42 protein-coding genes and 15 pseudogenes are annotated in these 57671 nt (G+C 44.5%); 32 read left to right on the forward strand and 25 right to left on the reverse strand.

Annotated features, from left to right (window positions below; genetic code table 11):
- Window positions 1–148: 148 nt before the first annotated feature.
- A complete protein-coding gene (gene glpD / locus AC0L66_RS07280; protein WP_473568907.1) occupies window positions 149–1678 on the forward strand; it encodes a glycerol-3-phosphate dehydrogenase in 1530 nt (509 codons plus the stop codon).
- Window positions 1679–1784: 106 nt separating this feature from the next.
- Here the strand turns inward: glpD and AC0L66_RS07285 are convergent, their stop codons facing one another.
- The gene (locus AC0L66_RS07285) at window positions 1785–3497 is read right to left on the reverse strand and encodes an alkaline phosphatase family protein (RefSeq protein WP_265673526.1); all 1713 of its coding nucleotides are present in this window, start codon (window positions 3495–3497) and stop codon (window positions 1785–1787) included.
- A 354-nt stretch (window positions 3498–3851) separates the two neighbouring features.
- Window positions 3852–4725, reverse strand: a pseudogene (locus AC0L66_RS07290) (DMT family transporter).
- A gap of 259 nt (window positions 4726–4984) precedes the next feature.
- Between AC0L66_RS07290 and AC0L66_RS07295 the strand changes: the two are divergent.
- The 13 genes and pseudogenes from AC0L66_RS07295 to AC0L66_RS07355 all read left to right on the forward strand — a co-directional run bounded on the left by AC0L66_RS07295 (window position 4985) and on the right by AC0L66_RS07355 (window position 15149).
- On the forward strand, window positions 4985–5317 hold the full coding sequence (locus tag AC0L66_RS07295) for an STAS domain-containing protein (protein ID WP_473568909.1): 333 nt from the start codon (window positions 4985–4987) through the stop codon (window positions 5315–5317).
- A gap of 119 nt (window positions 5318–5436) precedes the next feature.
- Window positions 5437–6980 (forward strand): annotated as a pseudogene (tyrR, locus tag AC0L66_RS07300) (transcriptional regulator TyrR).
- A gap of 132 nt (window positions 6981–7112) precedes the next feature.
- A complete protein-coding gene (rimJ, locus tag AC0L66_RS07305) occupies window positions 7113–7691 on the forward strand; it encodes a ribosomal protein S5-alanine N-acetyltransferase (protein ID WP_265673530.1) in 579 nt (192 codons plus the stop codon).
- Between the two features lie 35 nt (window positions 7692–7726).
- Window positions 7727–8314: an HD domain-containing protein gene (locus AC0L66_RS07310; RefSeq protein WP_473568911.1), complete on the forward strand. Its 588-nt coding sequence runs from the start codon at window positions 7727–7729 to the stop codon at window positions 8312–8314.
- Between the two features lie 8 nt (window positions 8315–8322).
- Window positions 8323–8796, forward strand: coding sequence for a DUF2947 domain-containing protein (locus AC0L66_RS07315; RefSeq protein WP_473568913.1), 474 nt, complete (start codon window positions 8323–8325; stop codon window positions 8794–8796).
- Window positions 8797–9071: 275 nt separating this feature from the next.
- Entirely contained in the window at window positions 9072–10490 is a 1419-nt protein-coding gene (locus AC0L66_RS07320) for an SLC13 family permease (RefSeq protein WP_265673533.1), read from the forward strand.
- A 5-nt stretch (window positions 10491–10495) separates the two neighbouring features.
- The gene (locus AC0L66_RS07325) at window positions 10496–11821 is read left to right on the forward strand and encodes an ATP-binding protein (protein ID WP_473568914.1); all 1326 of its coding nucleotides are present in this window, start codon (window positions 10496–10498) and stop codon (window positions 11819–11821) included.
- Window positions 11808–12290 (forward strand): response regulator, encoded by a 483-nt coding sequence (locus AC0L66_RS07330; RefSeq protein ID WP_473568916.1) that lies wholly within the window; start codon window positions 11808–11810, stop codon window positions 12288–12290. The genes AC0L66_RS07325 and AC0L66_RS07330 overlap by 14 nt, the downstream gene beginning before the upstream one ends.
- Window positions 12291–12674: 384 nt before the next feature.
- Window positions 12675–13142 (forward strand): OsmC family protein, encoded by a 468-nt coding sequence (locus AC0L66_RS07335; protein WP_265673536.1) that lies wholly within the window; start codon window positions 12675–12677, stop codon window positions 13140–13142.
- 80 nt (window positions 13143–13222) lie between these two features.
- Complete coding sequence (locus AC0L66_RS07340; protein ID WP_473568918.1) at window positions 13223–13540, forward strand: hypothetical protein; 318 nt, start codon at window positions 13223–13225, stop codon at window positions 13538–13540.
- Between the two features lie 106 nt (window positions 13541–13646).
- A pseudogene (locus AC0L66_RS07345) lies at window positions 13647–14062 on the forward strand (GFA family protein).
- Window positions 14063–14180: 118 nt separating this feature from the next.
- Window positions 14181–14586, forward strand: a pseudogene (locus AC0L66_RS07350) (GFA family protein).
- Between the two features lie 188 nt (window positions 14587–14774).
- A complete protein-coding gene (locus AC0L66_RS07355; protein ID WP_265673540.1) occupies window positions 14775–15149 on the forward strand; it encodes a DUF805 domain-containing protein in 375 nt (124 codons plus the stop codon).
- Between the two features lie 121 nt (window positions 15150–15270).
- Here AC0L66_RS07355 and AC0L66_RS07360 read toward each other — a convergent pair.
- A pseudogene (locus AC0L66_RS07360) lies at window positions 15271–15680 on the reverse strand (BLUF domain-containing protein).
- A 59-nt stretch (window positions 15681–15739) separates the two neighbouring features.
- On the opposite strand from AC0L66_RS07360, the gene AC0L66_RS07365 reads away from it, so the two are divergent.
- A complete protein-coding gene (locus AC0L66_RS07365; protein ID WP_265673541.1) occupies window positions 15740–16141 on the forward strand; it encodes a DUF1801 domain-containing protein in 402 nt (133 codons plus the stop codon).
- A gap of 123 nt (window positions 16142–16264) precedes the next feature.
- On the opposite strand, the gene AC0L66_RS07370 is transcribed toward AC0L66_RS07365, so the two are convergent.
- The 5 genes from AC0L66_RS07370 to AC0L66_RS07390 all read right to left on the reverse strand — a co-directional run bounded on the left by AC0L66_RS07370 (window position 16265) and on the right by AC0L66_RS07390 (window position 20686).
- Complete coding sequence (locus AC0L66_RS07370; protein ID WP_473568920.1) at window positions 16265–17581, reverse strand: DUF1501 domain-containing protein; 1317 nt, start codon at window positions 17579–17581, stop codon at window positions 16265–16267.
- Window positions 17571–17753 (reverse strand): hypothetical protein, encoded by a 183-nt coding sequence (locus AC0L66_RS07375; protein ID WP_473568922.1) that lies wholly within the window; start codon window positions 17751–17753, stop codon window positions 17571–17573. Before AC0L66_RS07375 ends, AC0L66_RS07370 begins: the two co-directional genes overlap by 11 nt.
- A gap of 20 nt (window positions 17754–17773) precedes the next feature.
- Window positions 17774–18514 carry a DUF1800 family protein gene (locus tag AC0L66_RS07380; protein WP_473568924.1) on the reverse strand — a complete coding sequence of 247 codons (741 nt, stop codon included), beginning with the start codon at window positions 18512–18514 and terminating at the stop codon, window positions 17774–17776.
- The gene (locus AC0L66_RS07385) at window positions 18405–19235 is read right to left on the reverse strand and encodes a DUF1800 family protein (protein ID WP_473568926.1); all 831 of its coding nucleotides are present in this window, start codon (window positions 19233–19235) and stop codon (window positions 18405–18407) included. Before AC0L66_RS07385 ends, AC0L66_RS07380 begins: the two co-directional genes overlap by 110 nt.
- A 500-nt stretch (window positions 19236–19735) precedes the next feature.
- A complete protein-coding gene (locus tag AC0L66_RS07390) occupies window positions 19736–20686 on the reverse strand; it encodes an AraC family transcriptional regulator (protein ID WP_473568928.1) in 951 nt (316 codons plus the stop codon).
- A gap of 305 nt (window positions 20687–20991) precedes the next feature.
- Here AC0L66_RS07390 and AC0L66_RS07395 point away from each other — a divergent pair, with 305 nt between their 5' ends.
- The 4 genes and pseudogenes from AC0L66_RS07395 to trhO all read left to right on the forward strand — a co-directional run bounded on the left by AC0L66_RS07395 (window position 20992) and on the right by trhO (window position 25290).
- The gene (locus AC0L66_RS07395; protein WP_473568930.1) at window positions 20992–22338 is read left to right on the forward strand and encodes a metal-dependent hydrolase family protein; all 1347 of its coding nucleotides are present in this window, start codon (window positions 20992–20994) and stop codon (window positions 22336–22338) included.
- A gap of 198 nt (window positions 22339–22536) precedes the next feature.
- A pseudogene (locus AC0L66_RS07400) lies at window positions 22537–23038 on the forward strand (DUF3299 domain-containing protein).
- 500 nt (window positions 23039–23538) lie between these two features.
- Window positions 23539–24150 (forward strand): LysE family translocator, encoded by a 612-nt coding sequence (locus AC0L66_RS07405; RefSeq protein ID WP_265673546.1) that lies wholly within the window; start codon window positions 23539–23541, stop codon window positions 24148–24150.
- 159 nt (window positions 24151–24309) lie between these two features.
- Window positions 24310–25290: an oxygen-dependent tRNA uridine(34) hydroxylase TrhO gene (gene trhO, locus AC0L66_RS07410; RefSeq protein WP_473568932.1), complete on the forward strand. Its 981-nt coding sequence runs from the start codon at window positions 24310–24312 to the stop codon at window positions 25288–25290.
- Between the two features lie 178 nt (window positions 25291–25468).
- On the opposite strand, the pseudogene AC0L66_RS07415 reads toward trhO, so the two are convergent.
- The 11 genes and pseudogenes from AC0L66_RS07415 to AC0L66_RS07465 all read right to left on the reverse strand — a co-directional run bounded on the left by AC0L66_RS07415 (window position 25469) and on the right by AC0L66_RS07465 (window position 36006).
- Window positions 25469–26594: pseudogene (locus tag AC0L66_RS07415) on the reverse strand (AI-2E family transporter).
- Entirely contained in the window at window positions 26587–27279 is a 693-nt protein-coding gene (locus AC0L66_RS07420) for a potassium channel family protein (RefSeq protein ID WP_265673549.1), read from the reverse strand. The pseudogene AC0L66_RS07415 and the gene AC0L66_RS07420 overlap by 8 nt, the downstream one beginning before the upstream one ends.
- A gap of 19 nt (window positions 27280–27298) precedes the next feature.
- A pseudogene (locus AC0L66_RS07425) lies at window positions 27299–28218 on the reverse strand (HlyD family secretion protein).
- Window positions 28219–28243: 25 nt separating this feature from the next.
- Complete coding sequence (locus AC0L66_RS07430; protein ID WP_473568934.1) at window positions 28244–28447, reverse strand: DUF1656 domain-containing protein; 204 nt, start codon at window positions 28445–28447, stop codon at window positions 28244–28246.
- Window positions 28447–28578, reverse strand: coding sequence for a hypothetical protein (locus AC0L66_RS07435; protein WP_473568936.1), 132 nt, complete (start codon window positions 28576–28578; stop codon window positions 28447–28449). Before AC0L66_RS07435 ends, AC0L66_RS07430 begins: the two co-directional genes overlap by 1 nt.
- A complete protein-coding gene (locus AC0L66_RS07440) occupies window positions 28578–30137 on the reverse strand; it encodes a TolC family protein (RefSeq protein ID WP_473568937.1) in 1560 nt (519 codons plus the stop codon). The genes AC0L66_RS07435 and AC0L66_RS07440 overlap by 1 nt, the downstream gene beginning before the upstream one ends.
- A 10-nt stretch (window positions 30138–30147) precedes the next feature.
- A pseudogene (locus AC0L66_RS07445) lies at window positions 30148–32381 on the reverse strand (FUSC family protein).
- Between the two features lie 407 nt (window positions 32382–32788).
- Window positions 32789–34159 (reverse strand): L-cystine transporter, encoded by a 1371-nt coding sequence (locus AC0L66_RS07450; protein WP_473568939.1) that lies wholly within the window; start codon window positions 34157–34159, stop codon window positions 32789–32791.
- 159 nt (window positions 34160–34318) lie between these two features.
- Window positions 34319–35001 (reverse strand): annotated as a pseudogene (locus AC0L66_RS07455) (Rossmann-fold NAD(P)-binding domain-containing protein).
- 119 nt (window positions 35002–35120) lie between these two features.
- Window positions 35121–35777: a sigma-70 family RNA polymerase sigma factor gene (locus AC0L66_RS07460; protein WP_473568941.1), complete on the reverse strand. Its 657-nt coding sequence runs from the start codon at window positions 35775–35777 to the stop codon at window positions 35121–35123.
- 7 nt (window positions 35778–35784) lie between these two features.
- Window positions 35785–36006: a sigma-70 factor domain-containing protein gene (locus AC0L66_RS07465; protein WP_473568943.1), complete on the reverse strand. Its 222-nt coding sequence runs from the start codon at window positions 36004–36006 to the stop codon at window positions 35785–35787.
- A gap of 399 nt (window positions 36007–36405) precedes the next feature.
- On the opposite strand from AC0L66_RS07465, the gene AC0L66_RS07470 reads away from it, so the two are divergent.
- The 9 genes and pseudogenes from AC0L66_RS07470 to btuD all read left to right on the forward strand — a co-directional run bounded on the left by AC0L66_RS07470 (window position 36406) and on the right by btuD (window position 44866).
- Window positions 36406–36690, forward strand: a complete 285-nt coding sequence (locus AC0L66_RS07470) for a hypothetical protein (protein WP_265673556.1) — start codon at window positions 36406–36408, stop codon at window positions 36688–36690.
- A gap of 215 nt (window positions 36691–36905) precedes the next feature.
- Window positions 36906–37937 (forward strand): annotated as a pseudogene (cobT, locus tag AC0L66_RS07475) (nicotinate-nucleotide--dimethylbenzimidazole phosphoribosyltransferase).
- A gap of 89 nt (window positions 37938–38026) precedes the next feature.
- Window positions 38027–38762, forward strand: a pseudogene (locus tag AC0L66_RS07480) (adenosylcobinamide-GDP ribazoletransferase).
- Window positions 38763–38774: 12 nt separating this feature from the next.
- Entirely contained in the window at window positions 38775–39419 is a 645-nt protein-coding gene (gene cobU / locus AC0L66_RS07485) for a bifunctional adenosylcobinamide kinase/adenosylcobinamide-phosphate guanylyltransferase (RefSeq protein WP_473568945.1), read from the forward strand.
- A gap of 87 nt (window positions 39420–39506) precedes the next feature.
- Window positions 39507–40091 (forward strand): annotated as a pseudogene (locus AC0L66_RS07490) (histidine phosphatase family protein); the annotation flags it as partial.
- Window positions 40054–41850 carry a M3 family oligoendopeptidase gene (locus AC0L66_RS07495; RefSeq protein ID WP_473568946.1) on the forward strand — a complete coding sequence of 599 codons (1797 nt, stop codon included), beginning with the start codon at window positions 40054–40056 and terminating at the stop codon, window positions 41848–41850. The pseudogene AC0L66_RS07490 and the gene AC0L66_RS07495, both read left to right, overlap by 38 nt.
- Before the next feature lie 201 nt (window positions 41851–42051).
- A pseudogene (locus AC0L66_RS07500) lies at window positions 42052–43082 on the forward strand (succinylglutamate desuccinylase).
- Between the two features lie 44 nt (window positions 43083–43126).
- Window positions 43127–44125 (forward strand): vitamin B12 ABC transporter permease BtuC, encoded by a 999-nt coding sequence (btuC, locus tag AC0L66_RS07505; protein ID WP_265673563.1) that lies wholly within the window; start codon window positions 43127–43129, stop codon window positions 44123–44125.
- Window positions 44109–44866, forward strand: a pseudogene (gene btuD / locus AC0L66_RS07510) (vitamin B12 ABC transporter ATP-binding protein BtuD). The gene btuC and the pseudogene btuD overlap by 17 nt, the downstream one beginning before the upstream one ends.
- A gap of 331 nt (window positions 44867–45197) precedes the next feature.
- Here btuD and AC0L66_RS07515 read toward each other — a convergent pair.
- Both AC0L66_RS07515 and AC0L66_RS07520 read right to left on the reverse strand, forming a co-directional pair.
- On the reverse strand, window positions 45198–46088 hold the full coding sequence (locus tag AC0L66_RS07515; protein ID WP_473568948.1) for a glycoside hydrolase family 2 TIM barrel-domain containing protein: 891 nt from the start codon (window positions 46086–46088) through the stop codon (window positions 45198–45200).
- Complete coding sequence (locus tag AC0L66_RS07520; protein ID WP_473568950.1) at window positions 46078–47958, reverse strand: sugar-binding domain-containing protein; 1881 nt, start codon at window positions 47956–47958, stop codon at window positions 46078–46080. Before AC0L66_RS07520 ends, AC0L66_RS07515 begins: the two co-directional genes overlap by 11 nt.
- Window positions 47959–48436: 478 nt before the next feature.
- On the opposite strand from AC0L66_RS07520, the gene AC0L66_RS07525 reads away from it, so the two are divergent.
- From AC0L66_RS07525 to AC0L66_RS07540, 4 genes are all read left to right on the forward strand, one after another.
- Entirely contained in the window at window positions 48437–48586 is a 150-nt protein-coding gene (locus tag AC0L66_RS07525) for a hypothetical protein (RefSeq protein WP_473568952.1), read from the forward strand.
- A 38-nt stretch (window positions 48587–48624) separates the two neighbouring features.
- Window positions 48625–50973 (forward strand): hypothetical protein, encoded by a 2349-nt coding sequence (locus AC0L66_RS07530; RefSeq protein WP_473568953.1) that lies wholly within the window; start codon window positions 48625–48627, stop codon window positions 50971–50973.
- A gap of 59 nt (window positions 50974–51032) precedes the next feature.
- Window positions 51033–52625: a hypothetical protein gene (locus AC0L66_RS07535; protein WP_473568955.1), complete on the forward strand. Its 1593-nt coding sequence runs from the start codon at window positions 51033–51035 to the stop codon at window positions 52623–52625.
- A gap of 857 nt (window positions 52626–53482) precedes the next feature.
- Window positions 53483–55273 carry a hypothetical protein gene (locus AC0L66_RS07540; protein ID WP_473568957.1) on the forward strand — a complete coding sequence of 597 codons (1791 nt, stop codon included), beginning with the start codon at window positions 53483–53485 and terminating at the stop codon, window positions 55271–55273.
- A gap of 63 nt (window positions 55274–55336) precedes the next feature.
- Here AC0L66_RS07540 and AC0L66_RS07545 read toward each other — a convergent pair whose 3' ends face one another.
- From AC0L66_RS07545 to AC0L66_RS07560, 4 genes are all read right to left on the reverse strand, one after another.
- Window positions 55337–55909 (reverse strand): nucleoside triphosphate pyrophosphohydrolase family protein, encoded by a 573-nt coding sequence (locus tag AC0L66_RS07545; RefSeq protein WP_265673227.1) that lies wholly within the window; start codon window positions 55907–55909, stop codon window positions 55337–55339.
- A 435-nt stretch (window positions 55910–56344) separates the two neighbouring features.
- Complete coding sequence (locus AC0L66_RS07550; protein ID WP_473568959.1) at window positions 56345–56608, reverse strand: hypothetical protein; 264 nt, start codon at window positions 56606–56608, stop codon at window positions 56345–56347.
- Between the two features lie 173 nt (window positions 56609–56781).
- A complete protein-coding gene (locus tag AC0L66_RS07555) occupies window positions 56782–56910 on the reverse strand; it encodes a hypothetical protein (RefSeq protein ID WP_265673225.1) in 129 nt (42 codons plus the stop codon).
- A gap of 172 nt (window positions 56911–57082) precedes the next feature.
- Complete coding sequence (locus AC0L66_RS07560; RefSeq protein WP_265673224.1) at window positions 57083–57646, reverse strand: DUF1415 domain-containing protein; 564 nt, start codon at window positions 57644–57646, stop codon at window positions 57083–57085.
- Window positions 57647–57671: the final 25 nt, after the last annotated feature.

Raw genomic sequence — 57671 nt, forward strand, 5'->3', positions numbered from 1 at the left:
AAGTATTAACGAAGTGTGACAAAAATAGCCCAGCGTTAAGAAATATAAATAAGTATACAAAACGCTCGATTTTTTCGTTTGCGAACATTATAGTTAATTAAACGAGCGCTGACGCGTGTTATTCGGTTTCGAAAAAGGGTGAGCAAAGATGGATATCTCAACAAAAATGTATGATTTAGTGGTGATTGGCGGCGGGATAAACGGCGTTGCAGTGGCTGCGGATGCTGCAGGTCGTGGATTGAAAGTTGCACTCTATGAAATGAATGATCTTGCCTCTGCGACTTCATCTGCTAGCAGTAAACTGATTCATGGAGGCTTGCGCTATTTAGAGCACTATGAGTTTCGGTTAGTGTCAGAAGCGCTTGCGGAGAGAGAGGTATTACTGAAAAACGCCCCACACCTTGTCTCTCCTCTCCGTTTTCAGCTTCCTCATCGCGCGCATCTACGTCCAGCTTGGATGATTCGAGCGGGACTGTTTTTGTATGACACGTTAGGCAAGCGCGTGTCTTTAGCTCGAAGCCATGGTGTAACGTTTACAGGTGAGGAAAGTCCGTTAAAATCAGAAATGACAGTTGGTTTCGAATATTCAGATTGCGCGGTTGATGATGCCCGTTTAGTGGTAACCAATGCAAAATTGGCGAGGGAGAAAGGTGCAGAAATACATACCCGAGCCAAATGCATTAAAGCGCAGCGTAGTAACGACGAATGGCAAATTGACATTGAACACCGCTTGACAGGGGACGTGTCTAGCGTTCGTTGCAAGGCGTTAGTGAATGCGGCAGGACCTTGGGTTGACCGTTTTTTTGACCGCCAGCTTGATATGGTTTCGCCCCGTAGTATTCGCTTAGTAAAAGGTAGCCATATTGTTGTGCCTCGAATGTACAGCGGTGACAAGGCGTTCATTTTACAAAATGAAGATAACCGGATTGTGTTTGTGATTCCTTATATGGAGCACTACTCATTAGTAGGAACGACGGATGTTGAATATCAGGGTAACCCAAGTGAGGTGACGATCGACGATAGTGAAATTGCCTACTTGTGTGATGTGGTCAATCAGCATTTTAACCACACAATTAGCGCAGACGATATTATTACTACATGGTCAGGCGTTAGACCGCTATGCGATGACGAGTCAGATGACCCTCAGGCGGTTACTCGCGATTACACGATTGAGTTGGATGATTCCCTTAACGATGCCCCCTTATTGTCTATTTTTGGTGGTAAGCTCACCACCTATCGAAAACTGGGGCAAGCCGCTGTCGATAAACTTGCGCCATTTTTTCCGAAAATGGGACCTGAGTGGACCCGAACCGCAGCACTACCCGGAGGTAATTTCTCTAATCGCGAAAGCTTAGTTGCCGAGGTGATGAACGAACATCGCTGGATGGAGGAGTCTTTGGTTAAGCGATGGGTATACGCTTATGGAACCATGATTTATACGCTATTAGAAGGCAAGCAGGCGATAGGGGATTTAGGACAGACATTTGGTGCAGGACTGTATCAAGTCGAGGTGGATTATTTGATCGACGCTGAATGGGCGGTGACCGCTGAGGATATGTTATGGCGCCGTGGCAAGTTGGGTTTGGCGATAGATAACATTCAATTGAACGCGCTAACGGAATACATCGCTTCGGTGGCGCTAAAACGCGACAGACCATCACTGAAATCGGTGGGTTGAGATAATAGCGTCTGTGTTTGATGAGTGCTGTTTTTTGCACATACCATAAATAACAATGCCGCTCTGTTTCAGTCGCGGCATTGTTATGGTTATTGGTAGCATCCGCTTACTTAACGTCGACGACTTCAACCAGTACGTCACCCGTGGCGCCGCTTGGTGTATTAATGCCGAGATAGTTAGACAGTGTTGGTGCAATGTCATAAGGCGTCACCGCTCGACTCACGGTTTGCGCTTTCAACTGATTTCCAGCAAAAATCACCGGAACGTGAGTATCGAATCGCCATGGTGAACCATGGGTTGAAGCAATAGTGAGCCCATCCATATCGTTGATATAGGTTCTTTGATCAAAAACCAAATAAATATCGCCAGAGCGAGCAGGATGGTAATTGTTGCGAATGAGTTGATTCACTCGCGTATTGGCGACTTGATTCATGGCAATATCATTGCTGGTGACGGCGCTGGAAATTCCGGTAATGTTTACCACTTCCTCAGCAACGGCTTCTTGCACCTTGGCTAAGTTCAATTTCTTGTCTTTAATCATCTCATGGTCAAGATAGATGTAAGGCTGGGCGTAGAGCTTAATAACCTCTTTGCTTAAACCAAATTCAGTGTTTAGCCTCGCTTCTAACCCTGATTGCCAAAGTGCATCTTTTTGGAAATAAAACGGCTGCTTCAAACCCAGCTGATTTGCAGTAGGTGACGCTTCAGGTACTCCGTGATCGGCAGAAAGCACAATTAAGGTGTTATCTAACCCCACAGATTTGTCGATAGACTCGAACATAGCCGCAAGCGTGCGGTCAAGACGGATCAGATTGTCTTCCGTTTCTAAGCTTGAAGGGCCGTAGAGGTGAATGACGTAATCGTTTGAAGAAAAACTGACCGCTAGAAAGTCCGTGCTATCCCCTTGCCCCAACTTTTTCTCGGCAATTAATGTGTTGGCGAAATCGGCGGTAATCTCATCACCCGCTGGGCTTACTGTTAGCATAGTTGAATAGTATTGGAAGGATGCTGGACCATAAGGATGCGGGAAGGTTCTTTGAAAGCCCGCCAATTCGACTTTGTGATCTTGATTATGTTCTATGACGGTGTATGCCTCCTTATCCAAAGACAACTGCCACTTTTTGCCCGAGTAGCGTGCAGGTAGTGCTTTTTCATTCCACTTTGTTACCCATGCAGGGGTTTCGTCATAGTAATAGTCACTGGTGACAAACTCTGATTGAGCTTTGGAAAACCAAAAGGCTTTTCCAGCATGACCCGCGAGAGAAATGGCACCTCGATCCTTAACGGAAACAGAATACACTTGTGATTGACCGCTGCTGGCGATCGCTAGTTCATCGCTAAAGGTTGAAGACAAAATTGGCGCAGGTGAGCGACCATCACCCTGAGCGGTTTTTTGTGTAGGGTCTATCTCTGTGGCTTTATTGACACCAGAACCCTGTGTCAGCATAGCGTAGTTTGGGTCTTCAACGTTATAAACCAAACGGTTTAGGTTTCTATCAAACCAAACGTTACCAACCATACCGTGTACTGAAGGTGGCGCCCCAGTGGCTAGCGAAACATGGCCCACAATGGTTTCGGTATTGGCGTGTTGGTAATTAGCGTTGGTGTAATAGACACCTTCATCCATAAGATAACGAAAACCACCTTCGCCAAAATTATCTTTGAAGCGCTCGATCAAATCGGCTCTTAGTCCATCGACGGTAATCTGTACCACGAGTTTTGGAGATTGAGCAGCGTGTAGAGTGAAGCTTGCAAGGGCTGTGGTTGCGATAATAGTGGTGCGTTTTGCAAGGTGTAATAAACGTTCATTAGTAGGCATAAGGTTTCCTTTAGAAGGATGCATTTCACGATGATATTCAAGCCAGATTACTGAGTGCAAAGTAGTGAACCTATGCTGAAGAATAGAAGCGAAAGGTGTTGCACCAGTGAATACCATGAAACAGTAGTATATGATTTAGCTTAGGAGAATTTCGATGATAACGGGAGAATAATAGCGACAATTATCGCCGAACCATCTGATAACTAAGCGATATTAATAGTATCGGATTCTACTTGCTTTAAAGTTATATCGCTTATGCTTGATAGGGAATAGGGAATAGGGAATAGGGAATAGGGAATAGGGAATAGGCTGCCTGGTAGCGTGCGGCACCATTTAAGGTGCCGATAGAAAATACTACACTGTTTTGCCTATTCTCATGGAGTTAAGGCGATAGAAAATGAGTGAACCGAGTAGTACCGCGCAGCCCACGATTTTGTTGAGGGGCATGGGCTCCGAGTAAATGATGATACTTAATATCAGTGTCCATATTGGCTCAAGAAGCATGAGTAATGCAGCGTTGGTTGGCTGCGCGAACTTTTGCCCTGTAGTTTGCATCAAATAACGCAAGCTGGTGGCAAGAACTACACTCAACCCGAACCATGTCCATGTTCCCGTTGAAATAGTCTCAGGCCATGACTCGACGCAAAAAGAAAGGATGAGCCCAAAGCAACCTGCGGAGAAGAGCTGTAGAGTGGTTAATAGCATCGGTGATAAGCGTGCTGAGTATTTACTGTTTAAGTTGAAGTGTACAGCAAGCCCAACTGCAGCCGTTAAAAACCATAGGTGACTGGTCTGTGCATGCCATCCGCCACTCCATGAAAGCAAAAATAGCCCAACAAGTGCAATCGGGAGTGATAACCAAAATGCGCGTACTCGGTTTATTTCCAAACAACCCCCAGGCCACCATAGGTACGAATAGCATTGAAAGGCTCATAATAAATGCGCCTTCGCCCAGTGTTTCACTGATAGAGATGGCATGAATCCAACAAAAGATAGACAGCCCGAGCGCACTACCTACCCCCATCGCGCGCAAACCATCCTTGAAGCTGGTCGTTCTAAGGGCTTTTAAACAAAATGGTAGCAGGATCAATGACGCAAGCAAAAAGCGGAGGCCAATGAAACCAAAAGGAGGAAGCCCCTGTATGGCTTCTTTGGAGAAGACCCAGCCAGCTCCGGCAAGTAGAGTGGTAAAGATTAATATAAATTCAGCGCGAAAACGGTTAGTCATAATGAAAACATCTTGGTTTTTGTCCATTTTGCGCTAATTGGCGGCAAGACTCCATCTTAAATCATCAAGAAAATGGAGTCTTGGCAATAGTCTGACCTATTGGCTTTGTGGAGGTTGCGAAGGTGACCTGTAGGAGGCTTGTTGGTATGTGGAGCAATATTTCGTGGAAAAACGCAAGGTGCAACTATGTGCATTTGCTGTGAGCCTTCTATAGTAATAAAGAGATCAGGAAAACTTATGTAGTGAGCAGGAGTCAAGCATGGCATTTTTTTTATATAGTAATGATTCACTCACCGTGATTGAGGTGCAGACGAATCGGTTTGATGCCAAAATGATTCCCCACTTTCGCCAATACCTTAATCAGTTTGATCGGGTTATCTCTGAAAAGTTACTCATTGATTTAAGCGGTGTGATCTTTATGGATAGCAGTGCTCTTGGGACCATCATGGCATTACATAAAACCCATGAATTTGGAGAAATGTCCATTGTCAGCCAAAGCCCTTCGGTCCTTAATTTATTCAAATTGACCAAAGTCGATCAGCTACTAAATATTTATCGTGATATAGATCACGCAGTGGCGGACATGGCTTGATCAATTTGAGCATAAACAAGCCACTTCGTATTCAAATCGAGTGGTTTTTATTGACGTAACATTCGTTGTCATACACACTGACTGTCAACTTTTCGTGACACTTTCAGTAGGAATACCCAGTGCGTTTAGAAGTCTTTTGTGAAGATAGGCTCGGATTGACTCGTGAGTTATTGGACATTTTAGCGTCCAGAAATATTGATTTACGGGGCATAGAAATCGACATTACGGGGATTATTTATCTTAACTGCCCAGATATTGATTTTGATACATTTCGCGACCTAATGGCCGAAATTAGACGAATTTCAGGTGTTAAAGATGTTCGAAAAATTCAATTTATGCCCAGTGAAAGGCATAACACCGAACTGGTTTCGTTGCTAACAAATCTTCCATACCCGGTACTTTCTATTAATTTGAAAGGCTCGGTCGATATGGCGAATCACGCCGCGCTAAAATTGCTTGGTAAAAGCGAGCAAGAAGCGATTGCCCAACATATCACCCACTTACTGCCTAGTTTTCATTTCTCCAAGTGGATTGAAGGTGATATTTGTCGTCAGAAACAAGCGATTGTTGTTGATGGTATGGATTATTGGATGGAAATTTTGCCCGTTTACATTACGGGAGAATCTAATGAAACCGTGCTGGCCAGTGCGGTAATGAGCATTCAGCCAAGTAGCACGGCGATTATTTCGGAGTCACTTTCTGATAATAACATACTTGGTTTCGAGCATTTTGTAGGGGTATCAAACCGTCATAAAGCGCTCATGAGTCAAGCGAAAAAGTTAGCGATGCTCGATCAGCCCTTATTGATTGAAGGCGATACTGGCACCTAAGCAAAGAAATGCTCGCGAAGGCCTGTCACAGCCGCTCAAACCGCGCATCGAACCCATTCTTGGTGCTGAGCTGCGCTTCTATGCCTGACGATGTGGCGGAAACAGAATTGTTTGGTCATGCGCCAGGTTCCTTTAATCACGAGCATGGTCATAAAGGTATTTTTGAGCAAGCGAATGGTGGCACAGTGTTGCTCGATGAGATCGGTGAAATGAGCCCTCATCTGCAAATTAAACTGTTAAGGTTTTTGCAAGACGGTACTTTTAGACGTGTAGGCGAAGAACATGAAGTACACGTTGATGTGCGAATTATCGCTTCTACCCGTCACAACCTAGCGGATTTAGCGGAGCAGGGGGCATTTAGAGAAGACTTATACTATCGCCTTAATGTACTGACATTGACCATTCCACCATTGCGTGAACGAGCGAGCGATATTGCTCCACTTTTGGATCTGTTTATTGCTAAGCACAGTCAAAAGCTGGCGATTGCTAAGCCGCAATGTACGGACACCTTAGTCAAAGATCTAGGCAGTTACCCTTGGCCGGGTAACATGAGGCAGCTCGATAATTCGGTGTTACGAGCGTTAACACAAATCACAGGCAATAGCTTACAAATCGAAGACTTCAAACTACCAAAACTGGAGTCGGTTGCAACAAGTGGCGTCAACCTTAATCTAGATGGTTCGCTGGATGACATGATGAAAGACTACGAGTCAAGAATCCTTGAGAAACTGTACCAGTCATTTCCATCGAGCCGAAAATTAGCAAAGCGATTGAATGTGTCACATACATCCATTGCTAACAAATTGCGTGATTACAATATTCGCAAAAATTGATGTTGAAGACGTCGGGCGCTCATAAAGCACCGCAATAGCGTAAAGTCGTTAGGGGTCTAGTTAAAGGCACTGCGGCTTTCGCTGGTAAGGCATTTGATCTCGCCAGTCATTGGCAAATATCAGGGAGTTATAATGGAAGATAGCAGCTCGGCGGTGGGAATACATTGCCGTGATGGGAATGTGTTGATTCGTACCGCTAAACCCTCAGATGCGTACACAATATCCAACTATTTTCAGGAAAATAAAACGTTTCTAGCGCCTTGGGAGCCCAAGCGAGATTCCGCGTTTTATCGAGCGGATACTTGGGCAGCAAAGTTGGTTAAGCTAGAAGAGTTACACCGACTCGGACTTGCTTATTATTGCTTAATTTTCGATACGGATTCAAAAGAGATGAAGGGCACGGTGTCGCTGAGCAATCTAGTCAGGTTTCCACTTCACTCATGTAATTTAGGCTACTCTTTAGCCGAAAATGCCCAAGGCCATGGGTATATGCGCAAAGCTCTCGCCATGGTGATCCCTTATATGTTCAATGTGCAAAATATACATCGCATTGCGGCGAGTTATATGCCTCATAATGAACGAAGTGCCGCGGTACTTAATGCAATGGGGTTTCAAAAAGAGGGCTATGCAAGTGATTACTTGCTGATAAACGATCAGTGGGAGGATCATATCCAGACGGCGTTGATTAACCCTAATTGGAGAGCCAGCTAATATTGGACAGCCAGTAAATATTGGAGAATCAGCTAATGAAGCGTCTTGAACAGCAACTCACATTACTAATGGAATTGGACAAGCTTAAAAGCGTATTGCGCCGGACTCGAATAAAAAGCTCAGCGGGTCGCTTTGAAAATAGTGCAGAGCACAGCTGGCACGTGGCGATGATGGCGTTGTTATTAGAAGAGCATGCTAACGAACCTGTCGATATTGCTGTCGTGGTGAAAATGCTGTTGCTGCATGACATGGTGGAAATCGATGCTGGTGATACTTTTGTCTACGATCTTGCCGCATCATTAGAACAAGAACAAAAAGAGTTAGCGGCGGCAAATCGGTTGTTTGCGATGCTACCGCAAGAACAAGGCGACGAGTTGTTTTCGATTTGGCAGGAGTTTGAAGCGGCTGAAAGTGCTGAGGCAAAGTTTGCCAAGGCGCTCGATCGATTAATTCCGATGCTGTTGAACTATCATAATCAAGGTCAAAGCTGGTTAGAAAACGATGTGTCGAAGGAACAAGTCATGAAGGTGAACCAGAAGATAGAAAAAGGTTCACAAGTGCTGTGGGATAAAGCACAATCGCTGATAGAAGAAGCCGTAGAGAACGGCTGGTTAAAACACTAGGAGACTGAATGTCGTACACGACTTTGGATGAATACCAAAGAAAATGGATTTTCACTCATCAATCTATGCCTGTACCAGAAAGTGATTGGCCTTTCATCAAACCGATGACGCAAGCACGTGCAGCACAGTTTTGGAAAGAAAATATCAGTGCACAAAGCCCCGATGCTGAGCGTATGTCCTCTCAGGACTGGCCAATGAAAGACAGCAATTGGCAAGAAAGTGTCGATTGGATGAAAGCTTGGGAAGCCGATGAGAACGCGTTGCCAGAAGCGGTGGCGGACTTTATTGATTGGCAAGATGACGTGACGGTATATTTTTGTTATGAAAAATATAATGTGATTGAAACCAAGTGGTCGATTTTCAAAAAGTATTGGAAGAACTTTTTGTTTTACGATGACGGTCCAATTCTGTTAGGGCGTCGTAGGCCGGAATCGTTATGGTTCTCAACCAAAGGCACCGTTAGACTCGGTCGCCGAAGTTAAATGCTGATAGTTGAATGCTGATAGTCAAATCCTGATAGCTAAATACGGACAGCTAATCAGTGGAACGAATATATGAAGCCTGCATCTCTGCAGGCTTTTTTGTGCGCAAAATGGACTTAACTCACATTCCAAAAAAGTAACTAAGTTAAATGCCAAGTCTTTGATCTTACGCTAAGTATGCTTTTGCATAACAACGTGATACTGCTCTCAGTAAATCACTTTTTATTCACTATTAGCAAAGTTATATGTAGCTATTTCTCAGGACGAGCCATGTTATGCGCCACTATCTCAAATACATTATTCCGATCTTAGTTCCACTGATCGTACTACTTTTACCTCTCTCTGCATTTCCTTTCGACGGATTGACGATTATTCAGCAGCGCGTCATCGCGATATTTTTATTAGCGGCACTATGTTGGGTGTTTGAGCCTATTCCAATTTATGCAACGTCTGTGGTTATCATCGTATTGGAACTTCTTATGCTATCCAATAAAGGCATGTATTGGTTTCGTGCCGAAGAAGGTGAGGCGCATTTTGGTACCTTGTTGCGATATGAAGAGATCATGGCGACGTTTGCAAGCCCGATCATTATGCTGTTTCTTGGTGGGTTCTTTCTCGCGATGGCAGCGACGAAATATCGTTTAGACGTCAACCTAGCAAGGGTATTGCTGAAACCGTTTGGTACTGATCCTAAATACGTAATGCTCGGTTTGATGCTGATAACCGGTGTTTTTTCCATGTTTATGTCAAATACGGCGACTACGGCAATGATGCTGTCTATTCTAACGCCAGTGATTGCTTTATTTGGGCCAAAAGACCCTGGACGTATTGCCTTTGCATTGTGTATTCCTGTCGCCGCCAATATCGGTGGAATCGGTACCCCTATTGGCACACCGCCAAACGCTATCGCACTAAAATATCTAGTGGGTGAAAACTACATTAGTTTTGGTGAATGGATGGCATTTGGCGTGCCATTTGTTGTGGTGATGATGGCTCTGGCTTGGGTGTTGATTAATACACTTTATGGTGCTGAGCAGAAAAAAATTGAGCTGGCGATCAAAGGTAAGTTTCTGAAAACGCCAAAAGCTATCATGGTGTACATTACTTTCGCTGGCACCATTATCCTATGGTTAATGGGCTCAACGCATGGCATGAACTCGTATACCGTGGCGCTTATCCCGGTGGCGGTATTCTCTCTTACTGGCATTATTAATAAAGAAGATCTCAAACGTATCTCGTGGGATGTACTTTGGTTGGTATCAGGCGGGATTGCACTTGGCTTAGCTTTAGACAAAACCGGGCTGGCGCGATTAGTGGTGCATAGTATTCCTTTTGATGCTTATTCCCCTTACGTCGTGCTATTTGGCGCTGCATTCTTGTGTCTCATCATGGCCAACTTCATGTCGCATACCGCAACCGCAAACTTACTGATGCCAATTATGGCGGCGTTAGGCGCGTCTATGGTATCGCTCGCGCCACTTGGCGGCGAAATTACCTTGATTCTGGTTGTGACGTTTGCGGCATCATTGGGCATGTCGTTACCGATTAGTACGCCACCTAATGCCTTGGCGCATGCCACGGGCAATGTACAAAGTAATCAGATGGCGAAAGTTGGTATTATTCTTGGCGTCGTCGGTGTGCTATTAAGCTTTGTACTCGTTTGGCTGTTGCATGCGGTAGGGCACATTGGATAACCCATATGGATAAGCTGGTAAAACATTATTTTTCAGAACCCACGCGACAAGTGACGATGATGGCTGGCGATGTCGTATTACGTCAGCACGGTCATAATGACCGACTGTACTATGTGCAAAGTGGCGAGCTGGAAGGGTTTGATGAACGAGAGGAAGATGGCAACCTGACCAAATTATTCACGGCATCAAGTGGCGCTTTTATTGGCGTACACAGTTTCTTTTCTGGCACGTGGACTGCGTCGTCAACCGTTAAGGCAAAAACGCAAGTTAAACTGGCGTGGATAGATAAAAACACACCAGCGATTAGGCCGGACGAGCTAGGTCCGCTCAGTGCGCAGTTTATGCCAGTGATCGTGAATGAGCTATCTCGGCGTCAGCGACGGGCAACCCAAGAAGCTATCGCCAAAGAAAAAGTGCTACAACGGCTACATACAGCTGAGCAAATGACTACGCTAGGACAACTCGCAGCAGGCATTGCTCATGAGCTTAATAATGCTATTGGTGTGGTCAGCAGTAAGACTGAGCATTTGCAAAGTGAGCTTATTCAATTACTAGAAGAAGCGCATCCAGAATCGAGCCAATATTTCGACTTAGGCTTGATGCAAGGACAATGGACGTCGTCTAGCGAGGCGAGAAAGATCGCCAAGCAGGTCGAACGTACTTACAAACTTGATCGCTTACTCGCGAAGCGATTGGCTAAAGCGCTAGGTACTGCGACGCTACCACAACAGTGGCTTGATAGACCGGAACAAGCAATAAAGTATTGGGAACTAGGGCGTGATCTTCACGATCTTAGACTCGCGGCACGCCATACCGTCGGCATTGTAAAGTCGGTCAAACAGTTAGGGCGTACCGACAGTGAGCAAGACGAGTTGATTGATATTAATGACACCATTAACAAAGCCCTGTCTTTGCTGCAAAGTGATTTACGTCTTGTTTCCGTCAGAGTGCGTCCGGCAACCCTGCCGTTAATTAAAGGGGCTTCGACAGAATATGTGCAAATCTGGAGCAACATCATTAAAAATGCCTGTGATGCCATGCATACCACCGCCGCGCCAGAAATAGAGATTCAAACCCGTTGGGTGAACCAGCGTATTTTGGTGACTGTTTCTAATAATGGCCCTGAGATAGATGAATCCATTCGACGAAAAATATTTCAACCTAACTTTACCACCAAAAAGGGCGGCCTCAGTTTTGGTTTAGGGTTGGGGTTATCAATTGTTAAACGTATTGTGAGTGAAAATAGCGGCACGATTGTGGTGAAAAGCAGTCCAGAACAAACTATTTTCCGAGTCAAATTACCAGTAGGAGAAGCAAATGGAGAAGCTTAATATTATTTGTGTAGACGATCAGCGAGAGGTACTCAGTGCCGTTGTTCAGGATTTGGAGCGCTTGTCTAATTGGATAAATATTGAAGACTGTGAATCGGGCGCTGAGGTGCTAGAGCTGTTGGATGATTTGGACGCAGACGGTGAACACGTCGCGGTTATTATTTCTGACCACGTAATGCCAGGAATGACAGGGGTAGAATTACTGACCACCATTTCGCAAGATAGTCGATTTAAATGGATGAAAAAAGTGCTATTAACTGGGCAGGCCACACACTCAGACACCATTACCGCCATTAATACAGCGGGCGTAAGCCATTACTTTGAAAAGCCATGGAATGCCGAGGCGCTAACGGAATGCGTCCGCACGCTAGTCACGCATTTCATTTTTGACAGCGGCTTGGACTACCAGCCGTATCATGAAGAATTGGATCAGCAGGTGGTACTGACAAGGCTCAGTTCATCGTTTTAAAGTGAAGCACTTGCATTACCGCCACTTTTAATGCCCGACATGATAGTCGGGTATTAAGTTTACTCTGTTTCTTTATTCTGTCTCTTGTCTCTGACTTTTACTCATTCTAGCCCTCATCTTATGTTCTCATCGTGGTCAATATCCGACAATGACGATATGCGACATAGTTAATACTCTTAATGACAGATTTTTATGGTTACATCCTCTATGATGGGGAATGAATGAAGATGGACGTTTCTCCCTTATGAATAGAAATTTCTCCGTTATCAATAGAAGTTCCTAGCATCATCAGTAAAAGCTTCTACTCATCTTCAATAAAAACCAAGACACAAGAAGTACATTAAATACCCTTAGTGATATCGACATCGGAATCAGGAGGATGACATGTCAGAACATTATGCCGTGGTCACTTGGACGCGAGGCGACGACGAAATTTTCCACGACAACCAGTATAGCCGCAGTCATCGTTGGGAATTTGATGGCGGGCTGATTGTCCCTGCCTCACCATCCCCTCACGTGGTACCGCTACCACTATCAGTAGAAGAACATGTTGATCCTGAGGAAGCGTTTATTGCCGCTTTATCGAGTTGTCACATGCTGGTCTTTCTTTCTATCGCTGCGAAGCGCAACTATGTGATAGACAGTTATACAGATAAAGCTATCGGTACTCTTGGCGAAAATGAAGCCGGAAAACTGGCGGTGACCAAGGTGGTGCTACGTCCCAATGTCGTGTTTTCAGGAAAACGTATCCCTACAATGGCGCAGTTACAAAAAATGCACCATTTGTCCCATGAAAATTGCTTTATTGCCAATTCCGTTACGACACTCGTAACAACGGAAATCATAGAGTAACACGCTATTTATTTTCAGTGAGCGGTGCGTAATATTGTTCGACGTCGCGCTCAAACATTTCGACGCGTCGGGAGGGTCAAATGATTTCGGCCACAGAGTTTAAAATTACCTCCAGTGTATTTAGTTATAAACGTGATGAGTTCCCTTTGGTTAAAATTCAAGGTGCTCGGGTTAAACTGAATACGATATCGGATCACTTACTTAAAATCGTACTGGTTGGCGTATTGTTTTCGAGTGTTGTGTGGATGATATACCCTGAAGAATTTGGCGTTTTGTTAGCTCCAATCGCGTTTGTTGTTGGTGTGGTATACACCATATTTAACATTAAAAAATACGAACTTCAGGTTGAATTTGAACATATTGATGAAACCGTAGTGTTCAGTGCGTATCGGTGGTAGGCTCAAGTCATCCACAATCGAAACCAGTGTTTGAAATTCAGGTTGATGCGCTTAAACATGCCATCAGTAAGTAAAGTGTCAGCGATTGCCTCTAGGAGTATGCCCAATGTCTTATGCTGAAACAAACTGCCTATGTGGGGCAGTTAAAATCATCGCGGAAGAGGTTAACCCCAAGTTTACCGTCTGCCATTGTCAATCATGTCGCACGTGGGGCGGCGCGCCATTTTTTGCCGTGAAGTGCGGAAAAAGGTCAAGATAGAAGGTCGTGAGAACGTCAAAATGTTCGAGTCTTCATCGTGGGCGTCCCGTGGTTTTTGTTCTCAATGCGGTACGCATTTATTCTATAAGTTCAAAGCAACAGGGGAATACAACATGCCAGTAGGCTTGTTTTCTAGCTTAGAAGGGCTAGAAATGGATATGCAGTATTTTAGCGATGCCCGACCGAGTTATTATTGCTTTTCGAATGAAACAAAAGAGATGACGACCGCCGAGATAATGGCTTACTTCTCCAGTGAAATATAATGAGGTTTAATTAAGGCCTATATTTAAAATCATCGTACAGCTTATAAGTGGCTTTGACGTTTCTTACTGAAGTGGATGCTTACCATGCGGCGCGCCGCATAAAATAAAGGGAGTCGTTATGATTAAACAAGTTGGCGATACAATCATTGAAATTAATCACAGGGCGCGTTGTCATTGTGGTGCCGTTGAACTGGAGTTGCACTTACCCAATGGCATCGACAAGCCAAGACGTTGTGATTGTTCGATCTGTCGTAGGAAAGGGGCGATTGTCGCCTCAGTAAAGCTAGACGGTATTCGTGTACTAAAAGGTCAAGAATTCCTTAAGCTTTACCAATTTAATATCTGGTATCGCGAAGCATTATTTTTGTTCTAATTGTGGCATTTATACTCACCATCAAAGACGCTCAGATCCAACAGAATATGGTTTTAATGTTGGGTGCTTATTGGGCGTGAACCCTTTTGATTTGGGTGAGGTGGTCATTAATGATGGTGTTAACCACCCGGCGGACAGGTCATTGGGTTAACAAAGTTTAAGTGGCTAAAGTCCTAATATTCGTGACTACCAATTTGACTTCGTTATGTTGACGGGCTTTATTTGTATTATGTCGCGCTGTGTGTTTTACGGCGGAGTTTGCGTGATCAGTAGGTTGCGTAGTTAATAGAGCTGTGCAAGTGCGCTCGATGATGAAAGTATTTATGGTTAGGAGGTTACATGAATTGGTTCATTTCTGTTTTAAAACGGCCGATAGAGTTTAGTGGTCGAGCTCGACGTAAAGAGTATTGGTATTTCATGGGGATTAGCGTGCTAATTTCTGTGATTTTGACCATTATTGACAACGCGCTCGGTTGGTACAGCGTATCTGAAGAGATTGGTATTCTAAGCGGCATTTTTACATTATTCATTATATTACCAAGCCTATCAGTCACCGCTCGTCGTTTACATGATACTGGTCGTACTGGCTGGTGGATGTTGCTTTACTTTATTCCAATTATTGGTTTTTTCGTTATGTTGTATTTCTTAGTTTTAGACAGCGAAAACGCCGAAAATGTCTACGGGAGTAACCCTAAGTTGTCGGCGAAGTTATAGTCAGTGACTAGGTTAGAAGCGGCTTGTTGGATGGGGAGCTGTGTAAGTTACTGCGCAGCCACTGTTGAGTTATGACGGGTAGTATAAACGTTATCAGCACAGTAACGAACGGATTTGACGATTATTCCGACGGCAAGTTTTTTTGAGCTCTAAAAGCATGAGGTAGGCGCTTTCACCTGACATTTCATAGGGGTTGAAGTGTTCTGAACCTGAAAATTGCAGCTATAGTAGCGTGGTTAAATGCGATTGTGGTATGTCACCCATAGACCAATCCCCAAATGAGCGACAGTCGATTTCTTTGAAATAAAGTATGCTGACATTACTGTGCCGTTGGTCATTTAAAATATGGTGATAGGTGTCGTTTATGGCGTCTCTCGATCCTTCTAAACACGGCAGAAAATAGGTTTGATTGTGGCTCAGTAGTCCGGTGATAGGAGATTTTTTGTTGTGCTCACGGGATTGTGAAAGGATGTCTCCTATAGCATTTGAATCACAATTCTTTGATAGTGTACTGACATAAATATAATCGATGTGGCCTAAATTGCGAACTTACGCAACGTTGACTGTTGAGCAGAGAGGGGAGCGAGACGATGGAAGTGATAAACAAATTTAATGATTATCCAAGTGATATTCGACGGTCACTCCTTGATTTAAGAGCGCTCATTTTTCAGTGTGCGAAAGCGTTAGATTTAGGTGACGTGGAAGAAACGCTGAAATGGGGCGAGCCTAGTTACCGTGTTCAATCGGGTAGCCCAATTAGAATGGATTGGAAGTTAAAGACGCCGAATCACTACTACCTGTATTTCAACTGCAACACGCAATTAGTCGACACATTTCGTGAGTTATATAGTGACGTACTTGAGTTTCAAGGCAATAGAGCCATCGTGTTATCGATGACTCAACCGTTTCCTGAAAGCGAAATTACCCACTGTATCGCCTTGGCGATGACCTATCAAAGAATAAAACACATGCCTTTACTTGGAGCAAGTTGAGCACCAATAGTTAGCAGTTAGCAGTTAGCAGTGAGTACTAGACGTTGTGTTATTCCCAGCGAATCAGAAGCGTCATCTACACGGTTTGTGGTACAGGCAGTTCTGATGTATATCCAGATTCAATTATTTCAAGAACCCTAAATTTTGTACCGAGAAATTCGCTAAGTTTGGAAAGATATAGCCCATCGCATCATCCGTTCTTACTCCCATCCATTTCGCAATTGTCGCACCAATTTGCTCAACAGAAGTCGTCGGGATCATTCGTCCTTTATTGAAGTCATTTTCGCCATCAAGGATTAACGATGGCCACTGCCCGTATAACTGTCCACTATTTAACGCGCCGCCCATCACTAGGTGATTGCTTGCCCAGCCATGGTCAGTTCCGGCGCCATTGCTCGCTAAGCGTCGCCCAAAATCAGACATGGTCATTGTGGTCACTTTGTCGCCCAGTCCTGATGCTTCCATAGATTGATTGAACGCGGCAAGCGACTGGCTCAAAGCGCTCAGCAATTGCGTATGAGTATCCAATTGGTTGGCGTGTGTGTCAAAGCCACCTAAGCCGACAAAATAGATTTGCTTCTGATGCCCAAGTTGATCGCTCGACTTAATCAATCGCGCGACGGTATGGAGCTGATGACTTAACGATATATCAGGAAAATGCGCTTCTTCCGGAACCGATTCAATCGCCGTTGCGAGTTGGTCTCGTATTGAAATTGAATCATCCTTCACGCGATCAAACTCTCGTCCAAACGCTGTTAGCGGGGATAAACTCATCACCTGATCAAAGCTCTTACGGCGCAAACTATTACTAACGGCATTCACTTTAGGCAGTGATGATGCCTTAATAAGGTTAGCACTGTGATCGCTGCCATTTAGTAGCTGCGCATATCCGTTAAGACTAAACGTCGGGCTAATGGTGTCTGTATCGCTACTGAGCACATCCATCAAGCGTCCTGCCCAGCCTAACGGTGTGGTACTGCCAGACCAGCCACGCTGCCATTCTGTTTGTTGTGAGTTGTGAGAAAATAGAAACGGCGGCATCGCATGCGTTCCATCTTGCAAACCCGCTTTCGTTGAAGGCTCTATCAGCACACCGCTATTCGCAATGGCGATCATTTTGCCACTGTCGAAAAGGTTTTGAATGCCTGTCATTGATGGGTGTAAACCTAATGTCAGGTCTGACCCCGTATTCAACGACAACGGCAATAATGACGCCTGCGGGAGGGCTATATCTGGACGAGCAGCAGCGTACTCATCATAGTGGGCATTATCGTTGGGCACTAACATGTTAAAGCCATCATTCCCGCCAAACAAAAACACACAAACTAAGGCTTTATAATCATTGTTTGGTAGGGCATGTGCAGAGCAGTACCCATCATCGAGACAAGTGGTGTCGAGGCCATCGCCGCTAAAAGTTGACGACGTGAAATCATTGGGCAAGCTCCTCTATATGAAACTCTTGGCTGGTCACTACAATATAAAGTGCGTTGCGAACCTTTAAACTCTGCTGCGTATCGCGAAGGTCGTCTAACCCTTCTAATACGATGGCTCGTAGCGGCTCACTCATTCTTTGAGAAAGCAGCCGTCTTTCAATTTCATCGATCAATGCCAAGTGATCATTGGCTATCGCTTCTAAAGGCGCGGTATTAATGACGATACGCTTAGGGTTCTCTTCGCCCTCATAATTGGTTCGGCCAGTTGCGGACCAAAGCTGATTATTGGTGAGTATAAAGTTGTTCCAACTGAGTATCTCAAATTCTGGTGCAACGTCATTGGCGTCTGAAATCTCGCCAATTGGAGCGTAATCTGGAGAGAAAAATTGAACACGCTCGGCGATCCAAGCGGCGACTGTCCATATGACCCAAACGTGCTAATAGAGTCATGGAAGCGCCCTGAAGGATCGGCGGATTTAGCCTCTAAGGCGCGGAAAAAATTGGTCATCGCTATTAATGGCTCTTTCATCTTAACAGGCGAACGATCACCGCCGCTCAGTGCCTCGCTATCAGTGAGAACCCCGCGGATCACCGCTTTAAGATCCCCTCTCACTCCCTGACCATTATCGGCAAATAGTGCACTAACCCTTGCAACATAAGCGGGCGAAGGATTCGACGTGACCAACCTTTGGATAAGATGCTTACTGATCAACGGAGCGGTGTTCGAGTGATTCAGCAACATATCCATGGCTTGTGCCATATCCTGTTCGGCGGTTTGCCCTTGTGCAAATACCTCGCCCATCACTACTTTTTCTTCATCGTCATGACGCTCAGGATACGCCACCATAGGTAAGAACCAATTTCCGTCTTTGGATCCCCAATTCGGTTGGTTTTTCTCGGCGATGTGCCAACCGAGCAAACACGCGTGCAAGGTTTTCAATGTCGTCTTGCGAGTAGGTTGGGATCCGCTGCCCTAGGCTATCAAGTTTTTCGGTGCCATCTGGGTTGAGTTCATAAAGCCCAATACTAAACAACTGCATGACTTCACGTGCATAGTTTTCATCAGGGTAGCGATTACTCTCTGGCGCCGCCTTTTGGTTCGCCATCATTGACAAGTAATCACCCATCGCGGCATGACGCGTGACTGATTCGATCAAATCACGATAATTGCCAAAAGCATGAGTGATAAGCATGTCATAGTAGTCAGTCATCTCTAGGGCTCGGCCATTTAAGCTAGCGCCATATCGTGAAATTACGAATATTTCACTTAATGCAAATGCGACTCGCTGTCTGAGTTGATCTGGGGCATTCAGGCTAAGATCCCACCACACGGCCGCACGATCCGATTGGTTGTAACTGTCGCCAGCGCCTTCTAGGGGGTATTCGTTAAGACGTATTAAGTGCAAGCTTGGCGCCATAGAAAACTGCTGATTGAGCCAAGTGACATAGCCTAACGTTGCGAGTTCTTGATAGGAGTCCGGTTTAGGACCAAATGTTGACCGATAGAGAAGATCATAACGCTGATTTTTTGTCAGGGGGATCGGCTCGGGGGGGACATTGCCCGAACCACTATCGCCTTCTCCGCCACATGCCGAAAGCAGTGAAAGGCCAAGGAAGCATGCAGTCAATTTGAAGGCACAGCGCTTTAAAACAGAAGACAACTCAGAAACCTTATTCTGTAGATGATGTCGCCGCACACTAACGAAGATCGTGATTTGCAGCAATCTAACCCAGTATAAACTGTGCGACGGGTTCAAATTTGCCAAAGCGGTAGCAAAGTTACCCAAGCCATATCGTTATATAAACTATACGTATACCCGCCTAGCCCAACAATTAGTCATTCGTTTGAAGCAAGGAGTCTACTCACAGTGTGTACAGAATTTCTTGGTGATCACAAAGTCACACCGTGATTGTTTAACTCGCTTCAGCAAAGCATCATATGACTTACTTTTCGCAATACCAGTCATGTGTTTATAAAAGCAGGGGAATATCAATCGCGATAGCTTGTTTTTTGCCACTATAGGACAGAGTTTGCCTAACTAGTTGCCGCGAAAGTCTAGTTCGTGTGGAGACTCAATTCACATTGAAGAAGCATTGACTGCTATCGGGCATTGATAGGACGACGGTACTACAGACTGTGCTTAGCTCAGCAAATTAAGAGTTAACTTTTGCTGTTGACATAGTGGTTAAATGATACTCCGAAGCGTTTTTTAAACGCTCTTCGAAAGTTGGATACATCAGTATACCCGCAGCGAAAAGCGATGCCTTCGCTGCTCAATTTAGGAGTGGTATTGTATAGCTTTATGGCATGATTGAGTCGAGAGTCTAATAGCAGATCTCTGAAAGAGGTCTGCTCGGAATACAGCCGCCTTTGCAAAGTTCGCGAGCTCATGCCGATGAGTCGTGAGAAAGAGTGTATAGACATATTTTCCACTAGCAGGTAGTTCTCGAGAACCAGTGAGATTGATTTACTTAGAGACCAATCGCTCCCGTCCTTAGTTGGTTCGATCTCTTCAGAGAGTGGGATAGAGAACCCAGAAAAAGAATGCTCAGCAATAACTTGAATGTTCAATCTTGATTGGATGAGCGATGGCGTAATTTTACCCGTGACCCATATAAAATCAGGCTCCCAGTCAGCGCCTAAATAGAGTTTGCAAAAAGAGATAAGTTGTAGGTTTCTATAGATATCAAAATCTGCTTTACCAATACTCTTGTTGGAGTAACCGCTGTCGTGGCAAAGATACCACTTGTGATCTTCTCCATAGCTTAACCAAGTCTTAGCTTGAGACGTTATGTAAGGGATTTTGGGCAGCAACACGTTTAAAGCTTGGCCAAGAGTGCTTGGTCTGTTTTGTTCGTTCAGCTCATCGGTAATTAGCGAAATATCAAAGGCTTTACTCGCTTCAATAAGAATATCTAGACGTTTCTCATGTGGGAGTTCTTGTAAGACCGCAACCAAATCATCTATCAGTACCCAAGAATCATCATCGCAGGAAGTATCTTTGCTCACTTGAGAGTAATTCAACTTTTCTGAAACGTTTACATTGAAGTCGTAAAGTGCTTGATAAACATGATAAAAAATCGCGTTTCGAGCAATTTTTATATTTTCCATATTCGCATATCTCTACCATTTTCTGAACTTAGCTTCTATCAAAATACTCGACGTAATCATTATGAGAGAGAGTTTCGTATTCAGTATTGATTATAAGACACTTTGGCGTAAAGTGACATTTTAATATCTAGGTCTTACCTTATAATAATTAACATTGAGAACGGGTTTTTATTATCTGTGATTAATTTACTAGATCTAAAGATGTTTTAAATTTTTCTTATGATCGCGTATTTGAATGGTTTAGTTGCGTAGCTTATTCCAGCCTCGGTTGTGAAATATTAAGCTATAAAATAGAGAATGATATTATGAAAAATTCAACAAAAACTAACATGGCTAAGTTCTGCTTTAGCTTATCTTTACTGGCGGCATCTATAGGGGTAGAAGCCGCGTCGACAGTAATAACAAATGCAAATGTATTTGATGGTGAGAATGAAAATCTTCAAAAAGGCGTTAGTGTATTAGTGGAGGAAAATAAAATTACATCAATTGGTAAAACGGTATCTATTCCTGAAGATGCAACCGTTATTGATGCTAAGGGTAAAACATTAATACCAGGCTTAATTGATGCCCATTGGCATACGATGTTTGCCAATGCCTCTATGAGTGAGCTTATGAACTCGGATTTTGGATACTTGACTCTTATTGCTTCTCATGGTGCAAATAAAACTTTAATGAGAGGGTTTACTACGATTAGGGATGCAGGAGGAAACCCTTTTGCTATCAAACAAGCGAGTGACAAAGGTTTGATCAATGGCCCGAGAATCTATCCTTCAGGTGGTCCAATTAGTCAGACCGCAGGACATTTTGATTATCGTGGACGTTATGATGTGCCAGCCAATAGCACTGACCCGTTAAACTATTTAGAGCGCAACAGCCTTGCTATTGTTGCTGATGGTGTGCCTGAAGTGACTAAGAGAGTACGAGAGCAGTTGAGACTTGGTGCCACCCAAATAAAACTGGCAGCTGGTGGCGGGGTGTCCTCAAGCTATGACCCGATTGATGTTGCTGAGTACACTTATGAAGAATTCAAGGCTGCGGTTGACGTAGCAGAAAGCTGGAATACTTATGTCATGGTGCATGTGTTTACTAACAAAGGAGCACAAACTGCATTAAGAGCTGGTGTTAAGAGTATCGAACATGGCAACCTTCTCTCAGAAGAGACCTTTGAGATGATGGCAGAAAAAGGGGCGTGGTTGAGTATGCAGCCAATCTTCGATGATGAAGATGCAATCCCTTTTCCTCCAGGTTCTTTTCAAGAAGCGAAGTTTAAATTGGTGACCAAAGGCACAGCCCGAGGAATCGAGCTTGCTAAAAAATACGGGGTGCCGATTGCATTTGGTACCGACATGTTATTCGACCCATCACTCGCCAACAAACAAGGAAAGTTCTTAACTAAGCTAACACCTTGGTTTGAACCATGGGAAATCTTGAAAATGGCAACGCATGACAATGCTCAGCTTCTCAAACTAAGTGGTCCTCGCGATCCCTATCCTGGAGAGTTAGGCGTAATAAAAGAAGGTGCACTAGCCGACCTTGTTTTAGTTGATGGTAACCCTTTGGAAGATATTAAATTGGTCGCTAATGCGGATAAGAACTTTGTATTAATTATGAAAGATGGAGAAATATTTAAAAATTCGCTTTCAAACAATTAACGATATTTAACTATTGTGGCATTTATCTGAGTTGTTTGTTGATTTTTCTTTATTAGAATAATGATAAGCAAATAGCTTGGACAAATGAGTGATTATAATGCCTTATTATTTGGTGAGCGTTTCTTCAGTTTGCGGAAATTCACCGGAAGGATAGAGTTCGACAAAGGAGTGTAGACATTAATAAGAATAGTGAACGATATGAAACATTTAAAAACACTGTTGAGTCTAATATTTTTGATGTTAACCATCTTATCCCCAAAAATCGTGCTTGCGAACATTGAAACAGATGTACAAAGGCTGCATTGGATAGACTTGATACCAGAGCAAGAAAGAAATATCCCAACCCAAAACGTAATGACTAATCACACGGGTGGAGCGGCGCTACAATCTGAAGTACATACTGTGCGCCAAGAGCTCAATGGAACTGAGGTTAAGATAGCTCAGCTTCGTCATACCGCTTGAGGGGGATGATGAACGGGTCACGGATTTTTTGTTGGTACCTTATTTTGGCGCCTGCATCCATATTCCACCACCGCCACCAAATCAAATCATCCGAGTGAGATTTAAAGAGGGTGTGGCAATATCTGAAATCTGGGATGTGGTTTACGTAGTCGGCATGCTTAGGACAGAAAGCAGCAGTTCGGAGCTAGCAGCTACCGCGTATGTCATTGATGGCAGTCTGATTGAAGTGTACGAATAATCCTTTTGGTGAAGGGCAAAGGGGCAGATAGTTTGGATAGTGTTTTCTGTCCTAGCTTGATTAAACTTTTGCCGTCACCTTGATCGTAACCGTTCACCAATAGCGCATTGAAAAAAATGTGACCATTCGAACCGGAAACTATTTTGCCTATTGAGTGATCATTACTACCGTTCATGCTGACTGAATAGCACCTTCTGAAACGGTGTCGTTCTGCTGTTTACGATACAAAAAGTTATCCGTGAGTTGCTAGTTTAGTCAATACACTGACAAAGTTTTGTCCAAAAATGAGTGTAAGCGTGCGGGAGTGACTTGTGATCACCAAGCGATTCTGTCGCATCGTAATTACCAAGTGACTGTGCGAACGCGGTGAGTAGACTTGAATCAAGCCACTCGCCGGAAGGGTTACGAGTAACGCACATTTAGGTCTGCCTAGTTGATTAATCTTTGTACGACCCCATGTCATATCTAAGCTCGTTTCTATTATGCAAGGATAGCGATATATGGATTATGTATTCACGGTTGCGTTATTTGCGGTGTCAGCATCGGTTACGCCTGGACCGAATAATATTATGGTGATGACGTCGGGGGTAAATTTTGGCGTTAAGAAGAGTTTACCGCTGCTTTTTGGCATTTGCGTTGGCTTTACCATGATGCTGCTACTGGTGGGCGTCGGATTTTCACAACTCTTTGAGCTATTCCCTAATCTACATTTTATTATTAAGTGTGTTGGGGTGCTTTACTTACTATATCTCGCTTATCTGATTGCAAGCTCCTCTTCCTCCATTCATTCGGACCATCAAAATCAGCCTTTATCCTTTATGAAAGGTGCAATATTTCAATGGTTCAACGCTAAAGCATGGGTGGTTGCCACTGGGGCAATTGCTGCGTTTACCACCGCTGGTACGAGTTTCCTTGCTCAGAACATGATGATAGCCACAACGTTTTTTGTGGTTTCCTTTCCATGTGTCGGTCTATGGTTGGCGTTTGGGTCACTGCTGAAAAATATTCTCAATAGCCCAACGCGCCGCAAGTGGTTTAATTTCGCCATGTCGGGGTTACTGGTGCTATCGGTTTATCCTGTGCTGGTGGAGATCACACAGGAGATCACCTAGCGACGTGGACACGTAAACCCTACTCTTAATGCTGTTATATAGCCCTATTTTTGGTTGGTTTTTGTCATAGTAATGCTTGGTTATACTTCGCGTCACATTAACAAGCCGATCACGGCACGACGCTCTGGATTTACGTTCCAGCTCGCAGAAGGAAGAACCATGTCTCAATATGTTGTATGTGCGTTATATAAGTTTGTCACTCTTAAAGACTACCAAGATATTCGCCAGCCTCTCACTGAAATCCTTACTAATAATGCTATTCGCGGTACGCTATTGCTTGCGAGCGAAGGCATTAATGGCACCGTTGCAGGCAAACGAGAATCAATCAACGCGTTGCTCCATTGGTTTCAACAAGATTCTCGATTAAAGGATGTCGTGTATAAAGAGTCGTTTAGTGACACGCAGCCGTTTAACCGCACGAAAGTGAAACTGAAGAAAGAAATCGTGACGATGGGCGTGGAAGGGATTGATCCGCTCAATGTCGTGGGTACCTATGTAAAACCGAAAGATTGGAATGAACTGATTTCTGATCCAGACGTTTTGCTGGTGGATACTCGCAATGACTATGAAGTGGATATTGGTACTTTCAAAAATGCCGTTAACCCAAATACGGAAACGTTTAGGGAGTTCCCTCAATACGTTGCTGATAACCTAGACCCCACAAAACACAAGAAAGTGGCGATGTTCTGCACGGGAGGGATCCGTTGCGAAAAATCCACCGCGTATATGAAAGAGCAAGGCTTTGAAGAAGTCTATCATCTCGAAGGCGGTATTCTTAAGTATTTAGAAGATGTGCCTGAACAAGACAGTATGTGGGAAGGCGACTGCTACGTGTTCGACGGACGTGTTGCCGTGAATCACCAACTAGAAAAAAGTGGTTATGATGTCTGTAACGCCTGTCGCTTACCGATTACCATCGAAGATGAAGCGTCGGAGCACTTTGAAAAAGGGGTGAGCTGCCCCAAGTGTGTCGATAAACACAGCGACGAGCAAAAAGCGCGTTTCCGTGAGCGAGAGAAGCAGGTTCAACTTTCCAATGCGCGGGGCGAAACTCACGTTGGTGGGGAAGCGGCACAACTCATCGAGCAGCGTAAAAAACAAAAGCGCGCGATGAAAGCTCAGCAACGCTCGGGAAAGTAAGCCAAATAAAGCCATTGATCGTTGTTAATGGCTAAATTGAGCTCCTATTAACGAGTCAATTGAGCGTGTGTCATACTCAACAAAAAGGGAGCGAGACGGTGGTCTTGCTCCCTTTTTGTTATACGATGCCCGTCACTTTACTATCAATGAGGCATGCATTCAGTCGGTTAGCTCAAGGCTAAGAAGGCTCTTGAGGGGATGAGTCTTCTGTGACCTCTGGTTTACTTTCTTCTGCTACTTCGTAATTTAGCCAAAATAGGAAGAGCTCATACCAAATGGCGAGCACGATCGCCCCCAAGAACAAACCAATAATCCCCGCAAATAACATACCGCCAATGGCACCAATCAAAATCACCAAGCATTGGCACGTCGACACCACGGCCCATCAACATAGGTTTTAGGAAGTTATCCGATAATCCACCCGCCAAGGCCCAGATAGTAAAGAGCGTCGTACTGGTGCCATCGCCAGTCGAATAGACATAAAAGATCACAGGGGCGACGATAAGAAGAGCAGGTAGCTGAGCAATACACAAAATAAGGATGGTAAGCGTGAGGAAACCTGCTGCTGGCACTTTAAAGACAAACATCGCAGCACCAATGATCACGGCCTGAATAAACGCCACACCCACAACCCCGAGTAATACACTGCGAATGGTCGCCGCCATTAGGTTGGCCCATTGCTCGGCTTTTTTCCCAACGGCTCTGACTGCAACGGTTTCTAGTGCCCCGGAGATTTTTTCAGCGTGTGCCATGAAGCCACCAGCAATCGCGAGGGAAATAATAAACATCACCAAGCTTGTCAGTGCCCCGCCTAATATTGAGGCAATCGCACCTAAAAACCCTTTAATCTCAGGTAAGAATTGTTGAATGCCTTTCTCTAAATTGGTCGAAAACAGATTCCATATACTGTAGAGCTTGTCGCCAATGACGGGGATTTCGGCGATTTTAGCCGTTGGCCCCGGTATTTTGATTTCACCACTTTGAAGCACTTCCGTGGTGTGGGCGACCCCTTCATACAAGGAGCCAGAGACGAGCGCGAAAGGAACCACGAGTATCCCAATCCCAATGAGAGCGACGGTCGTTGCGGCTAATCCACGTTTTCCGCCGTACGTTTTTTCGAGCCGTTTCGTTAACGGTAATAATGCGACAGCTATGATAGCACCCCATAAAACGGGTATGATAAATGGCTTGATAATACCGTAAGTAAAGTTGATTAATAGAATCAGTAGCCCGATTCTGATCGCGGACTCGACCATATTGTTAATGAAGAGTTTGCTTTGACGTTGCTCGATTTGTTTATCCATTTTTATCTTCCCTGTGCTCGATGTTAGCACTCACTAAACTTGATACCACAATAGCCATATAAAATACGCCCGTGATTGCTTCTAAATAGACGACAACTTGCGCGAATGGGGTGACGGGACTGATGTCGCCATACCCCAACGTTGTTAATGTGACAAAACTAAAATACGCTGCGTTTGAAAAATTATCTCCCCACGTTAGCGATTCCATTCCAGTAAACGCGCTAGGCGAAAACTCAAGGATCAATAAATAAACGATAGCCCACATTAGCCCAAGTAACAGAAATAAAGCGATAGACCCTATCACTTTATTGGCATTCACATTGCCATGAAACAGAACTTGCTTCGCTGTTGACTGAAAAGTAGCGAAGAAAAAAGCGAAGGTCAGCGCCAGCATTACCACATCCATTTGCTGAATATTGAGCACGCTTTTCAAGATGAAAACAGCAACCCAAACTGCCGTAAGGGACGCGAGAAAGTGAAACCATTTTCGGTCAAACCGAAGGCTCGCAAGACAGACAATAAAGGTCCAAATAATGAAGCCTTGTAATATATGGTCGATGACGCCTTCACCAACCACCTCTGCCAAGGAGCCACTAATTAACAGCGCAATCAAAGACAGAGTAAGATAGAAAAAATTATTGCTGTCGTTAATCTTCTTTATCCGTCGCCCGAGTTTTCTTTGCATGGCTTATTCCTGTGATAATTTAGTTCGACGAGTGATTATTTCTACCATCGACTTGGTCAGTGTTGTTGGTGTCTTGCATCACCATGACGGATGCACTCAGCCCAAATCGCAATTCAATGCCGTCCGGCAGGTCGTTAAAGGTGATTCTGACTCAAGTATTCTTTGTGCTAAACGAATCCATTGAAATACAGGGTTTACGTTGGGGAGTAAGTTGTAACCCACCGTGCCATTGGTGGGAGCAATACCCCAACCAATAGAGTCTACAGTGGCGGTAATGGCGGTATCTGGGTGGGACATAAGTGTCACTTTTGCCTCGTCGCCCGGTTGAATGTTGCTGAGCTGATTTTCTCGGAAAAAGCCAAATACCCAGAAGCTGTTTTGGTCGATAAGCGCAACAAGGGGTTGATTGGCGACCGCTTGGGTTCCGTCTCGAATATCTAAGTTTGAAATGAGCCCATCAACACTGGCGTATACTTTGGTGTAACTCAGGTTAAGCTTAGCAGAGCGGACATTTTCTTCAGATGACTTGATGTGCAGCAGAGCTTCCTCATACGCGATCTCACGACGAGTGAGATCTTTATGCGATACAGCACCTTTATCTTTCTTTCGGATGTCGAGTAGTCGGTCATATTCTATTTTTTTGCCTCTAGCACTCACGATGGCTTTCTGCAATGCGACCTCGGATTGTGACAGTGTCACCCTGTAGGGTTCGTCATCAATTTCAAATAACAGATCCCCTTTTGATACGGATTGGTTATCGCGTATCGCGACGTGAATAATCGGGCCAGATACGCGAGGGGCGACCTTGATAACATTGGCTCTGACTTGACCATCTCGTGTCCAAGGGTTATTGAAATACTCTTCAAACTTGGTATACCCAATCCAAATGGCGCCAATGATGACCACCAGGTTCACGATTACAATCACTGTTTTTTTCATAATTAGACCTAGAACCTTATTTGACCTAAAACCTTAAGTAAAAACTATCAATCGCCACGACATACATCACCAGCAATGCTAAAAATGTCAGGGATGGGAAAGCGACAAAACGAGACAGTTTTGTTTTGTTCAATACGATGACGGTTACCCACGTTGCCACGAGTGCCAACAGGATAACCACTAATAGTGGGGAGAAGTAAATGTCCCCCCATGCAAGCTCGTGAGGCATTAGGGTTGCTCCTTGGGTTTAGTCGCAGAAGGCTGAGGAGATATCTCTTTTGGAGCGGAGGCTGTCCCAGCATTATCCGCTGTATTGGTGTTGTTTACTGACTCTACGGATTGTGTGTTTGAAGGTAGCATCACCGATTCTTTTGATAACGTCCCCCCCAATCAGAGCGTTGATTCATGGTTTCAATGAGATCGTTGGAGATGAAGGCTTTCCCCGAATTCACTTGCCAGCCGCCGCCTAAGGATTTGTAGAGGGCAACCACTTGATTGGCGACGTTACCTTTGATTTGCGCGTAGCTGTCTTCGCTGCGAGTCATTTTTTCTAGTGAGCTAAGCAAACGTTCAAAGGAAATTTGACCATTTTCATATTGCGTCATCGAAATATTAAAGGCACGGATCGATGCGTCGACAGATTGTAAGCGTAACCCTTGTTGCTCTTGGTACAACTGATACGCATCAAGTGCATTGGTGACTTCTTGCACCGCTTGTAGCACTTTTTTATTGTAGTTGGTCAGGGTTTCTTGGAAGCGCGCATCTTCAAAGCGGACATTATTTTTAATTCGGCCGTACTGGAAAATATTCCAACTAAAGGTTGGACCTACCACCAGCATCAGAGAGTCGCTAAAACTAAAGCTGTTTCCTGTTGGTGTTGTGCTATTAACGCCAATAGAGCCAAATAGCGAAAAGCTCGGGTAAAGTGCCGCTTCCGCGACACCAATTTGAGCACTCTGAGCGTGTGCTTGTCGTTCAGCCACTTGTAAATCAGGTCGCCTTAACACCAAACTGGCATCAATGCTTAGATCAAGAGGCGGTGCTTTGGGAACCATAGAGAGGGCATCACTTTCACGTGCCGAGACTTTTTTCCCGGTGGACTGAAATTGTTGTTCACCGCGAGTAATGGTGTCTTCTATCTGATTGTGCAGCATGGGTTCTATTTGTTCAGGTAAGGTGCCGAGCAACACAGCGAGCGCATTCTTAGCCTGTAGCATCGCAATTTTTAGACTAGGAAGTGCGGCCATTGTGGTGAAAAGTTGGTTTTGAGCCTGTTGAACGTCGAGTTCGGTGACATTCCCAGATTCAAATTGAACCCGAGTAATATTGACCACACGTTGCTGGATTTCAATGTTGCGCTGCGATAATAGAATGCGTTCTTGGAATGTTCGATAGTTGATATAATTACGGGCGACTTCCGATGTAATGGTCACCAGTATATCGTTATAGGAGGCGACGGAAGCGTAATAACCCGCTTGCGCCGATTCAATTCCTCGCGCGTATTTTCCCCAGACGTCCATTTCCCAGCCAGCATCGAATGTGAGTGCGGCGTTGGTAAATGATTGGTCGTTTTGGTAGGCGAAAGCCAGATTTCCTGAGGCAGTTTGGACTTGAGGGTAGCGAAACCCGTCGGCAATACCGAGTACGGAGCGGGCTTGCAAAATGCGTAGACCCGCGGCTTCGACATCGAGGTTTTGCTGAGAGGCTCGAGTAACCAGAGTATTGAGTATAGGGTCGTTAAATTGTTGCCACCAAAGTGCCATTGCCTGACTGTCTGTACGGGCTTGCTCTTGCTCCCACTGGCTTGGCAAAACGACCGATTCATGTTGCTGCTGGAAGTCGGGCCCGACTGTGGTACAGGCTGATAGTAATATTGTCGTTATAGCCACGCTACAGGAGCGAAGATTAGGTAAATTCATCGTCCCATCCTTAAAATCGATGCTGTTTGAGGTTGTCGAATGCCAATGCCTGACTGGCGTGGTCCACTTGTATTAGTGTTTCAAAAATATTGCGCTTTAAATTGAGAAATATATAGAAACGAGCAATATCATTTTGGCTGTAATCGTCTAAGTTTAAGCTTTGAAAAAATGATTCAATAGCTGATTCCGCTTTGTCGTATTCATCATTAAGTGACGAGAAGACTCGCGCCCTCTCTTGGCTATGTTCGTACGATGTATCAGCATGATTCGCATGTAATTGAATGAGTCTAGGGATAACCGTGTCCTGACTTTCTGTCCTCAACTTAGCGATAAGTGGGTTATTTTTCAGTGCCGCTTGAGCTAATAATAGGTTGTTAGTGTGATCGACCAAGGTTTGGCAAGCTTTGGTGTAACCAATCAGCGACGATGTGGTGTTTTTTGAAAAGTAACTGACGTCGATTTTACTCGCCCACAGAGCTTGTTTCTTGGCAGAAATATTCATGGTTTTGGCGTGAAGAGGAATCGCCAGCCTGTCCAACCAAGAAGGGGAAGGGGATTGCAGGCGGGTAACAAGCTGCAGTTGATGGCGAAACAGCCGCTCTCGCACTGTGAGAAACAGGTGTTCGGCTTTAGATGAGAACGGAAAGTAGTGAGAGAACACGATCATCATTACGACCAAGTAAAACAGCATCATAATCGTCATGATGATGCCAAAGTGATACGTCATCGTGTTATTGATGCCCAAGGTAAATAGCCCCAGCATAAAAAATATTGTGATAGGACCCTTGAATAAGTAAAAGCCAATAAAGGTATAGATAAACAGAAATAGCGCTAATTCAATACCCAGCTCTAATTGTGGGAGAACGAAAACGTAAGCGGGGACAGAGAAAATAAACCCAAAGGTGAAGAGCACGGCAAGCAGTTTAGGGTGTACCTAAGCATAAACGACAGTAGCGACATGAAAATGGTCGAAAAAATGACGAAGCTGTAACCACCTGGAGGATTGAAAAAAATCCAAATGACGCTTGATAGCCAGTAAGTAGTAAAGACTTTGATGGCTGTCTTAAAGTTTTCACAATCCCACCACACAAAGGTACTCGGAGCGGGTTGAAGCTTTTCTTTAAAGGATACTCGTTTGGTGATGGAGTCAATACAGCTGATGGTTTCAGCTAGGCGAGACAGCTGGCGTTGAAGCTGGTTCATGGCGTAAACCAAAGTAAGTGTTGTCGCTTTATCGAGATGAGCCGCTGCATCGAGTTGTTTCTCATTTAACTGGATCTGAGTTTCCGTAGCGCGATAGGTTGCCCCAGTTTCTCCCCATACATCCTGGCAGCGCTGGAAAAGTGAGTCGATAGTTTCTACGAATGAATCGTAGTTCTTCAATAGCGCTTGTGTGTTGCCATGGTGAAAGTAACCATGAGAGACCGTGATCAATAACTGCGTAATTTTTTTGGTATAATGGAGGGTGAGTTGCCATTCTGTGAGGTAAGCGGCGACGTCACTGCTTTCTTTGCTGGCGCTGGAAAACCGTTGCTCCAGTATATTTTGGGCGTTGAAGAGCGCGGTCACTTGTACATCAATTTTTTTCTTAACAGCGGCTAAGTCTGCGGTATCGCCATCGAGTTCGTTGTCATTGATGCCTTTATTTTCTAACGTATGAACGGCAGTTTCGTTTGTGCGGTGCGCTTGATTATGCTCGCGAAGGAGCGTGATAACGGAGGTAAATAGTTGACGTTGTGCCTGCAGGACATCCTGAGTTAACGCTTGAAGGTTCTGTTCGACTTTATAGGGAAACAAATAGGTGCCAACGAGCGTATAAATCACCACGCCAAAAATGGTCATGTGAGCACGGTCGACGCCATAAAGAAATGCCCCGTTGGCATCGCCGCCATTAGACATCATGAGTGTCATAACACCCGTTAGCATGAATAATGTCGGATCTTTTTGGTAGGCGTTGCGAAGGTAAAAAATCAATGCGACCACGATAGAGACGCAGAACATATACAGCAAGCGATCTTGTGCAAACAGCCCAACTAACAGCAGCCCGATGACGGCTCCGACAATAGTACCTAAAACACGTAGGGTCCCTTTTTCTAACGATTCGCGCTGTCCACCCGTACACGCAATCAGCATGACCGTCGTTGCGGCTGTAGAGGCTTGCGGCCAACCCAGTGCGAAGGGGATGAGGTAAGCCAGCGTTAGGCTGACTGCGACTTTAAGCGCAAAAAGAGTTTTGTTGTTCATCATCCTTGATAACAGTATTGTCCTTAATAGCAGGATTAGCCCTTGAAAGCGGTATTGCCTTTGAGCGCAGGGTTATCCCTGATAGCAGTACAAGCCGGATTGGAAGGCTAGTACTGCTTGTAGATAGTGCCTCATTTAGTGTGGCTAGCCGTCTATCTTCTGTTTATTTCTAAAGCAAGAATTCTGCTGTTTCTAATAACAGAAAGTATAGACACTATTTCACTAGGTGTTTGAAAATTATTGTATTAATTATCATTTTTGGTGTTTTAGGCGCGATGTTAATGTGGATTAGTATAAAGGTGATGATAAGGGCTAAGGAAGGTAATAAGGACAAGGGAAGGTAGGAAATCAATGACGACGATTGAAAGATTTAAGCGGTGCATGAGCACCGCTTAATCAGGGATAAACTAAGCGTTGGCCTGTTTTAACGCTTTCGCTTCTTTTCTTTTGAGAATACGGCTGGTAATTGTGCCTGCCGTCATCGCGCCAGATACATTTAGCGCAGTACGAGCCATATCGATAAGTGGTTCGATAGAAATCAATAGCGCGGCAATGGTCACTGGTAAACCCATTGCAGGAAGCACAATCAATGCAGCGAACGTTGCACCACCACCGACACCAGCGATACCAAATGAACTAACGGTAATAATAGCAATCAGTGACAAAATGAAGTTGATGTCCATTGGGTCAATACCGACCGTTGGCGCAACCATTACAGCTAGCATCGCTGGATAAATACCCGCACAGCCATTTTGACCAATAGTGGCACCAAATGAAGCCGAAAGGTTAGCAATGGCTGGCGGTACGTTGAGTTTAGTTACTTGCGCTTCAACATTAAGTGGAATAGTGGCCGCAGAGCTACGAGATGAGAACGCAAACGTAAGCACTGGCCAGATTTTTTGGAAGTATTCCTTTGGGCTAACGCCAACCAGTGAAACCAATACACCGTGAACCACAAACATGAGTAGAATCGCAACATAAGAAGCAACGATAAACCCAAGTAAGCTCAAGATATCGCCGGCGTTGGATGTCGCCACAACCTTAGCCATTAGGGCTGCGATACCGTAGGGCGTCAGCGCCATAATCATTTTGACCAGTCGCATAACAACCGATTGAGTCGCTTCAACAAACGTGCGGATAGGAGACTCGAGTTCTTCTTTCTCTGCCATGACTTTGCGAGCGGCAATACCAGTAAGAACACCAAAGATGACGACCGCAATGATAGAAGTAGAGCGAGAACCGGTAAGGTCAGCAAATGGATTGGTTGGAATAAAGCTGACGAGCATTTGAGGAATGCTGAGATCGGTGACACGGTCGATTCTGTTTTCTAACACCGCGATACGTGCGGTTTCACGAGCCCCTTCTGTTAACCCTTCAGCGCTTAAGCCAAACACTTGAGTGACCGCAATACCAACCACGGCAGAAATTGCGGTAGTAATCAGTAGGACAGAGATCGTTAAGCCGCTTATTTTGCCTAGTGAACCGCCTTTTTCAAGCTTCACTACGGCTGCAATCATGGAGACTAGCACTAATGGCATAATCACCATTTTTAGTAAGCCGACATAGCCGCGGCCGACGACATTCACCCATTCTAGCGTGGCAGGAATTGCTTCGTTGCCTTCACCAAATACCAGTTGAAGGGCTAAACCGAAGGCACTACCCAATACAAGACCAAATAATACTAAGCGTGAAAGTGTGTTCTCTTTTTGTTGTTGTCCATACAAGAAAAAAAGTATGCCCAAAAATACCGCGAGTGAGGCGATAACAGCGACTGACATAATAAGCGTCCTTTATCTATATTTTAGCTTTTATAAAACCCTTTTATAAATAGGGTTTAGGATTCGAACGCGCTAAGTTACCGATCTAGTGTAATCGTTAACAATAAATAAACGTCATTAGTTAGAGCGAATCGTTATATCAAAAAGAGATAATCACATTTAACGATTATATTTTGCGAGCATGTCACGCATGTTGGCAGAATCATAGACCGTACATTGGGACTCGTCTTGGTTTATCAAACTGTAAAGCATGGCCTTTGCCACAGACTCTGCCGAGATTGGAGCGAACTTTCTTAACGGACCCACCATGAGTGGATTAATGACTTTGAATAAACTTTGTACAGCGCTTTCGTCAGGTCGGATGTCTTTTTTCTTCCGGCGAGCGGACCAGGCCTAACAAAGACAACTCGTTGAAAGCCCATGCTATTGATTCGTTTTTCTACGCGACCTTTACATTTAAGGTAATGGGAGAGTGAACGTGGTGATGCGCCGAGGCTAGACACGACGGCAATGTGTGTAATACCCACCATTTTCATGGTTTGGGCGACATCACACACCAATTCATAATCAATTTTTTCTAAGGCGGCTTTGCTTCCTGCTTGTTTTACGGTAGTGCCTAGGCAAATAAACCCTAATGTTGGTGGTGGGTTAAGCCCATCAGAGTCGGTGATGCGAAGGGCACCATCTAAAAGTATTGTGATCTTATCGGAATGGGTTTCGATTGGTGAACGGCAAAGGGCGTAAACGGACTGTATATGAGAAGTCTGTTCAAGTAGGGTTAATAGGTTGCTACCGACCAAGCCTGATGCGCCCGCAATCATTACGTTGAAATGTTGAGCCATAAAAAAGTCCCTAGATAAAAACTATCAGGGACTATAGAGAACATTTCGTTATCATGCTGTGATTAAAGCTAAATTAGCTCGAAATAATCAGTTAATTCGGTTAAATCGACCTAAGCGGGCTACTCGACCACTTCTTCTTTAGTCAGGTTTTGGCGATGGAGCTTTTCTTTTAGGATATCCATCGCCCCTTTTTGTATTTGTCGCACTCGTTCTCGTGTGACACCAACGATTTCACCCACTTCTTCTAGTGTTTTAGGGGTGTCATCAATTAGACCAAAGCGATGATAAAGAATGACGCGTTGCTTCTCCGGTAAACTGTCGACTAAGCCAAGTAAAGCTTTATTGAGATCTTGGTTAACAATGTCGCGTTCTGGAAGCTCAAATACGTCGTCGTCATCAATAGTTTGGAAGTGGTCTTTGCTTTCGCCATCGTCATCCCAGCCATTGTCGAGAGAGAGGGATTGTTCCGATAACTTAAGCAGCTTGCTGACGTCTTCAGGAGAACGTCCGGTACGCGTAGCAATGTCTGATGATGTGGGTTCGTGTTTGCCTTCTTTTCGCAATTCTCGTTCTGCTTTGCTGCATTCTCGGATTTGCTTAGTCACGTGGACAGGCACGCGAATTGTACGCCCTTGATTCATAATCGCACGGTCGATGGATTGTTGAATCCACCACACCGCGTAAGTAGAAAAGCGAAACCCAAGTTCTGGGTCAAATTTGTCTACAGCTTGGATTAAGCCGATGTTGCCTTCATTGATGAGATCATAAAAATCCACGCCTCGGCTAGGTATAGCGCTTCGCCGTTCTGATGACTAAGCGTAGATTGGCATTGATCAAATTTTGTCGGGAGAGGGCATCGCCTGAGCGAGCTTTTCGGGCGATATGGCGCTCATCTTCAGCGCTGAGTAAGTCGTGATGAGAGACTTCTTTGAAATAACTGGTACCGATGTTGAACCCATCGTCACTTCGTGTTGTTGTCTGGCTTTCCTTAGCGTCTTTTCCCATAGAGAATCCTTTCTTACTGCTTATTATTATATGAATACTGCTAATATTTGGTTTATGGTGCATTCACTGTACGCTGTACCCTTACGTTACAATAAAGATAAAACAAATTACAATTAAATATTCATCAAAACAAAAAATTCACATAGTGAATTAATTGGGGCGATGTCGATATATAGCTTATTGATTTTTATGTTATTATCACTTTTGCTCGTTCATGTTGGTTTGCAATCTCTGTTTGAAAGATAACGAGCAAACACTCGGTCTAACGAGCAAATTCAAACAAAAAAACATGACATGGATACGATTTCATGAAGACAAGGTTGTGACATGGTTAAACTGCATTAGACTTTAGTCAAAATGTGCTCGTTATTGATATTGGTGTTAGAGGTAGACAGATAAATGAACGAACAACTTCAACAAAAATTGGAAGAGCTCCTTGTATTGGCAAAGTCACAAGGTGTTTCAATCGTAGGATTGGTTGATGCGCCGAATGCGGATCGTTGTCATATCTTCAAATCGATTGAAGCAGAGAGTAAAGCGGGAATTAGAAACCTCGACCAAATTATGATGAGGCAAGTATGTTCTGGGGCAACGGATGGTTGCGGTTCTTGTCATATGGAATCTTCTAAAGTGTCACAAGAAAGTCTCGCGCTGCTTTTTAGTGAACTGCAGCAGCCAAGCTGACTTCTCACGTCGAATTTTAGTGCCTCAGCCACATTTTGTTGTCAATAAAGTCCTCGCTCACCGAGGACTTTTTGTTAATAGAAACTTATCTATTCGCCTTGGTTTACCTAGTTTGAACCAGTACACTGTCAGCCACAAAAATATTGTCGTTTCGCTTTAGCCTTCAGTGAGATAGCGAAACTGATCCCCCTCATATCGATAACAAGAATGGATCTATGTTAGATAAACAGTTTGACGCGCAAATACAACATCGAATTGATCAAAAAACCAAGCCACTCGGTGCACTCGGTGCGCTAGAAAACGTGGCATTTCAGCTTGCTCAGATCCAAAGCAATCGAACCGGTAAGTTAGCACCGTCCATCTCCATTGACGCTCCGTCTGTGATTGTGTTTGCTGGGGATCATGGCATTGCTAACCAAGGGGTGAGTATCGCGCCCAGTTCCGTCACACAGCAAATGGTACTTAACTTTTTGGCTAAGTGGCGCCGCGATTAACTGTTTTTGTCGAACGAATCATCTCGCATTTTCAGTGGTGGACTGCGGAATGGAGGCCGCAGTTGAAAGTGATTCTCAAGACTTGATTGTGAGTCGTGTTGCCGCCAGTACCCATGACTTTTCTGTTCAAGCGGCCATGTCGATGGAACACGTGGCGCAAGGGTTATCGAGTGGTAGTGAAATTGTCACTCGCAAAGTGGAGGCAGGATGTGAACTGCTTATCTTTGGCGAAATGGGTATTGGTAATACGAGTTCGGCTTCGGCCTTATTGTCGAGCATTGCCCATGTGCCAGTGGAGCAGAGCGTTGGTTTTGGTAACTTAGTATTACTTTACAACAACTGTCGAGAAAGCGTGACTTGGTGCAGCTTGGTATCGAGCGATGCGCCGACAAGTCCGTCATGGAAGTATTAAGTGAAGTTGGCGGCCATGAGATTGTTCATATGGTGGGGGCCTTCATTAGTGCGGCCGAGCACAAGATTCCAGTTTTGGTTGATGGCTTTATTGTCTCTGTGGCTGCATTGGTGGCCACTAAAATGGTGCCAGAAACTCGTGATTATATGATCTTCTCTCATCGTTCCGATGAAGGGGCTCATAAACTGGTGTTAGAGCGCATGCAAGCGCGTCCGTTATTGGATTTATCACTGCGATTAGGTGAGGGAACGGGCGCGGCGTTGGCTTACCCACTACTGGCGTGCGCGGTTGAGTTCTATAATCACATGGCCAGCTTTGAAAGTGCCGGAGTGACGGTGTGAGTGATAAAAGGGGCGTAGAGAACCTCGAGGGAGATGACGCAAAAGCTCCTCGTTCCTCGTGGCTAAGGGTTCAGTGGCAACTATTTTGCTTGGCTCTGAGTTTTTTCTCTCGTCTTCCTATTCCCGCTTCAACGCCTTATTCCACGGAGCGGATGAATCGCTCTGGGCGCTATTTTGCGCTGGTTGGTCTGTTGTTAGGGGGGATTTGTGCGGCAGTGTACCAACTGTTTAATATGGGGTTGCCTTCGTCGGTTTCAATTGTGATGACCATGGTGGTAAGTTTGCTTCTAACGGGGGCGTTCCATGAAGACGGGCTCGCGGATATGGCGGATGGCATTGGTGGCGGGATGACACTCGATAAACGCTTAACCATAATGAAGGACAGTCGCCTAGGAACCTATGGGGCGGCAACTTTGATGATGGGGCTGCTTGTTAAATACGTGACGTTAGTGGAATTAACGGCAATTACCTCAATGGTCTCTGTGTGGATCGTTGGCTATACCACTAGCCGTGCCGTGGCGGCGTCATTTATTTCAACCATGCCTTATGTGTCTGATCCGGAAGGGAGTAAAAGTAAGCCCCTTGCCAATACACAACGTCCCGGCGAGTTACTTTTCTTAGCGTGCTGCGGTGTGTTACCTGCGTTATTCATTGGCATTGATTTCACTGTAATGGTCATTGTGCTCGCGCTCTTATTTCATGTCCTATTTCGTCATTGGCTACTACGTAGAATTGGTGGTTATACATAGTGATTGTTTAGGTGCAGCGCAGCAAATGATGGAGCTGCTGATTTATCTCGCGTTGCTGATGTATTTAGGACAATAGGCGGTAATTATTATGCCAATAGAGCTCATTTTAGGCGGCGCGCGCTCAGGAAAATCTGGCTTTGCGGAAAACCGAGTAAGAGAACTTGCGTCATCGTCTGTCGCATCTCAATCTATCGTTTCAGATGCGCTTGTTTCAGATGCGCTTGTTTCAGATGCGCTTGTTTCAGAAGCGGTTGTTTCAGAAGCACTGGTTTCAACATCACACACCATGCATTACGTTGCGACCTCGGAAGCTCTCGATGATGAAATGATCAGCCGAATCGAGCATCATAAGAGGCAGCGAGGGGAAGGCTGGACCGAATGGGAATGCCCGTGTGATCTTGCCTCGCTACTTAAGCGATTTGATGAGGGTGATGTAGTACTGATTGATTGCCTGACGCTTTGGTTAAACAATGTGATTTATTATCAAGGGCAATCATGCAGCAATCATTCTTTAGAGCAAGAAATTGAAGCGTTAGCGATGGCTCTGCAGCAGAGCTCTGCTCACATTATTTTGGTTTCAAACGAAGTGGGGATGGGAGTGGTGCCGATGGGAGAGGTGTCTCGTTTGTTTGTCGATAATGCAGGCAGGATGAATCAAGCGTTGGCACGCATTGCGCAGCAAGTAGTGTTGGTGGCCGCTGGTTTACCCTTGATACTAAAATCGATAGAGTGACTGAGTACGGTAGGCATAATACAATGATTGATATTTATCTATTGAGGCATGGAAAAGTGACTAAGCAAGGCCGCGCTTTATGGCCATACGGATATTTCAGTATCGTGTGAAGAGAACGCTCGTATTGCGGCGAACTTGAGCGCCTTATCCCTAGACTTAAAGCAGGTGATGACTTCACCGTTGCTCCGTTGTCACGCCGTTGCCGAGCAAGTCGCACACCAACAAGCCTTACCGTTACGCGTGGCGCGCGATCTTAGCGAAATGCACTTTGGTGATCTTGATGGTGTCCCCTTTGATACCATGTCGACACAAGAGTGGCAAACGCTCGAACCATTTTGGGTAAACCCTTCTCAAACCTCACTGCCGAATGCTGAGTCACTCAATGACTTTCACACACGTGTTGTCCGTTACTGGGCATCACTTGCCACGCAAAAACAAAATACCTTGGTGGTGACGCATGGCGGGGTGATTAGAATGATTCTCGCCCACCTATTAGAGCTTGATTGGACGAATGCCAAATGGTACTCGACGTTATCTATTCAAAACGGCTCACTGACACATATTCAAATTAACCCTAAATTTCCAGAGCACGTATTGATCAAAGCGATCGGTACGCCGATAAAAGGACCGAACGATGACGAAAGCTATTTGGGATCTGACGATTGCCTATAGTGGATTAGATGATCCAAAAATAGAGCAAGATATCGTATTAATTCAACGCTCGATTGAGCTACTTGAAAGTTATCAAGACGAGCGTTCGCAAGTGATTGCGATGCAAAACGCAATACAAACTCAGTCTGCGGCAAGTACGCTGCTGGCAACGGTCAATACGCTCGCGACGTGTGCGGCTTCCACCAATGCTATGAACACTCAGGCGAAGCAACTCATTGGACGTATCGCCCAATTGAGCTCTCAGCTAGAGCAAGCGTTTACTCCCTACGAAAATACGCTCGCGTTAGCTGACGTCGTGTTTATTGAGCAAGTGTTGGAGCATGCAGATCCCTGTGTTGCGGGGCAAGGTTTCCAGATAGAGCTATTACAACGTAACGCGCAAACGCAGTTAAGTATTGAACAAGAGCAGCTATTGTCGGCGATGCAAGTTGATGGCAGAGACGCATGGGGAAGACTTTACGACAATATTACTGGCGCACTACAAATCACGATACAGTGCGGTGATGAGCAAGAGACGATGGGTTTTTCTCAAGCGGCCAGTCTTCTTTATGGCAGTGAATTTGCCAAGCAAGAAGCCGCATGGAAGGGCATTCAGGCCGCGATGGCGCAGCATTCTCACTCTTTTGCGGCGATCTTGAATGCACTAGCAGGATGGCGCTTGTCGGAGGCGAAGAAGCGCTCGTCGCAGCAAACGGAGCATTTCTTAGATTCCAGTTTACGAGAGAATCGTATTCAGCGTGGCACGCTCGATGCAATGATGTCGGTTGCGCAATCGAATAAGCATATTGGTCAGCGTGCTGGTCGCTTAATGGCCAAAATTCATGGCCAAGATAAGATGACGCCTTGGGACCATCTTGCGGCTATGCCGCCACTAGGAGGCTCCGAGCCACAGGTGTACACCTTTGATGAGGCGATCGATGTCATTAAAGCCGCTTTCTCAACCGTAGAACCCGCGATGGCTGAATTTGTTCAAACCATGGTTGATAATGGTTGGATTGATGCCGAGCCATCAGAAAATCGTCGTTTGGGTGCGTACTGTACTAAATTGGCGGCAACGCGCACGCCCCTGGTATTCATGACTTGGGGCGGCAGTCGTTCCGATTTGTTGACCTTGGCTCATGAGTTAGGCCATGCCTTCCATAACTGGGTGATGAGAGACTTACCACTTTGCCGAACCCGTTACCCAATGACTTTGGCGGAGACGGCGTCTATTTTTGCTGAAAATATTGTTCGTGACTACCTACTGAGCCATGCGGTAAGCCCTGAACAAAAACTTGAAATGTTATGGGAAGAGTTATCGTCGGCTTACGCATTGACCATCAACATCCCGGTTCGCTATGAGTTTGAAAAAGCGTTTTATGAGGAGCGTCAGCACAATGAACTCGACGCTGAGCAACTATGCCAATTGATGTCTGATACATGGCAGGTTTGGTACGGGGATTCAATGGAAGGGCAAGACTCTTATTTTTGGGCGAGTAAACTTCATTTCAGCATCTCTGAGCTAAGCTTTTATAATTATCCGTACCTGTTTGGCTACTTGTTTAGTTTAGGGGTGTACGCACAACGCTCGGTTAAAGGGGAGGCGTTTTATTCCGATTACGTGTCATTACTTCGAGACACGGGATCATTTTTAGCGGAAGACGTCGTATCGCAACACATGGGGCGTGACTTGACACAGCCTGAATTTTGGCAAGAGAGTATGGCAAGACTAGAGCAGAAAGTGGATCAATTTGAGGCGTTGTTGGACGCCATTTCATAACTGGTCAACTGTTTTACCGTGTGTGGTATTGAATCAAAGTGCGGCTAATTAATTCAATTAGTTGCATTTATTGGGACGATTTATGTTCAAATCGAGGTATTTCGTCTCTCTAAACGCGATTTACTTCGATAAACGCGATCATCTCCGTATAAATTTACGCGCTGATTCATTACCATACCGCTGTCAGATAGGGAGCAGCGCATGACGAAATCGTTTTTTCGCCAATCATTTCTTAAAGATACGTTAGAAACCCAGATTGAGTTTCAAGCGAAATCCATGGTGACCGATGCTCAGGTATCAAAATGGATCTTACTCACCGTGGAATGTTGGAAGTGACACCGTGTTCGGTCAATCAGGACACGAAACATATCATCATCTCTTGTGGTATCCATGGCGACGAGACAGCGCCGATGGAGCTCGTCGATAAGATGGTGGAAGACATCGAATCCGGTTTTCTTACTTTGAGATCGAGGTGCCTGTTTATTATCGCTCACCCCGAGTCTACGAATAAACACACTCGTTACATTGATGAAAACTTAAATCGATTGTTTGATGAACGTTCGCATCCAATGAACCGCGAAGTGGCGATTGCCAAGCATTTGAAGTCACAGGTGACGGCGTTTTATCAAGGTACGCTTGAATCACAACGCTGGCATTTGGATTTGCATTGCGCAATACGAGACTCCGCCCATTATTCGTTTGTGGTAAGTCCGAAAACGCGCCACCCAGTTCGCAGCCAAGCCTTGTTTGATTACGTGGCCAGTGCACACATTGATGCAACGCTACTATCTAACTCACCATCGAGTACATTCAGTTGGTACTCCGCTGAAAATTTTGCCGCTCAGGCACTCACGATGGAGTTAGGGCGCGTAGCCAAAATTGGTGAGAATGATTTGGATAAGTTGCTCGCGTTTGATATCGCGACAAGGGATCTCTTATCGAACGAGACTGCAGAACATATCGCTAAGCCACCTGTCATGTATCGCGTCTCTAGAACCATTGTTCGCCATCAAGAAGATTTTGATTTTTTGTTTGATGAACAAGTTGCTAACTTCACTGAATTCAAACATGGCGAAGTATTTGGTCATGATGGCGATAAGCCTTTGATGGCAAAGAATGACAACGAAGCGATTGTGTTTCCTAACCGCAATGTTGAAATTGGTCAGCGCGCAGCATTAATGGTCGTTAAAGTCGCGATTCGCTACGAGGATGACCAACTCATCTACGATTAACAAAAAATAGTGGCGTATTTTAGCGCCACTGTTATTCTCCTCTTATGAAATTCAATCAGTTACTGAATAGAAACCAGAGACGCTGGCGCAATTTAATTATTGCTATGAGTAGCGTCTTGCTAGGTTGTGCTTTTCTTCACCTTTCAGTGGGTGAAATCTTAATTAATCCCTTTTCTCCTAATAGTGCACTAGAGTCACGGTTACTGTATGACTTAAGGATGCCCCGTTTACTTGCTGCTGCGGCTATTGGTGCTGCGTTGGCACTTTCTGGTGCCGCTTTGCAAGTGCTGCTGGGTAACGTGCTTGCTGAGCCTGGTGTACTGGGTATTTCCGGTGGCGCCAGCCTAGGCATGGTTTTGGTGCTGTTTCTATTACCAGTGGCTGCAACCCCCTTAGCGTTCATGTTGGCCGGGGTGGGAGGGGCGTTATGTTTTACGTTGCTTCTGGTGGGCATGGCGCGCGCCATGCGTTTAACGACCACTCGCCTGTTATTGGTTGGGGTTGCACTGGGAATTTTATCGAGTGCTGTCGTGACATGGGCTTTTTATTTTAGTGATGACTTAAGTATTCGTCAGTTAATGTACTGGCTGATGGGCAGCGTAGGGGGTGTCAGTTGGTATCAGCACAGCCTGACACTGATTATGATTCCGGTCGCAGTATGGTTATGCTCAAAAGGGTCAGTGCTTGATAAACTTATGGTGGGCGAAGTCCATGCGCAGCAACTGGGTGTTGATGTACACCGTATTCGTTGGCAGTTAATACTTGCGGTGTCGCTATTAGTCGGTGGTTCGGTCGCGTTAGGTGGGGTGATCAGCTTTGTTGGTCTTGTTATCCCTCATCTGCTTCGGCTGGCTTTCGGGACGGAGAACCGTTATCTCTTGCCGCTGTCTGCGGTATCCGGTGCGGCGTTATTAGTGGTTTCAGACATATTAGCTCGCACTGTGCTTGATTCTGCTGAACTTCCCGTTGGCGTGATGACGACGACTATTGGTGCGCCTGTGTTTATTTGGATGTTGGTAAAGAGTCATGATACAGGTTCATAATTTAGCGGTGGGCACGCGTTTATTACCGTTATCGGTGAGGATTCCTCAAGGTAAAGTCACGCACGTCATTGGCCCTAATGGCAGTGGTAAAAGCACCTTTTTATCAGCATTAGCGGGCGTACTCAGTGCAGAAGGAGAGGCCGTAATCGATGATGTCTCAATGGCGACGTTATCATTGGCAGATTTATCCTTACTACGAGCCTATTTAAATCAATCGTCACGTCCGGCTTTTAATATGCTTAGGTTTATCAATATTTGTCGCTCTCCATTCCAAGTTGTGCCACCTCAAGTGCTGCGATCAACGCAGCGGTAGAAGAGATCACTCAGTTGTTAAACTTAACGTCAATGCTAACTCGAACCGTTCATCACTTGTCTGGCGGTGAATGGCAACGAGTGAGGTTAGCGGCGTGTTGTTTACAGATTTGGAAGCCCATCAACCCCTTTGCCAAGCTACTGATCCTTGATGAACCTTCAGCACCGCTTGATGTAGGCCAAGAAAAATATCTGCACGAAATGATCGCGCGGATTACCCAACAGGGTACCGCGGTCGTCGTCGCCAACCACGATCTGAATGTGACGCTAAAGCGAGCTGATCACGTCGTTATGCTCAACAACGGCGTGTTGGTACAGCAAGGCGATAGCCGCAGCGTATTGACGGAAGAGAACGTGAGTGACGTTTATTCAACCCGAGTGCAGCGGGTGAAGATCAATCAACGGGATTATTTACTTTTTGATGAGTAAGGTGGCGACGGTTTGGTTGGTTGCATTAAAGGTGACAACGAACACAGTTAAGATGGCTACGTTCTGGGAAATGCAAATCTAGCGTACTGGTTAGCTTCAGTCTGTACTATCGTTATAACGGTGTCAATTCAGGCCAGTTCCTAAAACAGATAGACATATGATTCAACTATTTGATGTTGAGAAAGCCTTACGAGACCTTTAGACCTCTAAGGGTTACCTTTTTAACTTTGATTACTTTCGTATCCTTTTTCAAAGAAGGTAGCCCTTATTATTTTAATTGAATCAATATAACCATTTGATAATTAGTTAAAATATCAAAATTCAGGTTCTATCATTCGTAATGATGCCCAGTATCGACACTGTTATACTGTTGATAGCTTTTAGACATTTTTTCAGCAATAGGTTTGAGCATGGTTCGATTCATTTGGATCACGCCCATGGTTTGAGTTGTTTCACTCTCGGGAGAAAACCAATTGAATGCGGTCCACCAGGTGGCGCTAAACGGCGGGCCCTCAGGGTTATATACACCTTTACCGGATACAGGATCCAATAACCAGGCTGCTCTTTTGGCGTAAACTTGATTGAAGGCTTGACTAAACACCTCGGCCTGGTCATTTTGCAGATAATTATTGTCATAACTCCATCGTCCAAATTCTGTGATCAAAATGGGTTTATCTGGATGGTTGCTGCGCCTTAGATCCAGATTTTCACCTTGCTGCTCTTTTAAATGGTCAAAATTGGTATGCTGATTGCCAGGATCGAATCTTCTGTGGTGAGTTTCATCATAGAGATTCAAGCCTACTACATCAGACGCCTCTAAACTTGCATCCCGGCTTCGGTCTTCGGTCGCGATGGCTTGTGCAATTAATCTGGTGTCGTCAAATGGTCGAACCGCTTGCTTAAGTTGCTGCTGAAGCTCTAATCTGCCCGTCTGGTCACCGGATTCATTCATGGTGCCCCAAAACCAAACCGAAGGACGATTATAGTTTGATAGTACCATCTGTTGTATCATCTGACGTGCTTGTCCCTGTCTGATAATTTTGTCAAATTCACGCTTTTCACTTACCCAATAAACGGGAATTTCTTCCCAAATAGCTAACCCTAAACGATCGGCGTATAAGTTAGTGTTCAAATTTGATGGAAAGTGACCCGTGCGCACAAAGTTTGCGTTCAACTTGTGCTTAATTATCTTTAAGTCATCAAGAATGACCTTATTCGGCATTGATGGGCCGTATACCTTGTGATCCTCTGTTCGGCCAATGCCGCACTAGGAAGGGCGCGACCTTGTCGTTAAGATGAATATTGTGTTTTTCCGTGGAAAGCGTCCTCACCCCAAACTGAGTCTGATACTTGTCCAGTATAACGCCACCTTTCATCACTGTGGATTCAAGAACATACAAATTAGGCGTTTTCATCGACCATAAGCGCACATTAGGTAGAGTTAAGCTGGTTCGGTTTATACCAACATGGTTTGGTTTTACGGTGTGAGTTATGGCTTTTCTTTCAACCACTCCGTCCTTTAAATCATCAGCAAACTCAGACAAGATGTTGTTTTCATTTACGCTGGCCTGATAGATATTATGCTCGACAGTTATCCTTTCATCACTAACGCCCTTGTTGTTAAGTGTCGTGGTAATTTCCACTCTGCCTTGGATGTCAATGGGTCTGACATCAGCGCGTGCAATATGAAGTGTATTGCTTACTTCTAGGTAGACTTGACGTAAAACACCAGTATAGGTCCACCAGTCTGAACGCTTTGGGGGGAAATAGATGGGGTCATTAATACCTGGGGTGGCTGTGGTGGTTTGCTTGTTATCAACCCTAACCAGCAAAGTATTCACATCGTCTTGGTTCAAATGCTCACCCACATCAAAACTAAAGGGCAAGTGAGCAACATTATGATGACCAAGGTAGTGGCCATTTAACCAAACGTCAGCCGTGTAGCTGACAGAGTGAAAATTCAGTTTAACTGTTTTCCCTTTCCATTCCCCGTCAGAGTGAAATTGTTTACGGTACCAGGCTCCACCATACTGTTTCATGGAATCACTTGGTTTCAACCCATCCTCATTGCCATTGCCGTTATAATCATTGATCTTATAGCCTGATTTGTTAATCGGCATGGGAACTTGGCTGGTCTCCCAGTTATGGTCATCAAAATCAGCATTTAGCTTGTCTCCCGCTTCCCGTTGCAGTTTTTTGATAATCTCATTTGTTCTTGGCTTTAAACTTAAGCCATCCGTGTCCATATTGCCCGCGTATTGGTAGCGCCAATCCCCGTCCAAACTAATGTACTCACGCCCCTTATGTTTATCGAAAGAAGGGATAACATGCCCATTTTGAAAGAATGTTTGAAAGCTGCCTTTACTCACTGGCTTGACACTTGTGTGGCTGTTGCTAGGCAAGGGTTTTACATTTGGTACAGGGATATTGACAGAGCCGTCTTTCTTAGCAACCGGAGGGGCTTTTCCGTAGTCTGGCTCCTCTCCTTTTTCCTTTAGAAAGTGAACCTGGCTGATAAAATAATCGCCACTCCAGTGCTCACCGACGATGACTTCTTTGAGGCAACTCAGGTCTATTTTGCCCTTGAAGTGCTTATCTAGCTCCAGGCTCATCAAGGTCCATTGGTTTTTAACTGCTTTGTCGTCAGTCCAGCTTGATGCTGTTTGACCTCCGCAATCCTTTAACATCACCCAGGCACTGTTGTTATTATCAGTATCCTTGATATCAAAGCGTAAATGGGACATTGAGCTAGCATCAAACGCATCTTCCTTTGGGAATATATGAATGGATCGGTCTTCTTCAGCGGGTTGCCAACCTCCATTTTTACCGCCAAACGGGGTTAAACGAACCGCGTTAGACTCGCCTTCAGGCCCTCCCCTGTGCACCCAGCCTCCCCGAGTTCCCTTATGGCTTAGGCGGTAGCTCGATTCATTTTCAAAGTCTTGGAATACTATTTTTTTATATCCGCTATCGAACGTTAATTTATCGGTCGGGAGGGGAGTTTCAGTCGCACTAACATTCAAATTAAATATAATTGAGATGCCAGTGAATATCACACGCATGGGCGAAGTAAATGGTTTTTTAATAAGCATATTATCTTCTCATTTAGAAGCAAACTTCTTTTAATAGTTACAGTTATCAATATCAAAAGAAAATTTGATATTGATAATAACTTTGCATTACATCTAAATGGATTAACAATCAAAGACTGCAGCAAAATTACTACGGTTTCTGATTTGTATTAGTATGATTTTCTCGCTAGTCTTCCTTTGTGTGCTTTTGCATCAATGGCTTAGAGGTGGTTCTTGTGACTTATTAATGGTTGGTTTAATAACGTTCATGTTTAATCTTCTATAAGGTAAATGTTTTGGACATAACACGCTGATAATGACCCGTTTATTTCAAAGTTACTTATTGCACTGCTACCTATAAATAACTTTAAATGTAGGTGACCAAAAAATAACTCGATTGCATCACATCGAATGTACTTTAACTCATAATAAGATGAAGAATAATGCCTTTTAATTGCTATAGAAAAAAAGATTGGCCATTTTAATTCCAAGCGCTTTCATGTCTATCACGCTGGTATCGACAATGGTCAGCGCACAGCCTTGTAGTGCAGTTTTTCCAGATATATTTCAAACAGTCAATGGTGGCACGTTAAAGTTAGGCTGGACAACCGACATAAAAACAGCGAATGGTGACGCCACATTACTGTAGTTGCAAAATTTGGCGATGAAAATGTAATAAAGTATGGGGTGAAATGTGATGGCGGTGAATGCATTGCAGTGGGAGACGGTGATGTTAAGTCAATAGATCGCGTTGTCATTCCCAGTGCTGACGGAGGCGAGAAGATATCTAATTCAGGTGAGCTAACAGGTAAAAAATACGCATCTGTCAGCGTGCCAATGCGCAGTGAAACACGCTTGGTCGCCCCCAGCGATGGAATGATAATAGGTCAGCTCTCATTACAATATCGAGCGACCATTACACTATCATCTGGAGATTATTATATAGGAGAGTTAACAAATGAGTCGCCTCATCCGATTATAAAATCAAACGGTGATGGACCAGTAAGGATATTTGTTAACCGCGCGTACAGTGCAGCCTATAACACCCAAATCTTAGGCTCAACCGACAGCCCAATACTCTTGCATGTAAATGATAGTATTAATACTCAAACTAACTTCATTACTGCAAATACGCTGCTTTCTTCTGCCAGTTCGATAAAGATTGGTGCAAATAGTGACCATAACCCCAATGGGCAAACAATAGGGCTTTCCGGTGGCTTTAACGCGCCAAATATCGAGCTGGAAAATAACCAAGAAAACCTAAAATTCGTTGATGTTGCTGATAAATTTAGTTCTTGTGATATGAATGACAATGGCGGCGGTATTCCAGTAGGGTGGGAAAAAGTGGGTAGCATAGTCGGCACTAAATTAGAAGCCAACTACATCGCGAGGGCCATCATTGAAAATCCCACTAACAACGAGAAGCAAAAATTTGACTTTCGCATTAGAGACGACTTTATGGGTGAAGCCGATTATTGGCCAATGGAGCTTGCCAAGGTTGTTAACCAAAATGGCGGGGGTAAGGTAAAGGCTGGCGTAAAACAAGAAGGCCAGGCTGACCCAATACCAGAAAGAAGTGTCAGCGGTAATGATATCTGGAGCAAGGATAAGAGTGCAAAGGCTAAGGTTATCACCCTATTAAAACTGCATAACATACATGAGATAACGGCGAGCACTTCGCTTAAGGTTGGCGCGGTTGTGAAGGCAACGATTGAGCATAAAGGCGAACTTTATCAGGTTGAGTTTAAGGTAGAAGAAGCAAATAAGGGAGACATGCTCCAATGGCCGTTTGAGCTGGCAAAAAGGATTAATGAAAAAAATATACCCGGCATTCAGGCTGGCAACAGGAATATTGAAGGTGTTGTTGCTCCAGTGCAGTCTAAAAAAGGCAATAAGGTATGGTCAACGCATAAGCAGTCCAAATTTGAGCTCAAGATCACCCACCCCGGGGGAGGGGTTCTCCCCCCAGATGACAGGATCCCACCCATCGCTTGTGAGCGAGTGTTTGATGATGTACTGCAAACAAGTGGGAACGGCAGAATTATTATTGACTGGAAGACCAATATTGCCCAAACCAGTACGGGTACAGGACGATTACCAACAAAAAACCTCTTTAACTTCCATGGTCAAGGGGACGGTTATTTAGGAGACGTTCCAGATTATGCTGGTGACTTTAGAAAGTTCGATAGAGCCGTCGTGAATGGGTGTGATCGTGCTCATGACCAACCTAGCTCCCGCCATGAATGTCGTGTACGAGACAATAGCCATATAGTCTCTATTGGGAGGTTTAATATCCCTAAACCAGTAAATGGTAGTACACACGAGAATATTACACACGGAGAGTTCAAAGCGAGCAATTATGAAAGGTTGCGCTCTCAATATCAGGCAAACCTACGTTTAACTGCACCGCCGGAAGGCATGCGCATAGGTACCATAGATTTTGACTCTGGTACTAAGGTCACTTTTGGCTCTGGTGATTATTTCATTCAAGAGTGGCAAGACAGTGACAAAAGAAACCAGGTTCATTTCGAGACAGCCGGAGAAGGCCCGGTGCGTATCTTTTTTGATAATCAATCGCCCCTTATTATTCCTCACAAGTTTAAGGTTGTTGGTAATAATGAAAAATTATCTCCGATATGGATACACTCCAATAGTTCTATCAATGACTTAAAACATGCGGCGGGTCACTCCAATACTTCAACTTTTGTCGATACGGCACTTTCTGCCGCTGACAATGTATATCTTGGGTTTCAATGGGAATTTACTGGCGCCGTTAACGCCAGTAAAGTATTTGCCCATAGGGACGCTAAACTGGAGTTTAGTAATGTCAAAGACTATCTCAATTGTGGTGCAGAAACCCCGGATATTCCGGAGGTAGAAATACAACCTAACGTACTGGAGGTAACGGCGACCACTGATGTAATTGAAGATGGAAAAAATCCGCTTTATTGGTTATTTGAACGCAATGCAGATATGGGGGCTGGCGCGTTTACCCTGACAGGTTTTGAGTTCAGGCTCAATCTTGCCAAACCGTAGCTATTGTCACTCAGCTTGCGATGAAGCATGGTCACTTGCCATGGGGTCAGGTAAAGGCAATGAAGTTAACCAATTCCTACGGTCAGTCTATAACCCTTAACCCTTCAGCGTTCACATCAACAACGGTCGATGAGGCTGAAAGCGAAGGCACGCCGACGGGCCCCTGGGAAACCCTCGACCTCAGCGAAAGCTTTACCATGCCAACCGAATATGTTGATGTCGAAATATTAGATGCAACCAAGGGTAACATGGACGCTTATGGTTGGGGTGGCATCAGTGGCATGGATCTATTTGGTTTCGAAACACCAGACAAGTCAGCACTACCTGAGATAAGTAACTTTTCGGTAACTGAATTAAGCGACACAGATGCCATAGTGTCTTTTGATTCTAATGTGCCCACTTATGCAAGAGTTTTATTTTCTAGCAATGCACAATCTGTCATAGAAACTAACGCTGGTGAGCATTTAGAAAATACTCACCAAGTACACATATCCACTAACGGAGAGGGCGAACTAAAAGGCCTTGTCAGTGTGATTGCGGTTAACCAAGATGGGCGTTCGATTCAAGAGTGGAACGATACCCTGGTGAAACCAGCCTATCTGGGTGCATCTAAGGGTATCGCTAAAGGTATTGGTGATGTCACCTTTAAAGATAATGATGGCAATTGGATCAATGCACCTCATATCTACAACAGAGACGGGTTTAAAACCGACTATATCACCTCATGGTTGACGCCAGATAATGCTTGGAATGAGTGGCTGGATACCAAATTATTAAGTGATATCTATAATGATGGAAAACTGTTTCAGGCCATTAGTTTCCAGTTTGGCGATAACCCAAGTATCCCCAGTGACTCTGAAAGAGCCAAATATCTGGACTATATTCAAAATTTCGCAGCTCGTATTCAAGAGGCTCGTAAAATAGCGAACCCAGGAGCTAATACGAATACATTGATTAGTATCGAGGCAGAATACAATGCTCCAGGAGGCAATTTAAAGAATTGGCCTGGCTACAGTAAGCTGATGAATGATGCGATGAATATTCTCCATAGTAATGATATTGATGTTTGCCTGTTTGCAGGATCCTGGGACTTTCACAACTATATTCCCAAGTCATTGGAAGATGCTGCGCCAAATGCCGATTGCTTTGCAACCCAAAGAATGGCAGCTTCGACAGATAGCACTCATGGCTTTCAGGACACCAGCACTCCGCATGAACAACTCGTGTGGAAGCGAGAGTACCTTATTCACGGGACCGTGGCCGAAAAAGCATTTAAGTCTAAAGACGAAGTGATTCGATTTAGTAATTACCTGAGACGTAAATTTATGCGTCCCGTTCGATTAGATTACCTCATGGTGTCAGAATATCCAGGTTCACTTCGTGATTTTGAAAAACCACAAGATGCTCAAGAGATAACTAGTTGGTCAGGTGCTCAAGAGTATGTTGCCAAGCAGTTCTGTGAACAGCGCCAGGATTTAATCGATGCAGGCCTGACCGCTATGTCTTGGATGGCCTATAGAGATAACCCCAACTTAGGTGGCCCTTATGGTGCAGCAGAAAAACACAAAGGCTTGTTGAATCAACATCATCAAGAAAAGTCACCCGAGCTAGCGACATCAGTCTGGGAGATTTGGAACCAATGTAAAGACTAACCTGACCATGTGTCCAGTCTACAATCCAATACATAAAATGCTGGATAAGGGCTGTACACGTAAAGACGAAATGCTTTAGGAGTAAAAGTTAAAACTAAATATTAGTTTGATGCCAACAATATTGATGGCATCAAACTATTCAATAGTTCCAGTAAAAAATAGGTCAATTAGCATTTTATTTAGACAGGAACACTCTGTCGCTTTACTTGCAAAGGTCCGACGAAACAACATTGAAAGAGCCAGTGATAAAGCTTGTGATACATATTGAGTGATGCGGGCGTGCACCTGTTGGTTAGCACTCGCTTTAAAACAGCATTGAGCAACAAAGCAGGCTCACGACTAAAAAATCTGCTCTTAGAGAAGGCATCATTAAGAAACACAATAAGTTTACATGTAGGTTTACAGGAAATATTGCTTCTTTTCCACAGGCTTGGGTTTGTATTGCTTTAGTATTTCTATTTTAAAAGTGTATGCTTTCAATTTATCCAGATTTAGTGTGAACTAACTTGAATGAAGCGGTTGATTAACAATGTAGCATCATGAAAATATGAGCGATAACGATTGTGTATGACATCTATATACAGAGCAGAAATAATATTTAAAATCATCAATTAGGAACAGAATAAAGATTAGCCATCATATATCGCTAGTGAACACTCTTAGATAGTGTATGGTTTTCAACGCCTTGATGTAATTGATGCGCTTGTTGTATGGATGTGTTAGTTGCATGTTGTTTTTCTATATCTCTGATTTTCCATTAATAAAGTTGAATTGCATCGCAATTAGTATTCCTATTTATATTCCGGTTTTCTTAAGTCGATTATAAGTACTTAATGATAATAACATTGGGTGAAAATATGATCAGATTTGGAAAAATATCTGTGCTAGTGCTTGCTAGCGTGCTGTCAGGGTGCGGTAGCGATGACGAATCGGCAGCCACCGAAAACATTGCCGTGAATACACGAGCTTTAGCGCTGTCAGGGCATGGTTCACAAGGCCAGTTGGCCTCTATTCAATTAAGGTTCTCAGAAGATCTTGCTGAAACGGCTTACTTTGAGGCTTTTGAATCAGGTAATGACAAAGTGCTGGTTGCTAGTGATGGCTTAAAACGCATTGATACGTCAGGTAATGAGGCTCGTCTTGATATCGAATTTAAACCAGGTTACCAACTTGGTGAAGGCTCGCACCAAAGCCAAATCACACTAAATTTGTGTAAAGATGCTTTGTGCAGGTCACATTACTCGGGATCACCAGTAGTGGTTGATGTGACACTACAGGTCAGCATGAATGACAAACTCGAGTCGTCATCCGCTTCGCCTATTTCACTTTCGGCGTTACAAACCGAAGGTACTGTAGCATATAAGTCTTCTTGGGTTGCAAAGCTTTCCGGTCCAGATAATGGCATTCACTTGTCTACCACAACAAGTAATGCGGCGTTATTTGCAGATAGCCACGCAACGCGTGCGCCTGATGATTCAGAATTGTCGCTGAATCTTGTTATGACATCACCTATGAATATGCAGGCTGGCGACTATGCGAGCGTATTGCAAGTTAACGCATGTTACGATCAGTTGTGTGAGTTTCCTGTTGTAGACAGTCCAATTTCTATTCCAGTGGACTATCGGGTAGTAGCCGATGCCAGTACGGTTGTGTCAGAGGGGCTACAGAGCACTGTTGTTCAACAATTCAGTGGTAAGGTTGTTCAATCTGCCTATGATGCACAAAGTGATGTATTGGTGGTATTGACCAACTTTCCTAACAAAGTCATTGTAATGAGTTTAACGGATGGAATTGAGCAATCGATAGACGTTGATGATATTCACCAAACTCGAAATAAGATTGTTTTTGCTAAGAGTGGTGATGCTCAAATTATTTACGTAGATCTTGGTAAGAAAGGGCTAACACTAACTCGCGAAAGTACAGATTCTCCGGAGTTTGGTACTTTGTTAACGGACTATGAGCAAGTTCCTAAGCGAGTGCTTATGGCATTTGGTGATTATGTCTGGTTCTATACCAGTTCTGGTTTGGGCGCAGAACAAGAAATTCTGGTGCAAAAAATTAGCACAGGGGAAGAAACCTCGATTGACATCAATTTACCTGATGTCCGCTTGGTTGCACTAATGCACCCTAACGGTAAAAAAGCTTACTTATACACCGACTCTTTGTTAAATCAATATTTAGCCGTGTTAGGACTTAGTGATCCTATGGCACCAACAGTAACCTTGGTTGATTCTGAAATTACCGATTTTGGCTCGGTGCTTTGGATGGATAAATCGGGTGAAATGATGTATTCCAAGCGTGGTGACCGATATTGGGCAACTGATGAGCAAGCGTTTGATCGTCTATGGGCGGGGGCATTGCCGAAAGGGTTAGATGTTTTTGACACCGAGCAAGTGGCATTCATTGATGGTGCTCATCATACCGATAAAATTCTGGTTGTTGACAATCCTGCTGCGGGGCAGATACGCATACTAGATAGTGGAAGTGCTACAGAATTGGCGCGCTATACCACGGGTATACTGGATGAACTTAATATACTTAGTGGTCACTATCCACGTTATGCATTTTTTGACAACAACGACAAGGTAATTGTTATCGGTGAATCGACGAGCAACTCTAGTGAATATGTGGTGATGAGACAAAATTAATTGCAGCAATATAATTAAAGGGCCGAAGGGCCCTTATTCTATTACGCAGACTTACCGCCAGTATTATACGATCGGTGCTAAGTCAGCAGGGCGGTAGTAAACCGACTTGAGTACTTTGCCTTTACGAATCGTTTTCGCATCAGAGACGAAGTCTTCCGCACACTTAGCAATCACGTAAGCCCCTTTTTGAACGGCCATCAAAGTGATGCCTTGGGTCGCATAATGCGCTTCTGTTTCTGCGTACTCTTGTTCGTTACGACAAACTTTGCTCATGTTGCTGGAATGGATTTCATCCCAGCACTTGATGAAGTCGATGTTGCGATTCGCCGCCACGTGCAGTAGCAATTCAATCAAATAGCTAATGGCTACGTTTGCTTCGACTTTGTCGTCACCTAAGTGCACCAGTCGCCCCATTAATACGTAAACCGAGTCGATGATGGCATCAGCTTGTTCTACTTTTGAGTCAGCTTCTGCAAGTTCCGTCATCTCTTCGATAGCTAGCGAGCTGTGCAGCGTGTCGGCTGCGTCGTCTAGTGTCTCGGGTGCGTTAACCGGTAAGTCGAACGTGGCACGAAACTCAGTGATATCACGATAAAGGTGGGCAAAAATCTCTGGTGTCAGTTTTGTTAGTTTCATTGATAATTATTCGTTAGGCAACAGTGCTTGTGATCCTATCAAACGCGTTTCGTTATAGCTAGATTAAGTTGGTATCGTAACGGTAAGGACACACTCTGTGACTAATTTTAGCTTGTAAAATTAGTGGTGCTTCTATAAGGTTTATATACAAAGTGATTGATATCTTGCAAGGTTTTGCTTATGAGGCTATCACGTCATATATTTTTATTGGATTAAAAAATGATGGAGCGACGACCGCTCGGTTGTTTATGGTTAATGTCTGACAGGCGGTGAATGGCTTTTGTTAGGCAGCCAGTTTCAAAAGGTACACGTACTTTTTGGAAACGACGTTTTGGAATTAGGGTCCCGATTCGTCACAAAAAGCCACCTCGAAAGAGGTGGCTTTTTACTTGATGATGTTTGCCTTCTAAAAACCTAATGTAAATACGTTGTGATTTAGCCACATTCCGATAGGTCTTGGTAAAAGCTGTCGAATTTTCCCCACAAATGAAGCAGCTGATTGAGCGCTGGGTCGTCAATAAATTTTGCGTTAATGTGCTGGTGTCCGCTCATTAGTACTAAAAAATGACTTGTGATGCTTTTTGCTTGTGGAATCGCATGCCATTGCGCCAATAATTCGTTTTCGCTGACCTCATTGCTGCGCGCAAGCTCGATACCGCTGTCTTCATTACGCATAAAAATAGCAAGAGACATTTTCATGATTGCTCCATTGTCGCACACGACTTTTGAGCGCGATGGTAACAGTTATTACATTACCTATCACCATATGGAATAGTGAAATTTGTGAGCGTTTGTAAAGCCTTTATGACGGGTGATTACACGCTAGCTTTGATAGGGTGTTGAGCATCTGCATTTATGCGCCAAGGCGAGGATTAATCGCTGGCAATCACTTGCTGAGATGGGGTATTTGCATCGTTGTGCTGCATTGAATCCATGACGTCGTAGGTGATGCAGTAGGTGATAAGTAATACGAGTGGAATAAATTTGATCCAAGCTTTCATAGCGATAGTCTCTAATAGGTGAATACTGAGAAATTATCACTCACTTGGTTACGATGAAATCGCTATTATCGCAATGTTACTTTGCTGTCTTCATTCATTCTTGTTATGCCAGCGTTGACAGTATTCATCTCTAAAGAAACGAATACTGTCAAGCTAACGGCTATCGGTCGAGTTAGCTGACAAATAGATATGGGAATAGTTTTTTACGCTCAACTTCACTAAGGCCACTGACACGGGCAATATTGTTATCGGGTATGGCGTCTGGATCCGGGTAGTGCTTAAGTACTTTTGCCATACTCGCTTCACGAATTAAATGGAAAATAGGATAAGGGGAACGGTTCGTCAGGTTCTCTGCGTCTTCAGGTTCGGCACCACCAAAACAGTAATTTGGATGGAAGGTAGCAACTTGATAGATGCCTTCCCAATCATTTTGTTTAATGAGCGCTTCCACCCAATCGATAAAGAAGTTGTAGTCCATGAAGTCATCAAGCATGTTAGGCACGACGACCAAAGTCGTTTCGAGGTCTTCGGGCTCAGTTTGCTCCAATAGCATGAGTTCTCCCAAAATATCCTCTAGCAGTCCTTCTTCTTTATTCGCTAAGCTGACAAAGGTCTTGATCTGCTTATTGCGCTCTGGTTTTGCAGCAAAAGGGCATAAATTTAGCCCGATTACGACCTCTTTTAACCATTGTTGGACTTGCCCTTCAATGTGGACAATTTCTTCTCGTAACGACATAACACTCTACCGATAAAATTCTTAA

The organism is Vibrio sp. GJ43-1, from assembly GCF_055808835.1.

Excerpts from the sequence above, each read along its gene's own strand:
- AC0L66_RS07540 (WP_473568957.1), top strand. The coding sequence starts at position 53,483 with ATGATCAGATTTGGAAAAATATCTGTGCTAGTGCTTGCTAGCGTGCTG.
- AC0L66_RS07430 (WP_473568934.1), bottom strand. The coding sequence starts at position 28,447 with ATGCCTCACGAGCTTGCATGGGGGGACATTTACTTCTCCCCACTATTA.
- trhO (WP_473568932.1), top strand. The coding sequence starts at position 24,310 with ATGTCTCAATATGTTGTATGTGCGTTATATAAGTTTGTCACTCTTAAA.
- AC0L66_RS07525 (WP_473568952.1), top strand. The coding sequence starts at position 48,437 with ATGTCTATCACGCTGGTATCGACAATGGTCAGCGCACAGCCTTGTAGT.
- btuC (WP_265673563.1), top strand. The coding sequence starts at position 43,127 with ATGAAATTCAATCAGTTACTGAATAGAAACCAGAGACGCTGGCGCAAT.
- AC0L66_RS07390 (WP_473568928.1), bottom strand. The coding sequence starts at position 20,686 with ATGGAAAATATAAAAATTGCTCGAAACGCGATTTTTTATCATGTTTAT.
- AC0L66_RS07435 (WP_473568936.1), bottom strand. The coding sequence starts at position 28,578 with ATGCTACCTTCAAACACACAATCCGTAGAGTCAGTAAACAACACCAAT.
- AC0L66_RS07310 (WP_473568911.1), top strand. The coding sequence starts at position 7,727 with ATGAAGCGTCTTGAACAGCAACTCACATTACTAATGGAATTGGACAAG.
- AC0L66_RS07295 (WP_473568909.1), top strand. The coding sequence starts at position 4,985 with ATGGCATTTTTTTTATATAGTAATGATTCACTCACCGTGATTGAGGTG.
- AC0L66_RS07495 (WP_473568946.1), top strand. The coding sequence starts at position 40,054 with ATGACGAAAGCTATTTGGGATCTGACGATTGCCTATAGTGGATTAGAT.
- glpD (WP_473568907.1), top strand. The coding sequence starts at position 149 with ATGGATATCTCAACAAAAATGTATGATTTAGTGGTGATTGGCGGCGGG.
- AC0L66_RS07405 (WP_265673546.1), top strand. The coding sequence starts at position 23,539 with ATGGATTATGTATTCACGGTTGCGTTATTTGCGGTGTCAGCATCGGTT.
- AC0L66_RS07550 (WP_473568959.1), bottom strand. The coding sequence starts at position 56,608 with ATGAAAATGTCTCTTGCTATTTTTATGCGTAATGAAGACAGCGGTATC.
- AC0L66_RS07320 (WP_265673533.1), top strand. The coding sequence starts at position 9,072 with ATGCGCCACTATCTCAAATACATTATTCCGATCTTAGTTCCACTGATC.
- rimJ (WP_265673530.1), top strand. The coding sequence starts at position 7,113 with ATGGAAGATAGCAGCTCGGCGGTGGGAATACATTGCCGTGATGGGAAT.
- AC0L66_RS07555 (WP_265673225.1), bottom strand. The coding sequence starts at position 56,910 with ATGAAAGCTTGGATCAAATTTATTCCACTCGTATTACTTATCACCTAC.
- AC0L66_RS07330 (WP_473568916.1), top strand. The coding sequence starts at position 11,808 with ATGGAGAAGCTTAATATTATTTGTGTAGACGATCAGCGAGAGGTACTC.
- AC0L66_RS07560 (WP_265673224.1), bottom strand. The coding sequence starts at position 57,646 with ATGTCGTTACGAGAAGAAATTGTCCACATTGAAGGGCAAGTCCAACAA.
- AC0L66_RS07450 (WP_473568939.1), bottom strand. The coding sequence starts at position 34,159 with ATGTCAGTCGCTGTTATCGCCTCACTCGCGGTATTTTTGGGCATACTT.
- AC0L66_RS07335 (WP_265673536.1), top strand. The coding sequence starts at position 12,675 with ATGTCAGAACATTATGCCGTGGTCACTTGGACGCGAGGCGACGACGAA.
- AC0L66_RS07395 (WP_473568930.1), top strand. The coding sequence starts at position 20,992 with ATGAAAAATTCAACAAAAACTAACATGGCTAAGTTCTGCTTTAGCTTA.
- AC0L66_RS07315 (WP_473568913.1), top strand. The coding sequence starts at position 8,323 with ATGTCGTACACGACTTTGGATGAATACCAAAGAAAATGGATTTTCACT.
- cobU (WP_473568945.1), top strand. The coding sequence starts at position 38,775 with ATGCCAATAGAGCTCATTTTAGGCGGCGCGCGCTCAGGAAAATCTGGC.
- AC0L66_RS07545 (WP_265673227.1), bottom strand. The coding sequence starts at position 55,909 with ATGAAACTAACAAAACTGACACCAGAGATTTTTGCCCACCTTTATCGT.
- AC0L66_RS07440 (WP_473568937.1), bottom strand. The coding sequence starts at position 30,137 with ATGAATTTACCTAATCTTCGCTCCTGTAGCGTGGCTATAACGACAATA.
- AC0L66_RS07470 (WP_265673556.1), top strand. The coding sequence starts at position 36,406 with ATGAACGAACAACTTCAACAAAAATTGGAAGAGCTCCTTGTATTGGCA.
- AC0L66_RS07355 (WP_265673540.1), top strand. The coding sequence starts at position 14,775 with ATGAATTGGTTCATTTCTGTTTTAAAACGGCCGATAGAGTTTAGTGGT.
- AC0L66_RS07285 (WP_265673526.1), bottom strand. The coding sequence starts at position 3,497 with ATGCCTACTAATGAACGTTTATTACACCTTGCAAAACGCACCACTATT.
- AC0L66_RS07365 (WP_265673541.1), top strand. The coding sequence starts at position 15,740 with ATGGAAGTGATAAACAAATTTAATGATTATCCAAGTGATATTCGACGG.
- AC0L66_RS07325 (WP_473568914.1), top strand. The coding sequence starts at position 10,496 with ATGGATAAGCTGGTAAAACATTATTTTTCAGAACCCACGCGACAAGTG.
- AC0L66_RS07520 (WP_473568950.1), bottom strand. The coding sequence starts at position 47,958 with ATGCTTATTAAAAAACCATTTACTTCGCCCATGCGTGTGATATTCACT.
- AC0L66_RS07465 (WP_473568943.1), bottom strand. The coding sequence starts at position 36,006 with ATGGGAAAAGACGCTAAGGAAAGCCAGACAACAACACGAAGTGACGAT.
- AC0L66_RS07340 (WP_473568918.1), top strand. The coding sequence starts at position 13,223 with ATGATTTCGGCCACAGAGTTTAAAATTACCTCCAGTGTATTTAGTTAT.
- AC0L66_RS07515 (WP_473568948.1), bottom strand. The coding sequence starts at position 46,088 with ATGCCGAATAAGGTCATTCTTGATGACTTAAAGATAATTAAGCACAAG.
- AC0L66_RS07535 (WP_473568955.1), top strand. The coding sequence starts at position 51,033 with ATGAAGTTAACCAATTCCTACGGTCAGTCTATAACCCTTAACCCTTCA.
- AC0L66_RS07420 (WP_265673549.1), bottom strand. The coding sequence starts at position 27,279 with ATGCAAAGAAAACTCGGGCGACGGATAAAGAAGATTAACGACAGCAAT.